The organism is Achromobacter spanius, from assembly GCF_003994415.1.
In the GTDB taxonomy this organism is placed as follows: domain Bacteria; phylum Pseudomonadota; class Gammaproteobacteria; order Burkholderiales; family Burkholderiaceae_B; genus Achromobacter; species Achromobacter spanius_C.
Map to the genome: position 1 here is coordinate 5,448,587 of NZ_CP034689.1, position 56,262 is coordinate 5,504,848.

Below are 56,262 nucleotides of genomic sequence, written 5' to 3' on the forward strand. Positions count from 1 at the left end.
GGGCGACGACGCCACCAGGCCCACCGGCTTGAAGTCCTTGAAGGTGTCGTAGCTGAGCTTGTTGTAGAGCCACGGGTTCAGCACGATGTTGTCCGTCTGCGCCATGACCAGCGTGTGGCCGTCCGGCTTGGCGCGCGCGGTGGCGTCCAGCGCCAGGTTGCCGCCCGCGCCCGGCTTGTTTTCCACCACGATGTTCCAGCCGGTGTCCTCTGCGATGGCGGTGCCGATCATGCGGGTCAGCGTGTCGGTGCCGCCGCCGGGCGGAAAGGGCGAGATCAGCGTGATCGGGGCCGAGCCCATATCGGCGGCGCCGGCCGCGGCCGACGAGACAAGCAGCGTGGTCGCTACCAGCAGTTTTTTCAGGGATGTCATTGTCTTCCTCACTATTTTGTTTGGGATGGTTCGGGCGGCCCTCTTTGGGGCCGGTCCTGGGATCTTGAATACTTAACAGCTCTGGTCAGGACGTCCGCGCAAGCGGCGTCAGCCAGGCCAGGCGCGCCTCAACCGAATCCGGCACGTTGAACGAGCCGGCCTCGCGCGCCGCTTCGATGCCCTGAGTGGTGCGCGCGAAGAGACGCTCCACGCCATCCAGCACCAAGGGCTGCAAGCCGGCTTGCACCAGTTGTTCGCGGGCTTCGCGCACTTCGGCCAGACGACGCGGCGCATGCAGCACATGCGAGCGCACGAAGGAATCCACGAAGGTGGTGAGCGGCGTGCGGTCGATGTCCGACAGCACTTCGTACAAAGACGCGCGCAGGCCCATGCTTTCAGCCGCCACCAGGCATTCGACGGCCAGGCTTTCCATGCCCTTGGTCATGATGCTGCGCAACAGCTTCAGGCGAACCGCATCGCCCGCCTGCCCGGCGATGGCCTGGGCTGGCGCGCCGCAGCCGGCAGTGAACGCCACGACCGCTTCCGCCCCCGTTCCGGCGCAAAGCAGCGGCGTGCGCGCGCCCAACAGCGCGATGGCGCCCATGATGGCAACGTCGGTGTAGGGAATACCGGCCGACGCGGCAACGCTGGCCGCCGCGCGCATGTCCGCTGCGCTGGCCGTGGTGAAGTCGGCATAGGCCGCGTCCTGGCGCAGATGCGGCAAGGCCTGCCGGGCGACGGCAAGCGCGGCGTGCCCGAACACGGCCGAGACCACGATGTCCGCCTCTTGCAGCCAGGGGCCCGGTTCGGCGTACAAGGCGCTGCCGAACGACTGCGCGCGCGCCTGCATCGGGGCGTCTTGCCGCAGTTCGCAGATGCCCACGATCCGGTGGCCACCCGCCACCCAGGCCTCGGCATAGCAAGTGCCCACTTCCCCACAACCGATCAATGCGATTTTCATCATCGTAAGTACATTAAAAATACATACGGCGTTATAACGCACGGAAAAGGCCGGAATATACCCGTGTAAACCCGTGGTTTTGAACAATGAAAGTACATTAAAAGTACAAAACAGGCATCAGCACGGCGGTAGGCAATTGCTGGTAGTCTTGCCCCAGCCGCGTGGCCCCGCCGCCGCGCCCGCCTACCCTTATTCCCAAGCGAGTCCTCCATGACCTACCCCCTGTACGACGCCTCCGTTCCCGTCATCAAGCAGATGCTGTCCGCCTTGTCCGACGTGCTGAAGAAGGCCGAAGCGCACGCCACCGCCAAGAACATCGACGCGGCCGCCTACCTGGGCGCGCGCCTGTACCCGGACATGTTCCCGCTGTCGCGCCAGGTGCAGATCGCCACCGACTTCGCCCGTGGCATCACGTCGCGCCTGACCAGCACCGACGTGCCGTCCTGGCCCGAAGGCGAGGCCACGTTTGCCGATCTGCAAGCCTTGATCGCCAAGACGCTGGCGCACGTGGGCGCGTTCACGCCGGAACAGTTCGAGAAAAGCGCCTCGCTGGAAATCGTGCTGCGCCCGGGCACGCCCAAGGAAAAGAAGCTGTCGGGCAGCGCCTATCTGCTGCACTACGGCCTGCCGCAGTTCTTCTTCCACGTCACCACGTCCTACGCGATCCTGCGCCACAACGGCATCGAAGTGGGCAAGCGCGACTACATGGGTACGTACTAAGCTGCCGTAGCGGCCTCCCGCGCATCAGGCGGGGCGGCCGCTTAATGATCCAGGGTTTTCCCTGATCGAATCGGTGTCGATTCTGGTGTCGCCTGTTCGTCGTAGCCATACGACCCACTCACTTTTCAAGGCGGACACACCATGACTACCGGCACCGTGACTTTCCACCGCGTCCTGCGCGCCACCCCCGACCGCGTCTACCGCGCCTTTCTCGAGGCCGACGCCGTCGCCAAATGGCTGCCCCCCTACGGCTTTGTCTGCCAGGTCCATCAACTGGACGCCAAGGTTGGGGGCATCTACAAGATGTCGTTCCGCAATTTCGGGTCAAACCAGATCCACGCCTTCGGCGGCGAATACCTGGAACTGGTGCCCTCGGAAAAGCTGCGCTATTCCGACCGCTTCGACGACCCCAACATGCCGGGCGAGATGATCACCACGGTGACCTTGCGCAAGCTCAGTTGCGGCACCGAAATCGCCATCGAGCAAAGCGGCATCCCCGCCGCCATTCCCACCGAGATGTGCTACCTGGGCTGGCAGGAATCGCTGATGCAGTTGGCGACGCTGGTGGAACCGGACGTGTCGGAGTAAGGCCCGAGGCCCCAAGACCCCGGAAGGGGAACCGCAAAGCGCTACGACCCGCGGCCGCCCTGGAACACCATGGCCGGCCGTACCGCATCGCAGCCCCCTTCCCACTCTTTGCGCATCCGACCCAGGAAGTCGCCGTCGACACGAGGTTTTTCGTCGTGCAGCACCTCTTGCATGGCGGTGGCGATGCGGTCAATGACGGCTTCCGGCTGCGCGACGCCGCACACCGTGCGGCCAAACTGCAGCAGCGCCTTACGGGTCGGATACTCCCTTTTCTTGTTCAGCTTCAGCGCCAGGGTGCGATCCGACAGAATGCGCCCGGATTGCGGATCTTCAAAGTCGTACACGCTTGTGGTCACGACGTCGAACAACGGCGCCAAGGCGGCGGGCGCAGCGCCCGGGTGGCGATACAGCAGGCCGAAATTCTTCAGATGTGCATCGCCGTTGCGCACCAGGACCGATAGCGTCACGTAGTCGAAAAAGCGGGCAAGGCTCTCATTGCGGTTCGCGCCGCACAACAAGCCGATCAGTTGCGCAATCGTCTCGTAAGAGCTCAGGTACTTTTCGCGGGCGGTCTTGCGCAACAGCACCGCCATGTCTTCAAACCCCAGTTGCTGGCCGCCATCCAGATCAAAGCGGCGCATCACGAATAGCGATCCATCATTCGACAGCCAGAAGTCCGGCACCCGGATGCCCGCTTTTTTCGCGGCGCTCATGCACAGGAACTCGTTCTGCGCCAGAAAGGCATAGTGCTCGCCGGCGGCTTTCACGATGAGATCAGGCGTGAAGGTGGTCGACTTGTCGACGATGGCCTGTCCCGCCACGCCCTCCGCGTCCGGCATCAGGACCTTGGGCTGGAAACCGGAGATTCCGGACGTGAGATAAGCACTGACCAAATGGTCGAAAAGTTCAACGCTGGCCCCGCTGGCCAATAGCGTCGACAACCCGACCTCGGGGCGCAGCGGCGGCATCTCGCGCCCGGGTTCGAGGTATCGCAATCGGCCGATCTGGTTGCTGCCCGTCAACGCCAGAAGACGCATATCGTCCAGCGCCACCGCTTTGCCAAAGCGCTCCCAGAGCTTTTCGTACAGATAGCCCTCGGGGCGGTTCATCGCAAAAATGGGCGGCAATGCGGTGTCGGCGTAGCTTTCGGCGCGATGCGGCATGATCAACGACACCTCGCGGTCCTGCTCGGGGTGGGTGTAGTTGAAGACAAACCTGGATTCTTTTTCCAGCAAGCCCGACTCGCCTTGCGGGGTGCTGATCTCCAAACGCTTGATCTTGTCGGCCTTACTCATCGTCCAGGCGCTCCACGTCGTCGTAGTTGATGCCCGCGGTGTCGATGCGTAGCCCCATGTTCAAGGCGGCAAGCGCTCGCATGATGGCATGCAGGCCGACGTTTTCGCCTTTCTCGATCTGAATGATGAGTTGGCGCGGCACACCCGCGCGCTCGGCCAGCGCTGCCTGGCTGAGCTTGCGCTGCTTGCGTTCACGCTGAAAATTCGCGCCGAACTGCGCGGGGAAAACGGCGGTGGAAAAGTACGGCATAAGCGGCATTCCTGGGCCGTAGCGGCCGGATGATGGCTATACCGTACATCTAGCGAGGGTAAAAATGTACGATAAAACAGACTTTTTTTTATTTCTTTTAATTAAATGTCGGCTATTTCGTACAAATCCACCTGCTCTGAGGGTTGACTACCCGCCCCTACTTCCGCCGCCCCGCCTCAACCTGGATCTTCAGTTCCACTTCCGGCTTGAAGCCCATGTCCAGCCCGAAGTCCAGACCGAAGTCCTTGCGGCTGAATTCCGTGGACACGTCCGCGCCGCAAACCTCGCGCTTTTCCATGGGGTGGTCGATGCACTTGAAGTCGTCGATGTCCAGCTTCACCCGGCGCGTGACGCCGCGCAGGGTCAGGTCGCCGGTGGCTTCTTCGGGGCGGTCGCCGTCGAACTTGGTGAAGGTGCCCTTGAACGTGGCGGTGGGGTAGCGAGCGGCGTCGAAGATGTCGGGCGCGACCGCGTGCTTGTTCATTTCGTCGTGGCCGAAGTCCACTGAATTGATGTCGACCGTGACGTCCACGGTGCCGGTGCGGGCCTGGCGGTCCAGCACCACCACGCCCTGCGACTTGTTGAATTTGCCGCGCCACGTGGACAGGCCGCCGAAGTGATCGGCTTCGAAGCTGGGATAGGTGTGCGAGGGGTCGATGTCGTAGGTGACCGGCGCGGCGGCGGCGGACAGCGACAGGGCCAGCGCGCTTGCGCCCAGCAGGGTCGGGATCAGCTTCATCAAGGTTCTCCTATTCCGCGTAGCCGGGGTTGCGGCGATCCAGGCGGCGCAGCAGGCCCGGCCAGGCCAGCGACGCCTTGTACGCGCGGTCGGCGGGGGATTCGACGGCGGCGCGCGCCAATACCTCGGGCGGAATGAAGACCAATTCGCCGCCCCCGGCCTGCGCCCGCACCTGCGCCATGCAGGCGGCTTCCAGGCGGTGCATGGCCTGGAACGCTTCGGCCATGGTCTGGCCCACGGTCAACAGGCCGTGGTTGCGCAGGATCAGGTAGTTGTTGCTGCCCAGGTCGCGCACCAGGCGCGGTTGCTCTTCGGGGTTCAGCGCCAGGCCTTCGTAGTCGTGGTAGCTAAGCGAACGCAGCGCAATGAAGGCGAACTGCGACAAAGGCAGCAAGCCGGCCTTCTGCGCGGACACGGCCACGCCGTTGATGGAATGCGTGTGCAGCACGCACATCGCGTCCTTGCGGGCCGCATGGATACAGCTATGGATGGTGAAGCCGGCGGGGTTGATGTCGTATTCCGAATCCATCACCTTGTTGCCGTGCAGGTCGATCTTGACCAGGCTGGACGCGGTGATCTCGTCGAACATCATGCCGTAGGGGTTGATCAGGAAATGCTCGGTGCCGGGCACCTTGGCGGTGATGTGCGTGAAGATCAGGTCGTCCCACCCGAATAGCGCCACCAGCCGATACAAGGCCGCCAGGTCGGTGCGCACCTGCCATTCCGTTGCGCTGACCTGTTCGCGCACGCTGTTGCCTTGCTTGCTTACCGTATCCATCCCATCTCCAGTTTTCGTTTTGAGTGTCTTGAATCTTGGTGGCGATGCCGCCACGGGTCCGCTGAATACTGTATTAGTTTTGGACCGGTTCGGCATAGGGGCCATGCGGCGTCGTCCGTCTGATGCAAACAATTTTCCTGGCCCGCGCCCTCCATCCGCTCTGCCGCCGGGCTTTTCGCTTGCATAATAAAGGCCGCCCCTCGCCCGGAGACCCGCCATGCCACAAGGCCCCCACCGCCGCCTGTCGGCTTTTTTCCAGTCGCACCTGGAATCGCTGTCTGGCGTGGGTTTGCTGCTGGGCACCCTGTTCTTCGCAGCCTCGCTCACCCCCACGCTGGTTCCCCGCACCCACCTCACGCAGGGCGTGCTGGCGGGCGCCTGCCTTGCGGTGGGTTACGGGCTGGGCGTGTTGTGGCATTGGCTGTGGGCGTATATGGAACTGCCCGAACCCCGGGGCCGCGCGGCGCGCATCGTCAATGCGACGATCACCCTGGCCTGCCTGGCCGTGCTGGTGTTGTTTCTGTGGCGCGCGGCCCATTGGCAGAACACGATCCGCGCGCTGATGGACATGGCGCCCGTGACCAGCGCGCATCCCTTCAAGGTCAGCGCGACCGCCTTGCTGACCTTTGCCGTGCTGCTGGCGCTGGGCCGGCTGTTCAAGCTGGTGACGCGCGCGCTGGCCGCGCAGGTGCGTCGCGTGGTGCCCCGGCGGGTGGCCAACGTGGCGGGTGCGGTCATTGCCATCGTGATCTTCTGGTCGCTGGCCAACAACGTGCTCTTTCGCGCGGCGCTGCATGTGCTGGACGCCTCGTTTCGTGAGTTTGACGCGCTGCTGGAACCCGATCGCCCGCAACCCACCGCCCTGGGCAAGACGGGCGGCCCCGAATCGCTGATCGGTTGGCAACAACTGGGCCGGGCGGGTCGGGAGTTCATTGCGTCGGGTCCCAGCGCGAGCGACATCCGCGCCATCACGGGGCGCGACGCCATGGAGCCGATTCGCGTCTACGTGGGCCTGCCCGGGGCAGACTCCCCCGCCGCCCGCGCCAAGCTGGCGCTGGCCGAAATGAAGCGGGTGGGTGCATTCAATCGGTCTACCTTGGTGGTGGTGACGCCCACCGGCACCGGCTGGATCGACCCCGCTGCGATGGACGCGCTGGAAACCCTGCTGCATGGCGACGTGGCCAGCGTGGCTTTGCAGTATTCCTACCTGTCCAGCCCGCTATCGCTATTGGCCCAGCCCGAATACGGCTCCGAGGCGGCACGCGCGCTGTTCGCCGAGGTTTACGGCTACTGGACGACCTTGCCCAAGGCCAGCCGACCCAAGCTGTACCTGCATGGCCTGAGCCTGGGCGCCATGAATTCCGCACGGTCGGCCGAGCTCTTCGAAATGATTGGCGACCCCATCCAGGGCGCGCTCTGGAGCGGCCCGCCCTTTGAAAGCCGCGTGTGGCGCACCATTACCGACGCCCGCAACCCCGGGTCGCCCGCCTGGCTGCCGGAATTTCGTGACGGCGCGTTCGTGCGCTTCATGAACCAGCACGGCTCGCCCGTGCCGGCCGACGCGCCTTGGGGCCCCATGCGCATCGTGTTCCTGCAATACGCCAGCGACGCCATCACCTTCTTCGACTTCCGCGACCTGTACCGCCGCCCCGCCTGGATGTACCCGCCCTACGGCCCCGACGTGTCGCCCGAACTGCGCTGGGTGCCGGTGGTGACCATGCTGCAACTGGCGCTGGACATGTCCGTCAGCACCGAGACGCCCATCGGCTTTGGCCACGTCTACGCGCCGCAGCACTATGTAGACGCCTGGCTGGCCGTGACGGGCGCGCCGGACTGGACCCCGGACGCGCTGGCCAGCCTGAAGCGCCACCTGATCGCGCGCGCCCAAGCCGCCATGGACGACCGCAACGACGGCCAAGCGGCATACGAAAATCGCGGGGGATAAGGACAGTGCGACCCGACATGCCAGACGCGCTGACGTCATTCTTTCGCAGCGGCAACATGCTGCGCAGCCGCGACGTCAGCACACGCGTGCTGACCGCCACCCTGGATGTGCCCGCCCCACCGCCCCGGCTCGTGGCCGATTGGCAACGCGAGATCACGTCGCGGCTGATGCTGGACGCGGGCGACGTCGAGCAGATGCCCCTGGCCCGCACGCAAACGCGATGGCCCGAGACCGCCCGCTGCATCCAGGCCATGCGGGACTGGACGCGCGCGCTGGGCTGGCAAGACGTGCTGGCGCACAGCGACATGGCCTTGATGGCCTGCCGGGGCGCGCGCTACCACCACGACGGCGGGCAATATGGCGGCGCGGCTTTCTGCAACCTGTTCCTGAGCGACGACAAGGGGCTGGACGTGCATTTTCCGGGCACGGGACATCGCATCCCGCTGGTGCGCGGCACCGCGCTGGTCTTCGACACCTGCCAGCCCCACGCCGTGGTGCCGCGCAATGGGAGCCGCTTTGATGAAGCGGACTTTCCGGCCGACCAGGACTTGTCGCAATTGTTCCTAAGCTGGGAGCTGCCGATCGACACCCCCGCCGTGGCGCAAACGCTGGGTATACGCTTTGATGTCGCGCCGCAGGCCGCCGCGCGTTGCGATGACGAGCAGGTCTGGGTGAATGGCGCGCGCGCCGAACTGGATCCGGCTTGCGGGCAGTGGCTGGGCTAAGGTTTCGGGCCCCGCTTGCGCCCCTGCTTGCGCCATTGCCGCGGCTTGTATTCAGTGACGCATGTGCGTGCCGGCAACGTCCCTGATTTCCCTCTGCCGCCGCTGCGTGCGCCACGGGCTACGTGTCAGCCGCCGCCGCTATACTTTTCCCCACCCGGTGTTTTCGACCCGCTTTTCCGACCCGCTTTTCCAACCCGCTTTTCCAACCCTAAGTTACTTGCCGCGCAGCGCCCTCGCTGCGCCTTTTTATGCCCGCCTTGATGGACATGCCGCGCCCGCTATGCCGGGCGTTTTTCCGCACCGCCCGCCCCCTCGTTGCCGCCTTCGCCGCCGCGCTCTTTGCCGCCCTGGCCTTGGCTCCCGCTCCGGCACGGGCCGCCCCGCCCACGCTGGCCGAATGCAACGGCATCAAAGACCTGGCTTTCGTCGCCCATCTGGATGACGACCTGCTGTTCATGAACCCCGACATCGCCTCCAACGTCGAGGCGGGCGGCTGCGTGCGCGTCGTCTACCTGACCGCCAGCGACGCCGGTGAAGGCGAACCCTATATGCTGGGTCGCGAACGCGGCGTGCGCGCGGCCTACGCCTACATGGCACACAAGCCCGACGTCTGGAAGGCCGACACCGGCATTGCCGCCGGCCGCCAGATTGCGCGCTTCACCTTGCAAGACAATCCGCGCGTGCAGTTGTGGCACATGCGCTTGAAGGACCCATGGCTGGGCAAGGGTTGGGGCAGCCTGACGCCGCTGAGCCGCACGGAATCCGAACCCGGCCATGACGTCGATACGCTGGGCCCCTACCGCGAGACCTACTCGCGCGAGCAATTGGTCGACACCCTGGCCGAGCTGATCCGCCAATATGCGCCAACCACCGTGCGCCATCTGGACGACACCATCGCCGTGCCGTACACGCAATTGTGCTGGCGCTGCGCGGGCCATGGGCACCCCGACCACATCGCCAGCGCAAGGCTGGCGCGCGAGGCCATGCTGCGCGTGCCCGGCAACTATGCCGAAACCGGCTACATCGACTACCCCAGCCAGGAACGCGCCACCAACCTGGCCGATTCCGAAATCGCCAGCAAGTCGGTGATCTTCCAGCACTACGCCTGGAACGACTACCACTATTGCGCCGGCCCCACCGGCTGCAAGGAACCGGCCGGCCCCGCTGCCGCCTGGGTGCAACGCGCCTATTACGTATCGCGCCAGGACATCGCGCCGCAGTTGTACCCGGACGGGCGCGGCGGATTGGTGGTATTTGCGGCGGGAGAAACCAGTGCCGCCGTCAGCCACTGGGACTCTGGCCAACGCCGCTGGCAAAGCCTGGGTGGGCGCACCACCGGCCCGGTGGTCTCGTTTGCCCATGCCGACGGCACGGCCGGCCTGATGGCGCGCGATCCGCTGGGCGGCGTGTGGGCCAACAAGCAACGCCACGACGGCACCTGGCAGGGCTGGCAAGCGCTGGGCGGCCTGCGCGTGACGCAGATTCCGGCCGTGGCGCCGCGCGGCGAAGCCGCCGCCGTGGCGCTGGGCTATGACGGCCTGCTGCACTGGATTGCCCCGTCCGGCATCGATGGCAGTTGGAGCACCTGGCAGGCCCTGCCGGCGCTGGACGGCGTCACCGGCGCACCGGCCGCCGCGCGCGGGGCCGACGGGCGCTACGTGGTCTTCGCCAACACCGCCCAGGGCAAGCTGTTCTACACCCGTCAACTGCCCGCCTCGCAAGGCAAGCAGGCCCCCTGGCAAGCCTGGCGCCCGGTAGCCGCGCCGATCACCGCGGGCGGCCTGGCCGCCATCCGCAACCAGGAAGACCGCGTCGAACTCTATTTCCGCGAACGCGGCGACAACCATCTGACCAAGCTGGTGGAAACCGGCGACACCACCGACCTGAACATGGACTGGAGCCCCCCCACCGACCTGGGCCTGCCCTTCATCGGACGCCCCGCCATCCAGGCCGACGCACGCGGCAACGTGATGCTGGCGCTCTTGGAACGCGCGGGCGGCCCGCTCTGGCTGGTCGAGCGCGGCATACCCATCAAGCTGGACGCCGACGCGGCCTCGCCGCCCGCGCTCAACATCATCGACGGCGTTGTCTATGTCGTGGCCCGCAGCGCGGGCGGCCCGCAACGCTATCAAGTGCTGTCACGCCGCAATGGCGCCTGGGCGGAACGCCTGACGCTGGACGGCGTGCCGGGCAGCGGCGGCGGCCCCTTCGCCGCGATGGCGGCACGCCCGGCCGACCTGCCCAACCTGGGCGCGAATGCCGCAAGCAATATCGTCGTGGTGCGTCCCTCGGCCAACGACAGCGGCACGCTGACGGTGGAACGCATGCCCACGCAGGCATCGCGCACCGCCACGCGCTAGCAGGAAGGGTCCGAAATCCTAAGTGAAATGCCCGCCACGCAGCGCGGCGGCAACCTCGTCCAACACCGGGCCCCATGCGTGGGGCTCGGGTTGGCGAAACAGCCGCATGGACGGATACCAGGGCGTGTCGGCGCGGTGTTGCAGCCAGCGCCAGTCCGGCGCAAACGGCAGCATGACCCACACCGGGCAGCCCAGCGCGCCAGCCAGATGCGCCGGCGCGGAATCAACCGACACCAGCACGTCCAGCAGCGTGATCAAGGCGGCGGTGTCGTCGAAGTCCTGGATGCCATCGCTTGGAGACACCAGCGCCATGCCGGGCGGCGGCATGGCTGCCTGCGCCGCCGCCGGGCCTTTTTGCAGGCTGATGAAGGAGGCCTGCGCTTGAGCCAGTGGCGCCAGGTCGGCCAGGTTCAGGGAACGTTCCGCGTCGTTTGGATGACTGGGCCTGCCGGCCCACACCAGCCCCACCCAGGGCCGCGGCAAGGCCGCCAGGCGCTCGCGCCAGTGCGCCACGCGCAGCGGGTCGGCGCGCAGGTAGGCCGTGCGCACCGGCAGGTCGTTCAGGCGCAGGCCCAGCGCCAGCGGCAGGCTCATCAATTCGCAATGAAAGTCGAACGCGGGCGGCAGCGTGCCCGCCCGAATGATCTGATCATGGCCGCCACCGCGTTCGGCCAGCGCATGGCATTCCGTATTGACCTCCAACACCACCCGCGCCCCGCTGCGCTCTCGCGCCCAGGCCAGCAGCCGCAGAAACTGGAAGGTATCGCCATAGCCTTGTTCGTCATGGATCAGCAGGGTTTTGCCGGGAATGGCCTGCCCTTCCCAACGCGGCTTGTGCATCGGCCGGCCTAGCATCGTGGTATGCGGCATCTGGTAGCGAAAACGGTATTCGCGCCAGCCGGTGTCAAAGTCGCCTTGCTGCAGCGCGACCTCGGCCAGGTCGAAGCGCGCACCGGCATCGGCAGGCGTGGCTTGCACCAGGTTTTCAAGCAGCGCGCGGGCCTCGTCCAGCTTGCCCTGTTTGCGCAATGCCTGCGCCTGTCGTCGCGCCTGTGCCAGAGCTTGCGCCAACTCGGCTTGCGCGGGTGGGCCGGCACGGGCGCCTTCGGCCCCCATCGCCGCAGCGCGCGCAAGCTCGATCTGCCGCAGATTCTGGTGCGCTTGCGGTATCAAGGGGTCGATGTCGATGGCGCGGCGCGCCGTGGCCAAGGCCGCGTCATGTTGGCCATCATCGCTTAAGGCCACCGCCATGTTGCCGAGGGCTTGCGCGTAGTTCGGATTCAGCGCCAGCGCCCGGCGATAGTGCAGAAGCGCCTGCGCGTTGTCGCCCAGACGCTTGCAGGTATTGCCCAGATTGTTGTGCGCCTCGGGGCTGTCGGGCAGGATCGCGGCCACGCGCCGCAGGCAGTCCAGGCTGTCGACCAGTTGGCCAGCCTCTTGCAGGATGATGCCCAGGTTGTTCCAGCCCTGCGCCTCGTCAGGCGCCAACGCCACCGCGCGCCGTGCCGCGCTTTCCGCTTCGGCCAGCGCGCCCTGGCGGCGGCAGATTTCAGCCAGGTTGCCGTGATAGCTGGCGGGCGCAAGCGGCGACCGGCAGGCGACGCGCAGATGCTCGATCGCCACCTTCGGCAAGCCATAGGCGTGGGCCATCAAGCCCAACAGGTGCCGGGCATCGAGTTGGTCCGGCGCCACGTCCAATACCCGCAGACAGAGCTGCTCGGCTTCTGGCGCCTGGCCCGCGTTCCAGTGCGCATACGCCTGACTCAACGCGGCGGAAACGCTCAATGGCGCAACGGAGGAAGGGGTTTGCTTGGCCAAGATGTCAGCGCCGCGGCGGCGCGCCCGAATCGGAAAAGCTTGATTATCCCCGCAGCGGCACCGAACGTTCGCCATCAGCCGCAGAGCCAGTCCCCGTGCGGCTCGCCGCTTGCGCAAGGGGGGATAAATCGATATCAGCAGGCAAAAACACCACTTTTTCAAGCAAATGCCAGAACGGCAAATACGGTATTAATGACGCGGAATTTTCCCGCCCACTGATAAGCCATTCCCGAAACCTCCTCTGCCCCCTGATGCGGGCGTCGGACACACGCGCGTTTTTTCCTGACGCGTCGAGGAATGTCCGCCCCCCCCTTGGAGGACCGCATTTTGAATCACATTTACCGGCTGGTATGGAATCGTAAATTGCGCGTCTGGCAGGCGGCGTCGGAACTGGCCACGCAATCGCACGGCGGGCGCTCATCCGCGCAGGGCAATGTCGCGGCGCGCATGCCGCGTTACGCGGCCGGGCTGGCGCTGGCGTTTGGGCTGAGCGGCGTCAGCGCGGCGGTGCAGGCGGCCTGTTCGGTTGTCGACGTCACCGTCACGTGCACGGGCGCGGCCGATCCCGGCGCGCCCGGCTTTGCCAGCAATGCCAACCTGCTTGATGTGACCGTGGAGCTTGGCGCAACGGTCGGCGTCGACCCCACGACCGGCGGCACGGCCATGAGCCTGACCGGCAGCAATATCACCTTGAGCAATGCCGGCCGCATCGACGCCAATCTGCTTGGTGCGTCGACGGGCGCCTCGTCTGGGCTGGTGGTGGGCAATGCGTCCGCCAGCACGATCCACATTTCGAACCTGGCGTCGGGCACGCTGGGCGGCGTGGTGGATTCGATAAGCCCGCTGCCCAGCCTGGCCGGTCTGGCGTTGGCCGTGCAGAACGGTACGGGCGGGGTCAGCCATCTGACAAATGCGGGCATCATCCAAAGCTCGCCCAGAGCCGGCATGTCGACGTCAAACGCGGACATGCCGGTGATCGCCGCATATGGCGGCGGCCGCGTGGACTTCGTCAATCAAGGCACGATCACGGGACGGATCGGCTTCCAGGCGACCGGCACGCCGGGCGTGGGCCACAGCTTTGTGAACGCGGGCACCATCCTGGGTGGCGTGTCGCTGGGGCAAGGCGGCAACAACACCTACACGGCAGTGTCGGGTTCGTACCTGGCGCGAGGCACCGGCCTTGCCACCGCAGACTGGTTCGTGGCCGACATACCGGGGCTGAGCTTTGCGCCGCCCGGCACGGTGGATGGCGGCACGGGCGCGGGCGACACGCTGGTGCTGCAAAACGTATTGCCCTCGGCCGGCGTCGGCGTCGGCACCGGCGGCGGCGTCATGTCCATATCGGGCAACACATACATCAACTTTGACGTCTTGCGGGTCAATAGCGGCTCGTGGAACCTGGACGGCGTGTTGCTGAACAGCAGCGGTGTCGCGGAACTGAATGGCGGCCAGGCCAACCTAGCCGACGGCAGCGTGTTGGGCACCGCCGAGATCCGGGCAAACGGCGGCGCCATCGCCCTGGCCATGGGCGGCCAGACGCTTGCCAACAACATCGTGCTGGGCGCCCAGGGCCTGCGCACGACGGGGGCAAACGATTTCACCCTGTCTGGCAACCTGTCCGGCTCGGGCGGCTTGACCAAGGAAGGCGCGGGCACGCTGACGCTGATCGGGACGAATTCCTATACCGGTGTGACGCTCATCAGCGCGGGCACCTTGCAGGTTGGTGACGGCGCCGTGTCGGGCAGCATTGCCGGCAACGTGAATATCGCCAGCGGCGCCACACTGGCCTTTGACCGTAGCGACCGCGTGGTGTTCGGCGGTGCGGTGAGCGGCGCGGGCCAATTGCGCCACGCTGGCGCGGGCACGCTGGTGCTGACCGGCCAGAACACTTTTACGGGCAACACCCTGATCGACACGGGCACGCTGCAAGTGGGCGATGGCGGCACCACCGGCTTCATCACCGGCAACATTGCCAACCAGGGCAGCCTGGTCTTCAACCGTTCGGACGACCTCGTCTACGCGGGTGCGATATCCGGCGCGGGCGGCACAAGCAAACTGGGCGCGGGCGCACTGGTCCTGACCGGCGACAGCAGCGCCTACACCGGCATCACGCAGTTGTCGGCGGGCACCTTGCAAGTGGACGGAAAACTGGGCGGCAGCGTGCTGGCGGCAACGGGTACGACGTTGGCCGGCGCGGGCGGCTTGAACAGCGTCACCGTGGGTTCGGGTGCAACGCTGTCGCCGGGCAACGCGACCACGCAGCAGGGCCGCATGACGCTGTCGGGCGACCTGACTTTCCAACCCGGCTCCACGTACCGCGTCACCAGCACGGCCAACGGGCAGAACAGCAGCGTGCAGGTGGACGGCACCGCCAACCTGGGCGGCTCGGTCGTGCAGGTGGGTGAAAACGGCAACTACGCGGCCTCCACCACCTACACCATCCTGTCCGCGAACAACGGCGTGCAAGGCCGCTTTGACACCGTCTCCAGCAACCTGGCGTTTCTGACGCCGTCGCTGTCCTACGACAGCAATCGGGTTGATCTGGTGGTGAACTTGAAGGACGTGCCCGCGGACGGTGGCGGCTCGCGCCCCATCGAATTCGCCGACGCGGCCGTCACCGGCAACCAGCGATCCGTGGCTGGCGCACTGCAAAGCCTGCCCACCAACAGCGCGCTTTACCGGCACATCCTGAACCTGCCCAACGGCGCGCCACCCGAAGCGTTCGATGCGCTGTCCGGCGAAGCCCACGCCAGCACGGTGTCGGTGCTGCAGAACGTAAGCGGCTCGTTCACGCAAATGCCGATGACGCGCCTGCACGCCAACCTTAACGCTGGCCAGGTTCCCGGCGCGCCCACCGCGCAACTGGGCATGGGCGACGCGGCCTCGTTGCCCCAGTCGGCCGCGCAACCCTTGTGGACCCAGGTCTTCGGCAAATGGACCACGCTGGCGGGCGACAGCAACAGCGCCAAGACGACCCAATCGGACGCTGGCGTCACCATCGGCGGCGACGTGGCCGTGGGCGGGGGCTGGCGCTTGGGTGGCGCGGTCGGCTACGCTAACAGCGACAGCCGCACCCGTGAACGCGCCTCAAGCGCCGAGACCGACAGCTACAGCATCGCGGTATACGGCGGCAAGGCGTTCGATGCGGGTCCGGGCAAGATCAACCTCAGCCTGGGCGCGGCCTACTCCTGGCACGATGTGGACACCCAACGCAGCACCGCCGCCGCCGGACTCGACCAGACCCTGAAAGCCAGCTACGGCGCCAGCACCAGCCAGTTCTTCACTGAACTCGGCTACGCCGCGCCCGTCAACGAGCACCTGACGCTGGAACCCTTCATCGCCGCCAACTACAGTGACCTGCGCACGCGCGGCTTTACGGAATCAGGTGGTGACGCGGCGCTGCGCGGCCAAAGCAGCCGCAACGACATCACCACCACCACGCTGGGGCTGCATGCGCTGACCACGTTCGACAGCGCGGGCGCACGCGGCTACGCGCGCGGCACGCTGGGCTGGCGCCACGCCTTCGGCGACCTGAACCCGGCCAGCGTGCTGGCTTTTGCGCAAGGGGGAGATTCGTTCACGGCAACCGGCACGCCGGTCGCGCGCGATGCGGTGGTGGTGGAACTGGGCGTGGGCATTGCCGTCAGCAAGCGCACCACGGTGGGCGTGAGCTACGGCGGGCAGTTCGGCGACGGCAACCGCCAGAACATCGGCACGCTGGACGTGCGCTACCGCTTCTGATCGACGTGCTAGGCGAGGTGCGGCGCGGGCGCCAGCCGGCGCACGGTTTGCAGTACCTCGGCCGGTTCGGCCGGCTTCTGCAGATACGCCCCATAACCTACACAGGCCGCGCCCACTTCGTGTTCGGGGCGGCCGCTCAGCACCAGTACGGGGGTGTCGCTCAGGTAGGCGTTTTCACGCATGGCGGTCAACAGCGCGCCGCCGTGCATGCCAGGCATGGAGAAATCGGTAATCACCAGGTCCGGACGCACCGCCAGCATCTGTTGCAGCGCGGTCAGGCCGTCGGTGTGCGTCGTTACCTCGTACCCTTCGCCGCCAAGGAACTCGCTCAACATCTCGATCAGTACGGGCTGATCGTCGACAACAAGAATTTTCGTCATGGTGTTCAATGCCACATGGCGCGGCGTTGGTATGTTTGGTCGCCCGGGCCAGGTCGCCAGCGCCCTTTCAGGAAGGCGCAACGGCTGGGGGCAGAAAAGCACCTGCGTCGCTTCATGGACCTTGGGCGCTTTCAAGCGCACGCGAAAAGCGCAGGACGACGGGCGGTATAAGGCGGAATCCTAGGGCATGCGCGTCGTTCATGTTTGAAGGAATTGTATCGGGACGAAACGGCTCGGCGGGCGCGTCGACACCCCGTGCCAGCACATCAGGACACATCTATGGTTGGATCGCAGGTTCGAATCACCCTGTCGTTGATCGCCCCGACGCTGGTGCTGATCTTCGCCATTACCTTTATTGGCATTTGGTGCGTCTACCGGCGTCGCACCTACCTGTTGCATCTGGCGACCGGCTGCGCGCTGTTTGCCGCGGGCGCGGTGTCACAAATTCTGTATGTGCCGCGCGACTCGGGCGCCAACGCGCTGGTGTCGGGCCTGCTGTACACGGCGGCGGTCTGCGCGGCCACGCAAGGCATCTTGAAACGGGCAGGCCGAGCGCTGCCGTGGCGTGTCTATGCCATCTTCTGCGCGGCCATCATGGTGGCGCTTTGGTACTTCTTCTACGTCGACCGCAACTTGCTGGTGCGCGTGTATGTGCTGAACATCGGCTATGGCGGCCTGCTGTGCGTGGCCGCCCTGCGCATGCGGAAGGCGGCCACGGGCAGGCGGATCGACACCGCGCTGTTTGTCGTCCTGCTGGCGTTCGGCCTGCATTTTTTACCGCGCACCTTATTGAGCATCGGCGCGCACGCGCCCAACGGGCCGCTGGCTTTCGCCGATTCCCCGTTCTGGCAGTGGCTGCAACTGTCGCTTGCCGTCTTCAGTGTGGGGCTGGCGATTACGCTGTTGCTGGCGATTGCCGCCGACACCATCGAAGAGGTGCGGCATGAAGGCGACAAAGACTGGTTGACCGGCTTGCTGAACCGACGCGGCTTCGAATCGCGCCTGCGGCCCCTTCAACAAGGCGGCCCAGACCCCGCCGCGCTGATCGTCTGCGACGTCGACCATTTCAAGCGCATCAATGACGTGTACGGCCATGGCGGCGGCGATGCGGTGCTCAAGGAGGTGGCGCGCGTGCTGGGCCTGTCGGTACGCAAGCGCGACGTGCTGGGGCGGATAGGCGGAGAAGAGTTTGCCGTTTACCTGCCCGCCACCGACTTCCAGGAAGCCTGGCGCTGCGCCGAACGATTGCGCGCCGCCGTGGCCGACACCGTGCTCGCCCCCGACCAGGCCACGCCCGTCACCATGAGCCTGGGCGTGGCCGCCGCGAACGGCGCGGAAAACTGGGAATCGTTGTTCCGCCGCGCGGATGAAAAACTCTACGCCGCCAAGCGCGCGGGCCGCAATCAAGTGGCGGCTTGAGCGGCAAGCCCGCCCCTACCCCAGCGGCGCATCCCGAAACGAACGCTGGTGCGCCGTTCCGCCCGCGGCGCTCAGGTTATAGGCGGTATTGACCAGGCCAATGTGTGAAAACCCTTGCGGAAAATTGCCCACCAGCCGCTTGCGCACCACGTCGTATTCTTCCGCCAGCAGCCCCAAATCATTGCGCAGCGACAGCAGATGGTCGAACAGGCGATGCGCGTCGTCCAGCCGGCCCTGCATGATGTAGGCATCGGCCAGCCAGAAGCTGCACGCCAAAAACGCACCTTCATCACCCGCCAGCCCATCGTCGCTGTGCTGCGTGGAATAGCGCAGCAACAAGCCATCGCGCAGCAACTCGCGTTCAATGGCCTGCACCGTACCCGTTACCCGCGGATCGTCCGCCGGCAGGAACCCCACTTGCGGAATCAGCAGCAGGCTGGCGTCCAACGCCGTGCCGCCGTAGTACTGCACGAAGGTGTTGCGCTGCGCGTCGTAGCCATGCGTGCAGATGTCGTGGCGGATCTCGTCGGCCAGCGCGCGCCAGCGGTCCACCGGCCCTTCCAGGCCGAAGCGCTCGCAGGACTTCACGGTGCGGTCCAGCGCCACCCAGCACATCAGCCGCGAATGCGTGAACGCGCGCGTCGGCCCCCGCATTTCCCAGATGCCGTGATCAGGTTGACGCCACAGCTCTTCCAGCGGCGTGAGCAACACCTTCTGCATGCGCCACGCCTCGGCCAGCGGCGCCAGTTCCGCCACGCGGGCCGCGTGCAGCGTCTCGATCAATTCGCCATAAACGTCCAACTGCATCTGCCCCGCCGCGCCATTGCCCAGCCGTACCGGCCTGCTGCCCTCGTAACCCGGCAGCCAGGGAATATCGTGTTCCGGCAGCCAGCGTTCCCCCGCAATCCCGTACATGATCTGCAATTGGTTGGGGTGCCCCGCCGCCGCGCGCAACAGCCATTGCCGCCACGCCTCGGCCTCTTCGCGGTAGCCGGCGTTAAGCAGCGCATACAGCGTCAATGCAGAGTCGCGCAGCCAGCAATGCCGGTAGTCCCAGTTGCGGGTGCCGCCCAATTGCTCGGGCAGTGACGTGGTGGGCGCGGCGACAATGCCGCCCGTGGGCTGAAACGTCAGCAGCTTCAGCGTGATCAACGACCTGACGACCGCGTCGCGCCGCTGCCCCGGCCCGTTTCCCCAATGGCAGCGCTTGGCCCATTCGTGCCACCACGCAATCGTGCGCTCCATGCTTTCCATGCGATCCGGCACAAAGTGCGGCGTCTTGTGCGACCGGTGGTACGACAAGGTGAACGGCACGGTTTCGCCTTGGCGCACCGTGAAGTCCGACACGGTTTTCATGTCGCGCCCTTGCAGCGGCACGGCCGTGTGCAGTTCGACGGCGTCCGGTCCGGCGATGGCGCTCAGCCCGTAATCGCGGCGCCGCACCCAGGGCACCGCCTGCCCGTAGTTAAAGCGCAGGGTCAGCGCCATGCGCATGTCCACCTGGCCGGACTCGCCTTGCACGATACGCACCACGTCCACGCGTTCTTCGTCGTCGCTAAGCGGCATGAAGTCGTAGACGCGCACCACCCCGCCAGGCGTTTCATGGCGCGTCTCCAGCACGGCGGTGTCGGGCAGATAGCGACGCGTGGTGGTGTGGTCGGCGCCATCGGGCGCAAGCAGCCAGCAGCCGTGGCTGTCGTTACCCAGCAGGGCGGCGAAGCACGCGGGGGAATCAAAATGCGGCAGGCACAGCCAATCTATCGAGCCGTCGCGCGCCACCAGCGCGGCCGACAACATATTGCCGATCAAGCCATAGTCTTCGATGGGTTTGGACATGGCTCAGCCCGCCCCGCGAAATTCGGGATACAGCGTCATGCCGCCGTCAACAAACAAGGTGGACCCCGTGACGTAATCGGAATCGTCGCTGGCCAACCAGGCCACCGCGCGCGCCACGTCCTCGGGTTCGCCAATGCGTCCATACGGAATCAGCTTGAGCAATTCCTTCATGCTGTCGGGCGTGTTCCAGGCGGGTGCATTGATGGGCGTGCGGATGGCGCCCGGCGCTACCGAGTTGACACGGATCTTCATCGGCGCCAGCTCTTGCGCCAGCGACTGCATCAGCAAGGACACACCGCCCTTGGACGCCGCGTAGTTCGACTGGAACGCCCACGGTATGACTTCATGGACCGAACTGATGAAGATGATTTTTCCGGCGGCTTCACCTGCCGGTGGCGGTGGCGTCCGATTCAAGAACATCCGCGCCGCCGCGCGGGCGCACAGAAACTGGCCGGTCAGGTTGGTGTCGATCACCTTCTGCCACTGCGCCAGCGTCATGTCCTGAATGGCGGCGGGCTGTTCAATGCCGGCGTTGTTGACCAGGATGTCCACCGTCTGAAAGTGGTCCGACGCCAGGCGGAACAAATTTTCGACGTCGTCTTCGCGGCTGATGTCGGCCGGGGCCGCAATGGCCTGCCCGCCCGCGCTGACAATCTCTTGCACCACCTCGGCCCCGCGCCGCGCGGAATCTTCATTTGGCCGGTGGTTGACCACCACCCGCGCCCCCGCCGCCCCCAGCGCCAGGGCAATGCCACGCCCGATGCCGGAATTCGCGCCCGTGACGATCGCCACGCGCCCAGACAGATCCACTGCATGCCGCATGTTGTTCTCCGCTGTCGAAGTTCAAGCGGCCAGCTTAGTCCCGGAGCGGCGTGCGGTTCAACCCACTTGTGCACAGCGTAGGGTCGGACGCTAGGCTTCCATCTGGGGGTAGGTATCGAACGTTTCCTTCACCAGCTCCCGCAGCCACACAATGGCCGGGTCCTGGTGAAAGCGCGGGTGCCAATGCTGGCGCAGCGCGAAGGATGGCAGCGGCAGCGGCGGCTCCAGCACCCTGACGGACCCATAGCCGGCAAAGACATTGCCCAGCTCTTGCGGCACGGTCGCGATCAAATCGGGATGCTGATCTATCAACAGGGGCACCACCAGAAAGTGTGGCGTCGACAAGTAGATGTGCCGCGTGATGCCCTGCTCTTCAATGGCGCTGTCATAGGCTTCCGACGAGCGGCCCGCCAGCGTCACCACGATCTGCGGCATGCGCTGAAATTGCTCCAGCGTCATCACATCGCCCACTTCAGTGTTCTTCACACTGACCAGCGTCACGAACTTGTGCATGAACAACTGTTGCTGAAACAGCCCGGAAGGCGCGGCGCGCAACGACCCCAGCACCAGATCCACCTCGCCGGAAGCAAGCAGCGGTTCGATCTGCGGCAGCGGAACCTGGCGCGATCGCAGCGTGCAATGCGGCGCCAGCTTGCGCAGCCGTTTGATCAACGGCGGCAGGAACACCAGCTCGCCCATGTCCGTCATGCACAGCGTGAAGGCGCGCCGCGCCACGGCCGGATCGAACTGTGCTTGGGACAGCACCTGCGCCCGTATCGTGGCCATCAGGTCCAGCACCGTGGGCGCCAGGCTTTCGGCCTTGGGCGTGGGCAACATGCCCTGCCCCGTCTTCACAAAAAGCGGATCGTCAAAAAACACACGCAGGCGATTCACCGCATGGCTCATCGCGCTTTGCGACAGGTCCAGTTGTTCCGCCGCGCGCGTCACGCTGCGCTCGCGCAGCAAACTGTCAAAGACGGCCAGCAGATTCAAGTCCAGCTTGTCGTTATGCATGGCATGCATTTCCAGTATTCGAGCAATGACATTGACGCATATTCCGCGCCTGCCTATCTTGATGTCAAGCGCCGCGCAGATCGGCGTTCCCCAACGAGGAGACACACTTTGATATCCCATACACGCCTCATATCCGGGGCGCTGCTGTCTTGCGCCCTGCTCACCTGTCGCCCCGCCCTGGCTGATATCAGCGTGGGCGTCGTACTGTCGTTGACCGGGCCCGCCGCCTCATTGGGTGGCCCCGCCAAGAACGCCATCGACCTGCTGCCGCGCGAACTGGACGGCGAACCCATCCGCTACACCATCCTGGACGACGCGTCCGACACCACCCAGGCCGCGCGGGCTTTCCGGCGGCTGGTCGACGAACGCAAGGTTGACGTCATCCTGGGCACCTCTGTCACGCCGTCTACCTTGGCGCTGGTTCCCATCGCGCTGGAAAAACAAGTGCCGCTGCTGAGTCTGGCCGCCAGCGTCAAGATCATCGAGCCGATGGATGCGCAGCGGCGCTGGGTGTTCAAGGTGATCCAGAACGAAAATCTGATGGTCGCCACCACCCTTGCCCACATGAAGAAAAACGGGGTCAAGACGCTGGGCTACATCGGCTTTGCCGATGCCTATGGCGATAGCTGGCTGGCCGAGACGCGCAAGCAGGCCGAGCAGGCCGGCATCAAACTGGTCGCCACCGAACGCTATGTGAAGACCGACACCAGCGTGACCGCACAAACCTTGAAGCTGTTGGGCGCGCGGCCGGATGCCGTCTTGGTGGCCGCGTCGGGCACGCCTGGCGCGCTGCCGCAAAAATCCCTGCGTGAACGCGGGTATCAAGGCGGCATCTACCAAACCTACGGCATCGCCAACCGCGAGTTCCTGCGCATTGCCGGCAAGGACGCCGAAGGCGCCTTGTTCGCCGTGGGGCCGGTGGTTGTGGCCAGCCAGTTGGATGCCGCCAACCCCATTCGCGCCGTGGCCATGGACCTGACGCAACGCTACGAATCCACCTATGGCAAGGACTCCATGTCGGTATTCGCCGCCAACGCCTGGGACGCCAGCCTGGTACTGCAACGCGCGTTGAAGACGGCGCTGGGCACCGCAAAACCCGGCACGGCTGAATTCCGCTTGGCGTTGCGCGACGCGCTGGAAGACACGCGCGACACCGTTACGTCGCAAGGCGTTTCCACGATGTCGCCCACCGATCACGTGGGGTACGACGCGCGCGCCGCCGTCATGGTGCAAATCAAGAATGGCGCTTGGCGCTACGTGCAATAGGAGTCACGCGATGTTCATCAAAAACACCTGGTATGTCGCCGCCTGGGACAAGGAAGTAAGCGCCGACGGGCTGTTCGCGCGCACCCTCATCGGCGTTCCCGTGCTGATGTATCGCAACCGCGCGGGCGAGGTCGTGGCGCTGGAAGACCGGTGCTGCCATCGCGGCGCGCCGCTATCCGTCGGGCGACGCGAAGGCGATTGCGTGCGCTGCATGTATCACGGCCTGAAATTCGACGCGACGGGCGCCTGTGTGGAAGCGCCCGCGCAAGCCCGCATTCCGCCGCAGGCGCGGGTACGGACGTTCCCGGTGGTCGAACAGCACCGGTGGATCTGGATCTGGATGGGTGACCCCGAGCGCGCGGACACCTCGCTGATTCCCGACACGCAATGGCTGGATCACCCTGACTGGCGCAGCCAGGACGGCTACATCCACTACGACGTCAACTACCTGCTGATTGCCGACAACCTGCTGGATTTCTCGCATCTGCCCTTCGTGCACCCCACCACCCTGGGCGGCGGCGAAGACTATGCCGCGGTGTCGCCCAAAGTGGAACGCCTGCAGGACGGCGTGCGCATCACGCGCTGGACGATCAACACCGAGGCGCCCGCCTTCGCCGCCAAGGTCAAGGATTGGCCCGGCCGCGTCGACCGTTGGAACATCTATAACTTCACCATTCCGGGCATCCTGGTCATGGACTCGGGCATGGCGCCCACGGGCACCGGCGCGCAGGAAGGCCACCGCGTCGACGCCGCCGAGTTTCGCGGTTGCCAGGCGCTGACCCCGGAGACCGAATCGTCCACGCACTATTTCTTTGCGCACCCGCACAACTTTGCCATCGACCGCCCCGAGGTCACCGCGTCCATCCACCAAAGCGTCGTCACCGCGTTCGACGAAGACCGGGACATCATCACCGCGCAGCAGCGGTCGTTGGCGCTGGCCCCCGACTTCAAGATGGTGCCGCTGTCGATCGACGCCGCCTTGTCGCAATTCCGTTGGGTGGTGTCCCGGCGCGTGGAAGAAGAGCGGCAAGCCGCGCCCGCCGTCATCCCCATCGCCACCGCCCAGGAAGTGGCCTGACATGCGGCCCCTGATCGTCAAGCACATCACGCGCGAGGCGCAAGGCGTTGTGAGCCTGCTGCTGCGTAACGAAGATGGCGCCAACCTGCCCGCCTATGAGGCCGGCGCGCATATTGATGTGGACGTGGGCAAGGGATTGATTCGCCAGTATTCGCTGTGCGGCGACCCCGCCCAGCGCGACCATTACCGCCTGGGCGTGGCCCTGGCGCCGGCGTCCCGGGGCGGTTCGCGCCATATCCACGACGCGCTGCGGGTGGGCGACACCCTGCGCGTGGGCGAGCCCCGCCAACGGTTCGGCCTGCACGCTCAGGCAGCGGCGCATGTATTCATTGCCGGCGGTATCGGCATCACTCCCTTCCTGGGCATGATCCTGGCGTGCGAGCGTCGCGGCGAACCCTGGACCTTGCTGTACTGCGCGCGCAGCCGACAGCATGCGGCCTTCCTGGAAGATCTGGCGCCATACCCGGATCAGGTGCGTCTGCATATGGACGACGAGCAGGCCGGCGTGCGCTGTGATGTCGGCGCGTATCTGGAACGGGTTTCGCGCCCCGCGTCGCACGTCTATTGCTGCGGGCCGGCCTCCTTGATGGACGCCGTGGGTCGGGCCTGCGCCGAACGGCATGTGCCCGGGGCGCATTTTCATACCGAGAGATTTTCGGCGCCTGACCTGGCCGGTCGCGCCATGTCCACCGGCGCCACCAACACGGGCGAGCCAGCATCCCACGGTGTCGGTGCCTTCACAATTGTCCTGGCGCGATCAGGCGGCCAATACACCGTACCGGCCGACAAATCGGTGCTTGAAGTGCTGGAAGACGCCGGCATCGCGTGGCCGCATGCGTGCCGCGAAGGGCTATGCGGCAGTTGCGAAGCGGGGGTGCTGTCGGGTGCCGTCGACCATCGCGACTACGTCCTCAGTGATGCGCAACGCGAGGGCGGCGCCTGCATGATGATCTGCGTATCCCGGGCAAGCGGCGTTTTGGAACTGGATATCTAGAGGCAGGCGGACTGCGACAAAATCCTGTTGCGTATTAGTCGCGCCGCGCTACAGTAATGCACCCTCTTCCACCCCGATTTCGGAGCGCCAGCCATGGAATTCGTGATACCCAGTACCGCCGACTTGACGCTGTTCATCAGCGCCGCCCTGGTCTTGCTGGCCATTCCCGGCCCGGCGGTGCTCTACATCATTACCCAGTCGGTAGAACAAGGCCGCAAGGCGGGGCTGGTGTCGGACCTGGGCATCCACACGGCCACGCTGGTGCACGTGTTGGCGGCGGCGCTGGGCTTGTCCGCCCTGCTGGCATCTTCCGCACTGGCGTTCAGCATCGTGAAATACGCGGGCGCGGCATATTTGATCTGGCTTGGATTGAAAAAAATCCTGACGCGTCCCGCTCCCGCCACGTTGGATGCACCGACCAAGTCACGCCGCTATGGCCGCATGTTTCGCGACGGCTTCATCGTCAACCTGCTCAACCCCAAGACGGCCCTGTTCTTCCTGGCGTTCCTGCCGCAGTTCGTGGACGTCAGCCGTGGGCACGTGGCCTCGCAGGTGGTGTTTTTGGGACTGGTGTTTGTCTTGCTGGGCCTGCTCAGCGACGCTTGCTATGCCATGGCAGCCAGCGCGGCGGGCCGCTGGCTGCGCCGCAGCCGTGCCTACCTGCACTTTGAACGTTATGTAGGCGGCGCGATGCTGATTGGCCTGGGCATCACGGCGGCGCTGGCGGGCAACAACGGCAAGAAGTAATCCAGACTGCGGACGACGCTAGCTCTCGCGGATCAGCGTCGTCGAAAACTCGTAGCGGCCGGCTGGATGGTGCGAGCAGGACACTTCGACAATATGGCCGGCCTGGTCCTTGTAATGCCGCAGGATGAACAGGCCTGGCGATTCCGGCGCCACGTCCAGTTCACGCGCCACGGCCGCAGGCAGCGCGCAGGCGGATATCGTCTGCTCGACGGACGCGATGCGCCTGCCGTAATGCTCTTCGATCAGTTCCGACACCAGGCGGTCGGGATGTTCCCGCGCCAGCTTGCGCACGCCCTTGTAGTGCGCGTCCACGTACAGTTCGGTCCACACGACCGGCGGCTGCCCTTCGGCACCGCGCGTGGATGAGAACTTCAACCACCGAGTGCCCGGCCCCACCCCCAGCCGCACGGCCAGTTCCACATCCACCACCACTTCCTGAATCTGCCGGATGCTGCGCGGCGTGCGCGCGGCCAGTTGCACCAGGTCTTCCAGCGAACGCAGCGACTGGCTGAAACCGGCCTTGGAGCGGGCGGCAATGACCTCCGTGCCGCTGCCCCGACGACGCGCGATCAGGCCCAGGTCCTGCAACTGGCGCAGGGCGGCGCGGACGGTATGGCGGCTGGCCTCGAACTCTTCGGCCAGGGCGTTCTCGGCGGGCAATACCGTGCCCACGGGATAGACCTCGGCCGCGATGCGTCGCGCCAATTCTTCCGAGATACGGGTGTACAGCGTGATGGACATGGCAAGGGGCGAAATGACGACACCCCGCATTCTATCTGCTGCCCCGGCGCCACCCGGCTCTACGGGTAATCCCCGGCGTTGACGTTCCCTTTTGCGCCTGCTTAAATGTACGTACAACTTTTATAGAGCGTACATTTATGCCGGTTTCCGTCCTTGAATCCACCCTGTTCAAAAACATGTTCGGCACCGCCGCGATGCGCGCGGTGTTTGACGACGCCGCCACCGTGCGGCGTTATGTAGAAACGGAAGTGGCGCTGGCCCGCGTGCAAGGCAGGCTGGGCATCATCCCCGTGTCGGCCGCCGATGCCATCGAAGCGCGCGCCGACGCCGCCGCCCTGGACATGGACGAACTTCGCGCCGAAACCGAGATCGTCGGCTACCCCATCCTGCCGCTGGTACACCAGTTGTCGCGCCAGTGCGGCGCGGAGGGCGAATACCTGCATTGGGGCGCGACCACGCAAGACATCATGGACACCGCCACCGTGCTTCAGGTGCGCGATGCCCTGACAATCATCGACGACGATCTGGCGGCACTGGACGGCATTCTGGATGCGCTGGCGTTGCGGTATCGCGATACGCCGATGGCCGGCCGTACCCACTTGCAGCATGCGCTGCCGATCACCTTCGGCTACAAAGCCGCCGTGTGGCTGCTGATGGTGCGCCGCCATCGCGAGCGGCTGGCGCAACTGCGGCCGCGCGTGCTGATCGGCCAGTTTGGCGGCGCGGCAGGCACGCTGGCCTCGCTGGGCGAACAGGGTTTGGCGGTGCATGCGGCATTGATGCAGGAACTGGGCTTGGGCGCCACCCCCATCACCTGGCACGTGGCCCGCGACGGCTTGGCCGAGACCGTGCAATTTCTTGCCCTGGTCGCCGGCTCGCTCGGCAAGATCGCCGTGGACATCATGCTGATGATGACGAACGAACTGGGCGAAGCCTTCGAGCCGTTCGTGAAGGGTCGCGGCGCGTCCAGCACCATGCCTCAAAAGCGCAATCCGATCTCGTGCGAACTGATGTGGAGCGCGTCCAAGACGGTGCGCCAGCATGCCGGCCTGGCGCTGGACGCCATGCTGCAAGACTTTGAACGCGCCACGGGACCGTGGCACATCGAGTGGTCCGCCGTACCGGAAGCCTTTGTGCTGACCGCGGGCGCGCTGCATCAGGCGCGCTTCATGCTGGGCGGGCTGGAAGTGGACACGGCCCGCATGGCAAGCAACCTGGACCTGTCCGGCGGACTGATCGTGGCCGAAGCCGTGATGATGGGCCTGGCCCCGCACATCGGCCGCCAGACCGCGCACGACATCGTGTATGACGCCTGCCGCATCGCCGCCACCACGCGCGGCCGCCTGGCCGATGTGCTGAAAAAAGATGCGCGGGTCACCCAGCGCCTGGCCGACGACGCCATCGAACACCTGTGCGACCCCGCTAATTATCTGGGGGCTGCCCCCAAGATGGTGGACCAGGTGCTGGCCCACCCCTACACCGGGCCAGCCTGAAAGGCAGCCTTTTCTGATTCATAAAAAGACAGCAGCACAACGGAGACAAGTCATGAAGAACTGGATGGCGGCATTGACCGTCGCGGGCGCGTTCGCCTTGCCGATGGGCGCGCAAGCGCAAGACAACTACCCTTCCCGGGCCATTACCTGGATCGTTCCCTTTGCGGCGGGCGGCCCCACCGACGCCATGGCGCGCAACGTGGCGAACCGCGTTGCGCAAGAACTGAAGCAGACCATCCTGGTTGAGAACGTGGGCGGTGCGGGCGGCACCATCGGCGCGGCCAAGGCCGCCAAATCCGCGCCCGACGGCTACACCTTCCTGGTAGGCCATATCGGCTACATGGCGGCGGCGCCGTCCCTCTACGCCCGTTTGCAATACGACCCGGTAAAAGACTTCCAGGCCGTATTCCGCTTTCCCGACACGCCGCTGGTGCTGCTGGTGGGAGAATCGTCGCCCTATAAATCCGTGTCGGACCTGATCGCTTACGGCAAGCAGCATCCCGGCAAGCTCAACTTCAGCAATGCGGGCGTGGGGTCTACGTCGCACCTGGTGGCGGCCATGTTCACCAGCCAGGCCGGCATCACCGTCACCCCTATCGCTTACAAGGGCGCGGGGCCGGCGCTCAACGACCTGATGGGCAATCAAGTGGATGCCATGTTCGACCAGACCAATACGGCGTTGCCGCAGACGCAGGGCGGCAAGGTTCGGGCGCTGGGCCTGACCTCCGCTGAGCGCATGCCGCAGTTTCCGAACGTGCCCACCATGGCGGAAAAAGCGATACCGAACTTCCAGGTGTCCACGTGGTACGGCTTGTATGCGCCCAAGGGCACGCCCGACAAGGTGGTCCAAACGATGTACCAAGCCTGGCAGAAGGCGCTGGCCGACACCACGTTCACCGGAAAGATGGTGGAACAAGGCATCAAGCTGCTGCCTGCCGATCAGTACGCGCCCGCCGCCTTCCAGCAGTTCACCGCCGACGAAGGAAAACGCTGGGCGCAGGTGATCAAGCAAGCCGGCATCACCTTGCAGTAAGGATGAGCCATCATGCGCGTCGTCGCTGCCACGGATATTGAATCGAGTATTGCCGACGCGTTGCAGGCCATCAGCCACACGCATCCGGCGGACTTCGTGCAAGCCCTGAAGGCGGCGCACACGGTCGAAAGCAAGGCGGCGGCCCGCCATGCGCTGCTGCAACTGCTGATCAACAGCAAGCTCAGCGCGCAAGCCCGCCGACCCGTCTGCCAGGACACGGGCGTGGTGCACATCTACGTCAGCATGGGGATGGATGTACGCATCCAGCATGACGGCCCGGGCCCCACGCCCAGCCTGCAAACCATCGTCAACCGAGGCGTCGCCCGCGCCTACGGTTGCGCCACCAACCCACTGCGCGCGTCGATGATTCAAGACCCGCTCGGCGCACGCCGCAACACCCGCGACAACACGCCCGCTGTCCTGCAAGTCGACCTGGTCGAGGGCGAGGAACTACGCTTGACCGTCGTCGCCAAGGGCGGCGGCGGGGATGCCAAGACGCGCTACGCGATGCTCAACCCCAGCGACTCCGTTGCGGATTGGGTGGTGTCGCAATTGCCGGGCATGGGTGCGGGCTGGTGTCCGCCCGGGGTGCTCGGCCTGGGCATCGGCGGCACGCCTGAACAGGCGGTTGCCCTGGCCAAGCGCGCCTTGTTTGCGCCCATCGACATGGCGCAATTGCTGGCGCGCGGCGCCGGCAAGCCCGAGACCGGCAAACCCGACGCCCTTACGCCCGAAGAACAGCTACGCATCGAGGTCTACCAACGGGTCAACGCGCTGGGCATCGGCGCGCAGGGCCTGGGCGGCGACACCACGGTGCTAGACGTGAAGGTCGCCACCGCGCCCTCGCACGCCGCGTTGTTGCCGGTGGCGCTGGTACCCAACTGCGCCGCCACGCGCTTTGTGTCCTTCGACATGCCCGCTGCCGGACCCGCGCGGTTCCCGCCGCCCGACCCAGCAACCTGGGACGGCATCCCGGACGCGCTGCCCACGCAGGAAGGCAGACGGGTAAACCTGGACACCCTCACACAAGCCGAAGTCGCCACCTGGGCGGCCGGTGAAACGCTGTTGCTGTCGGGCAAGCTGTTGACGGGGCGCGACGCCGCCCACAAACGCATGGCCGACCTGCTGAACCAGGGCGCCCCCTTGCCGGTGCCGCTGCGCGGTCGCGCGCTGTACTACGTGGGGCCGGTTGACGCCGTGGCCGGCGAAGCCGTGGGGCCGGCCGGGCCGACCACCGCCACACGCATGGACAAGTTCATGCCGCAACTGCTGGCGGACACCGGACTGCTGGTGACGATAGGCAAAGCGGAACGAGGCCAGGTAGCCATCGACGCCATCAAACAGCATGGCGCCGCATACTTGAGCGCGGTCGGTGGCGCCGCCTATCTGGTGGCGCGGTCCATCACGTCGTCCCGCGTGGTGGCGTTCGCGGACTTGGGCATGGAGGCCATCCACGAATTCGACGTGCGCGACATGCCGGTCACGGTTGCGGTGGATGCCTTGGGCCGAACCACGCATGCGGTCATCCACATTGAGGTGCAGCGGTAAACACTTTGTGGCAGCATGCCGATCCATGCAGCCGGAGCAGGCAGCCGAAGCAGGCAAGCCGCACGGCTCGCGCCCCATCACCACGGAGTGTCACTCGTATGAAACTGAAGGCCTTGACCCTGGGTATTCTGATTGCCGGCGCAGGCGCTACACAGGCGGCGACGGTAAAGGAAGTCTTCAACGGCGCCATGTTGGGCACGGATCAGCGTTACTTTGAGTCGATCGCCGGCGTGCCCCGCGAATCCTCCGGCAAGGACCACGTTTTCGTGGTGCAGAACTGCCAGATCACGGCGACCATCGGCAACGGCAAAGTGTCCGCGCTGCGCATGGAATTGGCCAAGGGTTGCGAGGCCGACCTGCGCAGCTTCATCGGCGAAGATGCGCCCCGCGCCGGGCAGACGATCACCCCTGGCGTATTTGGCCGGGGCCAGCGCTACACGGCCGACTGCCTGACGCAGTGCGGCAACGCGGCGGACCCGTCGGCCTTCGCGCTGTGGACGGCGCCGCGCTCGTCGGGCGGCATGGAAGTCTTGATGGAAATGGTGCTGGCCGGCGACAAGGCACTGGACGCCGCCGACCAATGGGAAGCCCAGATGAAAAAGGCCGTGGGCGAGGACTACGTGCTGAACACCAAGTTCAACTGCGAAACCCGCTTCGACGACGCTGCCGCCGCCGCCTTCAAGGACGTGCCCGCCAACGCCATCACGATCGGCTACGGCTTGCCGACACAGCGCTGCCAATAGCGCGCAGCCCATACCGCGCTGCCAAAAAAGTGGTCTGGTGGTATCCCGAAATGTGGCCTGAATAGACCAGCCACCCTCACCCTACACTTTCCGCTTCGCGTCCCGGCCGGCAATCTTTTGGATGCCGGCCGGGTGCCTTTCAACGTGTGGAGTGATTTCATGAGCCCATCGCCGGCCGGCCTGCGCGCCGCCGACTTTTTCTCGCCGACCGTCGCGGCGCTTATTTCCGTGCTGGTGAATTACGGCGGCACGTTCGTGCTGGTGTTCCAGGCGGCCGAACTGGCTGGGTTGACGCCGGGGCAGACCGCTTCGTGGGTATGGGCGGTTTCCGTGGGGGTGGGCGTCACGGGTGCGTGGCTCAGCTTTCGCTACAAGGAACCGATCATCACGGCCTGGTCCACGCCGGGCGTGGCGTTCCTGGCCACGGTGATGCCGTTCACGCCGTATGGCGAAGTCATCGGCGCCTACATCGTTTCCGCGCTGGGCTTCGTGGTGCTGGGCATGTCAGGCGCCTTTGAAAAGCTTGTCCGCCTGATTCCGGGCGGCATCGCGGCGGGGCTGTTGGCGGGCATTCTGCTTCAGTTCGGCGTCAATGCCTTTGGCGGCGCCAGCGTCGACCCGCTGCTGGTGATTGTGCTGGTGATTGCGTACGCGCTGCTCAAGCGGTTTACGTCACGCTTCGCCGTGGTCGGCATACTGGTGATCGGGCTGGCGATGCTGATCCTGCAAGGCCGCATCGACTTTTCCGCCGTCCACCTGAGCCTGGCCACGCCGGTATTCGAGATGCCCCGGTTTTCGCTCAATGCCTTGCTGGGGGTGGCGCTGCCCTTGTTCATCATTACGCTGACGGGTCAATACATGCCCGGCATGCTGGTGCTGCGCAACGACGGCTTCAAGACCAGCGCCAACCCGATTCTGGTGACCACGGGGCTGGGCTCGTTGCTGATGGCTCCGTTTGGCGCGCACGCCTTCAATGTGGCCGCAATCACCGCCGCCATCTGCACGGGCCGCGACGCGCATGAAGATCCGCGCAAACGCTACATCGCGGGCCTGGCTTGCGGCGTGTTTTACATCCTGGTGGGCACGTTCGGCGTCACGCTGGCCACGCTGTTCATGGTGCTGCCCAAGGCGTTCATCACCACGCTGGCCGGGCTTGCGTTGCTGGGGGCCATCGGCGGCAGCCTGGCCAATGCCATGGCCGATGCCCGCACCCGCGAGACCGCGCTCATCACCTTCCTGGCTACCGCCGCGAACGTGACCATGCTGGGCGTAGGCGGTGCGTTCTGGGGGCTGGTGGCCGGTCTGACCGCGCACCTGTTGATCCATGGCGGGCACCGCACGCTGGTCGGCAGCACGGCAAAGCCCTAGGCGCGGCGGGCGGTCAAGACGTTTCGCAATCGCAGCACCGAAGCCTCGATCTCGTGCTCCGCCAGCGACGCATACCCCAACAGCCATCCTTCCAGACGCTCCGCGCCCGCATACAGGCGGCTGATGCCCGGCAGCACCAGGCCGGCGTCGGCCGCTTGCCGGATGGTCTTGGCTTCGGACCATCCCGGCTGCAACAAGCACGGCACCTGTAGTCCGCCCGGCGGCTTCACCGCGGTGGCGATGCCCGCCAGATGCCGGCCAATCGCCTCCAGCATGCACGCCCGCCGCGCCGCATACAGCTTGCGCATCGCGCGCACATGCGCGTTGTAGTGGCCGTCTTCCATGAAGCGCGCCAGCGTCAGTTGCTGTACCTGCGGCGTATGGCCGTCCATGATGCTGCGTGCGCGCGCGAAGGCGCTGACCAACTCGCGCGGCAACGCCATGTATCCCATCCGCAGTCCGGGAAACAGCGTCTTGCTGAAGGTGCCCAGATACAAGGTCCTTTCAAACGGGTCCACCCCCTGCACACAGGCCGTGGGCACGCCGTCGTAGTGGAATTCGCTGTCGTAGTCGTCTTCGATGATCCACCTGCCGTGGTCATGGGCCCAGTGCGTCAGCATCAGCCGGCGTTCCAGCGACAAGGTGGCGCCCGTGGGATATTGATGCGACGGCGTCACGTAAACGCAACGAGCGCCGCTTTGGTCCTGGCGCAGCAGGTCCATGCGGATGCCTTGCGCGTCCACGTCGATCGGCACAACTCGGGCTTGCGCGGCTTCGAACGCCTTGCGGGCGCCGAAGTAGCCGGGGTTCTCCATCAGGATGGGGCCGTCCGCGTCCACCAGCAATTGCGCGCACAGGTACAGCGCCTGCCGGGTGCTGCTCAACACCAGGATCTGGTCCGCCGACACCCTGGCGCCGCGCTCCAGGTTCAGATAGGCGGCAATCGCGCGGCGCAGTGGTTCCGCGCCTTGCGGGTCGCCATGCAGCAACGCGCTGGCGCGGTGGTCCTTCACGACCTGGCGCTGCAAACGCTCCCAGACATCAGTGGGAAACGTGCGCGTTTCGGGCAGGCCGGTGGCGAACGCCTTGACGGCCTGATAGTCCGCCACGCCGCCGCTGTCATGGATTCTCTTGCCGCGCTGGCTCAGGCCGGATCCAGCCAGTGCTGCCGGAGTCTGCGCGCCGGCAACGCGACGCGGCGGCATGCGCCGGCCCGCCGCGCCTTGCAGCACCGCGCCCACCGTGTCGGATACGTAGCTGCCCGAGCCTTCGCGCCGGACGATGTAGCCATCACGGTGTAGCTGCACATAGGCGTTCTCGACGGTGTCGCGCGCCACCCCCAGGGACAGCGCCAGCCCGCGCGTGGCGGGCAGCTTCACGCCCGCGCCCAAGGCCCCGTCCAGGATCAACGCGCGTAAGGCCCGCTGGATGCGCTGGTGCAGGTCCAGACGCTGAAACTCGGCGTCGCCCATCCGCATCTTGAGCGTGTCGAGCTCAAACGTTTTTACCGTAGGGTGCGGTCTCGTTGCCATGCCTGGGTGCCAATCGGGGAAAAGGCGTCAACTTTACCCCGCCGCCGGCCATCGGATCATGGCGCAGCGTACTTCCCGCCCTACCGCCCAGCCGGAATCAATCAGGGCGTTACCTGATAACCGCGCTGCTGCATGCAGCTGGCATAGGCGGAAGACGCCTGGCTCGCGTCTTGCCTGTCGTCGCGGCGGTCCTGGCGCTGGCGCGAGCCGCCCACGACCGCGCCGGCCACTGCCGCGTCCTTGGCCTGGTTCTGTCGGTATTCCTGCTTGACGTCGTCGTCCATCCGGTCGTAGGCCTCTTCATGTTGCCGGCCGCGCGCGCCGGCCACCGCCGCGCCCGCCGCCGCGCCTGTCGCGGCGCCCCGGGCACGGCCGCCCGACGGCGTGCTGTCCGCGCTGCTGGTGCCGCCGGCCTGCGCCTGGCACGCGGCGATGTCCTGCTGCATGAGCTCGGCAGACTGCCCTTTCAATGGCGTGACGGTTTGTGCCGTGGCGCTGAAGGCCAGCGTCGAGAGCAGAAAGGCAGCGCAGGGAATGATGGATTTTTTCATTGAAATCTCCACACTTGCGGTGAATAACCCTGGAGTTTTCAATGTAGCCCCGCCTACCGCGCGGGTGCGGGTAGCGGGATACCCAAGATGGGGTATGGAGTATTGGTCGGAAAGCGGCAGCAATTACACAGGCGCTTTCGACTTGAATGCCATGCGCATCGCACGTCCGGCCAGCTCGAACAAGCTGCGCGCAGCCGGCGTCAGACCCAGCATGTGGATGCACGCATGGACCATGCCGGGCAATCGGTGTGTGTCGGCCACCACGCCGCCCTCGCGCAGGCGTTTCGCATAGGCTTCGCCTTCGTCACGCAAGGGGTCGTACTCGCTGACCAGCACCGTGGCGGCGGGCAAGCCCGCTGCCGTCTGTAACCGCAACGGTGACGCATGAGGCAATGCGCCCTCCGATTCGTTCAGCAGGTAGGTAAACCAGCAGTACCGCATGGTCTCTTCGGCCATGAAAAAATTACGGCCGTAGTCTTGGTAGGACTGCGCGCTGAACGCATAGTCCATCACGGGATAGAACAGCAGTTGGTGGGCGACTGCCGGCCCCACCCTGTCGCGCGCCATGATCGCTGCGGCGGCCGCCAGGTTGCCGCCCGCGCTGTCTCCGCAAACGGCGATGCGCTGCCTGTCGATGCCCAGCATGTCGGCGTTGACGCTGACCCATTGCAGGCCGGCGTACACGTCTTTGACCGCCACGGAAACCTTGTGCTTGAACGCCCGCCGGTAATCCACCGAGTACACCTTGCAGCGGGTGGCGTTGGCCAAGGCACGACACGGGTTGTCGTACAGATCAAGCGAACTCCGGAACCACCCGCCACCGTGCGCGAACACGATGGCGGGCATGGACTTCTTTTTTCCGCATCCGGCAGGCGTATAGGCTCTGATCCGCAACGGCTGCCCGTCGTGGCACGTCGCCTGCAAATCGGCGACGGCATCCACGGCTTCGGTATCGCCTTGCAGGGCGCGCAGCCTGACTTCGGTCGCGGCGCGGATCTCTTGCAGCACCATCGGCGTGGACAGGCTGGATAGCTTGACCAAGAAAGCGCTGATGTGAGGGTCGACGGCCATGTTCAGGCCTCCCGCAGTGGTTATTGGTCAGTGGCGGCCCCGACCGCATCGCTGTCCTGCGCAAGCAACGCGGTCAGGGCCGACTGACACGTTTCAGGTCAGCGCCATCCCGCCATCCACCCGCAAGACGACGCCGGTAATGAAGCTGCTGTCATCCGACGCCAGGAACAAGGCGGCGCGCGCCAATTCGTCCGGGGTCGCCATCCGTCCCAGCGGAATGGCCGAGGCCATGCCTTGCTCGAAGGCCGCGCGGTCGGCGTCGGCCACGCCCAGCTTTTCCAGGATGGGCGTGTCGGTGGGGCCGGGGCTGAGGACGTTGACGCGGATCTTGCGGCTCTTGAACTCCAATGCCCAGGCGCGCGCAAAGGCTTCGACGGCCGCCTTTGAGCCGGCGTAGACCGCGTGGTGCTCCAGCACCTTGGCGCTGGCGATCGAGCTGGTCAGGATGATGCTGCCGCCATCGCACATGACCGGCAACGCCTTGGTCACGCCGAAGAACAGCGCCCGCGTGTTGACGGCGAACTGGCTGTCGTAGCTGTCCACGCTGACCGCCGTGGACGGTTCAATGTGGTTCATGCCGGCGTTGGCCATGTAGATGTCGATGGGGCCAAAGCGTTCATGCACCTGTGCCATCAGGCGGTCGTGCGTGGCCAGGTCGGCCACGTCGCCCACCACGCCGAAGGCGGACGCGCCAAGCGCCGCCACGGCGTGGTCCACCGCGCCTTGCCGCCGCCCAAGAATCGCCACGCGCGCGCCTTGGGCGACAAAGGCCTGGGCCGTGGCAAACCCGATGCCGCTGTTGCCGCCCGTGATGACGGCTGTTTTTCCTGCAAGCTTCTTCATGTGTATTCCTTGATTGATATCGACGGGCGGCGTGGCGCTTAGAAGTCCCAGATGACCGGCACCCAGCGATAGGCGTCGCCTTCCACCGCGATGCGGCCGACGGACGGGAACGGCAAGTGCGCTGCCACCAGCAGCCCACGGTTCTGCGCCAACTCTTCGAACAGGCCGATGCGGACGCGAGTCGATTCTTCGGGATCATGTTCAAAACCGTTCTGCCATTCGGGGTGGTCAAAGCCCACCGGAAACATCGCGTCGCCGGCAAAGGTCAGGCGTTCGCCGCCCGACACCAGGTCAACCACGGCGTGCCCGGGCGTGTGGCCGCCCGTGACGCGCACGAAGACGCCCGGCGCAACCTCGTGCTTGTCCTGGAAGATGTGCAGGCGGTCGCGGTATTCGTTGTAGAAAGCGGTGGCGGTGGTCTTGAGCACCGCCGGCACCGGCTGGGGCATGACGGTTTGCGAGAAATCGGGCGAGGTCCAGAAGTCGACTTCAGCCGCCGAAACGTGGATGCGCACGTCGGGGCGCAAACGCCGCTTTACCTCGTCGACCAAGAGGCCGCCCACGTGATCCATGTGCATATGCGTGATGATCACGTCGGTGACCGACTCCAGCGCGATGCCGGCAGACTCCAGGCGTTGCGGAACCATCCCGGCGCGCGGAAAGCCTGGAAACTGTCCGCCCAGGCCGGCGTCGATCAAGATGGTCTGCTTGCCGCTGCGCGCCACCATCACGTTCAAGGGCCAGTCGAACGCGTCGGGCGGCATGAACATATAGTCCAGCCAATTCGCCAGCTCGGCGGGATCGACGTTGGTGGCCATGGTGGCGGTAGGCAGCGGCAGCACGCCGTCGCTGACGACCAGTGCGTCAATATCGCCCACTTGCACGGCGTAGCGGGAAGGGACCAGATCCACGGGTTGGTGGGCGTTGGCTGGTTGGATGTTGTCAGTGGCAAACATGGCAAATCTCCTGAGGGGTGGCCGGGCCGGCCGCAATGAAGAGGGGGGGTGATGAACAGCGGTAAAGCACTGCGGCTAAGCACCGCAGTGAAAAGACCCCGTCGCGCGATCAGGCGCGCAGGAAGGCCAGCAAGTCAGCGTTGATGCGGTCTTGCATCGTGGCGGTCAGGCCGTGCGGCGCGCCGGGGTAATAGATTTCCTTGGCATGCTTGACCAGCCGCGCGGCCTTCTTGGCGGAGTCGTGCAGCGGCACGATCTGGTCGTCTTCGCCGTGCATGAAAAGCGTCGGCACGCTGATCTTTTTCAGGTCTTCCGTGAAGTCCGTTTCAGAAAACGCCTTGACGCATTCATAGGCGTTCTTCTGGCCGCTCTGCATGCTCCACAACCAGAACTGGTCCAGCATGCCCTGCGACACCTTGGCGCCGTTGCGATTGGCGCCGTAGAAGGGCACGGCCAATTCTTTGTAGAACTGCGAGCGGTCACCGGCCACGCCCTTGCGGATGCCGTCGAACACCTCGATGGGCAGACCTTCGGGGTTGGATGCCGACTTCACCATCACCGGCGGCACCGCGCCGATCAGCACGGCGCGCGCAACGCGCCTGGCGCCATGGCGGCCGATGTAGCGCACCACTTCGCCGCCGCCCGTGGAGTGGCCAACCATCGTGATGTTCTTCACGTCCAGCGCGTCAAGCAGTTGCGCCAGGTCATCGGCATAGGTGTCCATATCGTTGCCGGACGAGGGCTGCGCCGACCGGCCGTGGCCGCGACGGTCATGCGCAATGACGCGAAAACCGTTCTGCGCCAGGAAGTGCATTTGCCCGTCCCAGGCATCCGCGTTCAGCGGCCAGCCGTGCGAGAACGTGACGACCGGGCCGTCGCCCCAGTCCTTGTAGTAAAGCTGCGTGCCGTCCTGGGTGGTGAAGGTATTGGAAGTCATGGATGTGCCCTGGTGGGTTTGCGAATTGCGTTGCGGTTTGCCTTGCGGATTGAGTTGCGAACTGGCTTGCGCGCCAAGCGCGAAAGCGCTGGCCGCCAGCGCCGCGCTGCCGGCAAGCAGCGTGCGGCGGGTGGCGTTGGCGGTGTTGCCGATGTCGTTGTGGGAGTCGTTCATGAATGCCCCTTGGGTGGAAAGAAGATGACGAGGGCATCGTAGGTCTGGCCCTCCAGGCGCGGTAGGTCCTCGACGGGAAGCGCACTGTTGTGCCGCGAGCACCAATGCGCATCGGGGCGGGAATTGTTGTCGCGCGCACAACACCATGCGTCCTTTGCCACGCCTACCGCGTCGCGCGCCGCGTCTCTAGCATGGGGTCCGTCGTTGCATGGGCACGGTTGCGCAAGCGCCTTTGCCGCAACGCCATTCCCTCCACTTCTGATAGAAGGGCGAAAAATCGTGAACACAGAACGTTGCGGCACCTTGACCCTCGCCTCCCATGCCGCCGCATGAGTGGGTCGCGCAGTACGGCGCGCTATTGGTCTTTCTTAACGTGCTGGGCGCGTCGCTGGGTCTGCCGCTGCCCGTCATGCCCACACTGATCGCCGTGGGCGCCTGCCACGCGCTGCAGCCCGCCGGCTTATGGGTGACGGCCATGCCGCTATGCCTGATGCTGGGCGCGGCCGTGGTGGCCGGCGTGCTGGCGGATCTGATCTGGTATGTGGGCGGCGTGCGTTATGGCCCACGCACGCTGAACACGGTGTGCAACCTGACGCTGTCGCGCGATGCCTGCGTCACGAAAACCGAAAAGTTCTTCGGCCGCTGGGGGGTGCGTCTGCTGATCGTGGCGCGCTTCGTGCCCGGGCTGTCGTTGGTGGCCGTGCCGCTTTGCGGCGCGATGGGTGTGCGCTTGCGGTCTTTCATCTGGCACGACTGCGTGGGCGTGGCGCTATGGGCGTCGGTGGGCCTGGTGCTGGGCGCAAGCTTCGCGGCGCAGATCCATCAACTGCTGGCGGCATTGTCGGCGGTGGGTGGCCAGGCGCTGATCGCGCTTGGCGTACTGGCGGCGACGTATCTGGCGTACCGCTACGCACGGCGCGTGCGCCGGTCGCGGGCGCAAGGCAAGCCGCCGATTGGCACGCTCTGACGTGGCGGGCGGACATGACAAACCTGCCCGCGCGCAGCCGCTTCGCGCTTGTCGCCGCTTGCGCGCTGCGGCAAAATACGCAGCTTCACGCCTGCCTTCCGTGGGCGTTGGCCACCGCCATGACCGACTCCGCGTCCCTCTTCGAGTGTCACCGCCCCCGCCTGTACGCCATCGCCTATCGCATGCTGGGCGCGGTTGCGGAAGCGGAAGACGTGGTGCAGGAAGCGTGGCTGCGTTGGCACGGCGCCGATCGCGACGCGGTGCAGAACGCCGAAGCCTGGCTGGTCACGGCCACCACGCGCTTGTCCATCGACCGCCTGCGCGCCGCCAAGGCTGAACGCGCTAACTACACGGGTGTCTGGCTGCCCGAACCCATGCTGATGGACGCGCCGTCCACCCCAGAACAACTCCACGAGCTGGCCGACGATGTGTCGGTGGCGTTTCTGTTCATGCTGGAACGCTTGTCACCCGACGCCCGCGCAGCCTTTCTGATGCGCGACGTGTTCGACGCCGACTACGAAGACATTGCGCAAACGCTGGACAAGACCCCGGCCGCCGTCCGCCAACTGGTGCGGCGAGCCAGGCTGCAATTGCGCGAGGGCACCCCGCGCGAGACGGTGCCGCGCGCAACGCTGCACCGCCTGCTGCTGACCTTTGCCGACGCCATGCAGCGCAGCGACTTCCACGGCCTGCACGCCTTGTTGAGCGACGACGCCGAACTCATTGGCGACGGTGGCGACAAGGTCACAAGCTTTGCCAGCCTGGTGGGCGGCAAGCGCCTGGCGCAACTGTTCTACGCGGGCAAGCGCCGCTACCGTGATGCCTTGCATGTCGATGTGGTGCAGGTGAACGGAGAATGGACGCTGCTGCGTTTCATTGATGGCCAGCTTGAATCCGTGCAGTCCTACGAGACGGACGGCGAGCGCCTGACGCGGGTGCTGGTGCAACGCAACCCCGACAAACTGGCGCGCATCGCGGCCGCGCTGGCGCAGCAAGGCTGATCGCCGGTATTCATGCGCGCGGCGTTGTTGCATGCCGGGCAACATGGTGGTCCCTCGCGCGGGCCTACCGCCGCGCGGACGGCACTTCTACGATGGGCTTGTCACACCTCCACCAAGGACACGCCATGTCGAAGATCACCAAGTTCGGGTTACCGTTTCTCGCCGCCAGCGCATTGCTGAGCCCGCTTGCCCATGCCGCGGCCCCGGCCCACTCCGCCACGCCCGCCGATGCCATCGTCACGGAACTCATGACAAAAGCCCTGCCGGATATTCCCGGCAAGGATGCAGTGATGATCACGGTGGACTATCCGCCCGGCGCGGTCGACCCCGTTCACCGCCACGACGCCTATAGCTTCGTGTACGTGCTGGAAGGCAGCATCGTCATGCAGGTCAAGGGCGGCAAGGAAGTGACGCTGACCCCGGGCCAGACCTTTTTTGAAGGCCCGGACGACATCCACACCGTGGGCCGCAACGCCAGCCAGACTCAGCCGGCCAAGTTCCTGGTGGTGCTGATCAAGAAAAAAGGGGCGCCCATCCTGACCCCTATTCAATAAGGGACTTATCAAACTTTGCGGTACCAGACTGGCTTTCCCTAGAGGGAAGCCAGTTTTTTTTGCGTTCCGTGTCACAAGATTGCCCCGCGCGCCGTCTTAGCAGTAGGATCAACCAAAATCGCGGCGCCGCCATCATGTCGACACCCTCCCCTGCCATTCCCGCCCCCAACGGACCAGATTCCCTGGCCGACAGCTTCGCCACCAGCTATGCCGGCGTGGTGGCGTTTCTTGCCGTTGCCACCGAAGGCAACTTCGCCAAGGCGGGCGACCGGCTGGGCATCGGTCGCTCGGCCGTCAGTCGCAGCGTGCAGAAGCTGGAAGACCAGTTGGGCACCCGGCTGTTCGTGCGCACCACGCGCAGCACCTCGCTAACCACCGAGGGCCAGCGCTTTTACGAGCAATGCCATCCGGGCGTGGCACGCATCATCCAGGCCCTGGACGACATGCGCGAACTACGCGAAGGCCCGCCCTCTGGCCAACTGCGCGTGTGCTCAACGGTGGGCTTTGGCCGCAAAGTCGTTGCGCCGCTGTTGCACGACTTTCGCGAAGCCAACCCGGGTATCTCGTTGGAATTGCTGCTGGATGACGGCCCCACCGATTTCACGACGGACCGCGTTGACGTGTCGTTTCGCAATGGCCGCATGGAAGACAGCCAGGTGATCGCCAAGAAGGTGATACCCATGCAGATGCTGCTGTGCGCGTCGCCCGCCTACGCCGCCGCGCACGGCCTGCCGGGCAGCGTTGACGAGATCGCCGCCCACAACTGCGTTAACTTCCGCCTGGCGTCGGGGCGCGTGTACGAATGGGAATTCAAGGTGGCGGGGCATCTGCGCAAGGTGGCGCCGCCCGCCATGCTGACCTTCAACGACGCCGACCTGGTGTTGCAGTCGGTGCTGGACGGGCACGGCATCGCGCAGATGGCCGCGTATCAGGTCTGCGACCATTTGCGCGCGGGCAGGCTGGTGGCCTGCCTGCCGCAACATGCGCCCGACGACCGTGGCCATTACCTGTGCTTTCTAAGCCGCCAGCATCTGCCGGCGCGCATGCGCGTGTTCATCGACTACATGACCGAACGCATCCGCGCCATGGATCTGCAGATTCTGGACAGCCTGCTGCCCAAACCAGCATAGGCCGCTGACACCCAGGCCTCTATTGGGTCAGGGCCACCACGCTTTCGATGCCGCCCTGGGCCATCTTGGCATACGGGCACAGGCGTTCGGTGTTGCGCACCAGTTCTTCGGCCACGTCGCGGGCCACGCCGGGCAGATGGATGTTGACCTCGGCCTTCAGCGCATACAAGCCATCGACCGGGTCGCGGCCGAACGACACGGTGGCCGTCACCGACGCTTCCGGCAACGACAGGCCCGAACGTTCGGCCAGCATGCTCAGCGCGCCATGAAAGCACGCCGCATAGCCAGCCGCGAACAATTGTTCGGGGTTGGTTCCCCCGCCCTTGCCGCCCAGCTCAACGGGCAAGCGCAGTTCTACAAATAATTCGCCATCATCAGAAATGGCAATGCCCGAGGCGCGGCCATGCGCGGCCTCCCCGCCGCGCACCGTCACGCTGGTGGTGTAGAGGGGATGAAAATCCCCTCCCCGGTACTTGTCCAGAAGAGCCTGGGAAGGCGGCCGCAGTTTGCTCATGGTGTTCCTTGTCTCCGCCGCTAATTTCCGCCGCTAATTTCCGCCGCTGCTTTCCGCTGCTATTTTTTTGCGCCGGAATTTGCACCCGACTGACTGAACCAGGTGTCGAAGTCGATCTTGCCCAGGCGCGGGGTCGATCGTGGCACCAGCGTGTCGTCGTTGAGCAATGCGCCAAAATAGCGCGCGCCCGGGTCCGCCTGCACGCGGCGGGTGTCGCCGATTTTACCCAGGTAGCGCTGCACCAGATCGGCCAGACGCACCTTCTCCGGGCCGGCGATTTCCACCGTACCGTTCACCGGCGCACCCAAGGTGGCGTCGGCCATGGCCAGCGCCACGTCGTCCGACGCAATCGGCTGCACATAGGCGGGCGACAGCCGTATCTCGTTGCCCTGCGCGCCCGACTGCACAATGCCGCCCAGGAATTCAAAGAACTGTGTGCTGTGCACGATGGTGTAAGGGATACCCCCGGCTTCGATCAGGTCTTCCTGCGCGATCTTGCCGCGAAAGTACCCGCTTTCCGCCAGACGATGCGTGCCCACCACCGACAGGGCGACGTGATGGCGCACGCCGGCCCGCGCTTCGGCCGCCAGCAGGTTGCGCCCCGAGGCCTGAAAGAACGCCAGCACCGCCGCGTCTTCAAATGATGGCGAGTTGGCCACGTCAACCACCGTGTCCACGCCCGCCAGCGCATCATCCAGGCCCTCGCCGGTCACCGTGTTCACGCCCGTGGCGGGCGAAGCCGCAGTGGCCTCATGGCCACGCTCGATAAGCAGTGTGACGAGCTTCGACCCGATCAGGCCGGTACCGCCAATGACTAGGATTTTCATGATGCGTCCTTAGCTGAATATGGCTTTGTCCAGGCCGTAGGCTTTGTCCGCCGAACCGGGCACGGTGCGAAAGCCGACGTTCAGGCGGTTCCAGCCATTGATGGCCATGACCGCGAAGCTGAGATCCGTGATTTCTTTTTCGGACAACTCACCGCGCACACGCTCGTAGATCTCGTCGGACACGCCGTGCGCGCCCAGCGTGGTCAGCGCTTCGGTCCAGGCCAGGCAAGCGCGTTCGCGCGGCGAAAACTCGGTGGATTCGCGCCAGATCGCCACATGATGCAGGCGCAGTTCGCGTTCGCCCTGGATCTTGGCTTCTTTCACATGCATGTCCAGGCAAAAGCCGCAGCCGTTGATCTGCGACGCGCGGATCTCGACCAGGCTCAGAATGGACGATTCAATCGCGCTCTTCTTCAAGAGCATGCCGAATTCGACGAACTTCTTGAACAGCTCGGGCGATTGCGCAAAGGCGTTAAGACGTTGACTCATGGTGATTCTCCTGGATAGGTGGGCGTGTTCCGGCTGGGCTCAGCCGGCGATTACGCGTGCTTGAACGACGCCCAAATCGTAGGTCGGCTGACAGCGCAGCAGTAGACCCGGGCAAGGGACCATGGTGTTGCCTGGCGCGCAACAATCGTTCTACCGAGCATCGAGCCCCGCAGGCTTGACCGGCAGATCTCTGATGTGGCGTTTCCCGTTACCCTGGGTCAGGACGCCATTCTCTGCAAAGGAATCCCATGACTGGAATCGTTGGCCCCAGGAACGCCGTGCGTTTCCTGGCGGCTGTGCTCGGCACTATTTGCGTTGTCGTCGCGGGGTTGTGGGCGAGTGTTGCGCTATGGGGTGCGTTTTCTCCCGTCGTGCTGCTGCACTATTCAAAGGATGCCGAGTCCCCTATCCGCGTCTTTTTCAATGACAACGACGACACGTTGAAGCTCGGCATGACGCCCGGCCAGACATTGAGATTTCGTACCGCGATGTTTCCACGGCCGGACATGTGGATATTGATCACGTTCCCCGGTCAAAGCCCTGACCATGTCGAGCTTACGCAGCCCTTCAGCAGAGTCGATATTTTCGTCGGCGCGGGGGCAAAGGTTGAACGGACAGCGGTGCATGAGCGGTTCTTTGCCCGCTTCTGACTTGCGGTATCAAGCAGCGGCACGTCCGTCCATGCATTGCAATCCGCTAGTTCGGCCTTCGTAGGCCTGCCAACAAAATCCCGCTAGAATGCGCGACACCATGCGCGCAACTTCGTCTTCTCTGACTCGCGGCAACGCCGGCCTTTGGCTGGTGTTGATGCTGTTTGCGCTGAAGGCGATTGTGCCGCAGGGCTTCATGCCTGCTACCCATCAGAGCGGCACGCTGATTCAGTTGTGTTCCGCTGCCGGCCCCATCTGGGTGCAGGGGCCGTCAAAGCCAGACCAGGCGCCCGACGAACGGCATGCGGCGCAAGCCGCCACGTGTCCGGTGGGCATGGCGCTTGCCGCCGTGGCGCTGCCGCCCTCGCCTGTCTTGTTGGTGGCGATGGTGGCCGTGATGGTGCATCCGCAGGCGGCACGCGCGCCGCCCGCATCCATTCATCCTTCGCTTGTTGGGGCGCCGCTGGGCGCGCGTGCCCCGCCTCTCGTCTCGGTATTTAGCTGATTCCCTTGCCGCCTTCGCGCGGCCTGTCTTCGCTTACCGAGAAACCTCATGACTTTTCCTTCCGCCAGGGCGCGCCGCGCCCTGAAGCGGCGCGTGGCCATTCGCGTCGCCAATCGCGCCACCAATCGCGTGGCCAAACGCGTGCCCAATCGCCTGGCGATGGGCGTGGCTACCTCCACCGCGCTTGCCCTCACGTCCGTGCTGCCCGTACTGCACGCGCAACCCGCGCCCGTCGCCACCCTGCCCGTGATTTCCGTGTCGGGCGATGCGCCGTCACCCACCTTGCTCGAACCCACCGCCACCGGCAACCTGTTGGGCCTGACGCCGTTCGAGACCCCCGCCAGCATCGAGATCATCAGCAACGAGCAGTTGCGCGCGCGGGGCGCCACTACCGTCACCGATGCCATCACCCAGGCGGCGGGCATCAGCGCCATGCGTCATCCGGGTAATGGCGGGTCGTCTCTGTCGTCGCGGGGGTTCACCGATTCGAACTCCGTCGCCCAGTTGTATGACGGCGTGCGCCAGTACGGCGGCGTGGGCCAGACCTTCATGTATGACCCCTGGGCCGTGGACCGCATTGAAGTGCTGCGCGGCCCCGCGTCGGTGTTGTACGGCGAAGGCGCCATCGGCGGCGTGGTGAACGTGATCCCGAAGAAACCCACGCGCGGTCCCATTGAAAACGAGTTGATGACGACCATCGGCACGCACGATACCCAGCGTTTCGGGTTTGGCAGCGGCGGTGCGCTGGATGACAAGTGGTCGTACCGGCTGGACGTCAGCGGCAACCACACGGACTCCGGCATCAGCCTGGGGGACTCGCGCGACGCCGCCGTCACCGCCGCCTTGCGCCTGGACGTATCGCCCGAGCTGAACTTCACACTGACGCAAGCCTATGCCTGGCAGGAGCCCACCCGCTACTTCGGCACACCCCTGGTCGACGGCACGATGAATTACGGCCTGGCCAGGCAAAACTACAACGTGGCCGACAGCAAGATCATCTACCGCGACAGCCGCACGGAACTGAAGGCGGAATGGTCGCCCAACGCCGCCACCACGGTAAGAAGCCGCGTCTATTACATCGGCAGCAATCGCGACTACCGCAACGCCGAAAACTACACCTGGCTGCCGGGCAACCTGATCGAACGCAGCGGCTACACCGAGATCGGCCACGACCAGGAACAGACGGGCACCGTCACAGATGCCGCCTTCGACGGGCATCTGTTCGGCCTGGCCAACAAGGTGGCGGTGGGCTTCGAACTGAACCGCGCGTCGCTCAAGCACACCAACAATTCGCCGTACTCCGGCACGTCGGTGGTGGATGCCTATGATGTGGACCACGGCCGCTTCATCAACGTCGCCGGCACCACGCCGCGCTACCGCAACACGGCCAGCCAGTACGCGCTGTTTGCCGAAGACAGGCTGATGCTCAATAGCCGCTGGTCGCTGCTGGCGGGGCTGCGATACGACCATATCGACTTGAAGCGGCGTGATCTGGTGGCCGACGAAACCGCTTATCGCACCACGTTCAGCAACGTCGGTTGGCGCGTGGGCACGGTGTACGACGTGCTGCCCACCGTGTCCGTCTACGCGCAATACGCCGAAGCCGCCGACCCCATCGGCAGCCTGCTCTTGCTCTCGCCCGCCAACAAGAACTACGAGCTATCGCAGGGCAAGCAGTTGGAGATCGGCGTGAAGCAGACGTTCTGGGACAACAAGGGCCAATGGACCCTGGCGGTCTATCACATCAAGAAGAACAACCTGGTCACGCGCGACCCCAACGACCCCGCGCTGCGCATCCAGGTGGGCGAGCAATCGTCGCGCGGTGTCGAGGCCACGCTGGGCGTGGAACTGACGCCCGCCTGGCGGCTAGACCTGAACGCCGTGGCGCTGCGCGCCCGCTACGACGACTTCAACGAATCGGTGGGCGGTGTTGCCGTGTCGCGCAACGGCAACGTACCGACGGACGTGCCCGAGCGCGTGGCCAATGCCTGGCTCAGCTGGAAGTTTGCGCCGCAGTGGACCGCCAGCGCCGGCGTGCGCTACGTGGGCAAGCGCTATGCGGATGCAGCCAACCGATTAGAGATGGCCGGCTACACCACCACCAACCTGGCGCTGCAATGGGAACCTCGACGCGACCTGAGCCTGGCTCTGCGCGCGTTCAATGTGTTTGACCGCCAGTACGCCGAAACGGCCTACTACAACCAGACGCAATGGCTGGTGGGCGAGGGCCGCCGCGTGGAGCTCAGCGCGAATTACCGGTTCTGATCGGAAGCCTGGCCTGGCAGGGCGGCGGGCGGCATCAGCAGCAAGCGGGTTGCTGCCCTCCGCCCGCAGCCCGCAGCCCGCTGCCCGCGCTGTCACGGCAATCTGATACGATCCCCGCGTTATCCGCCAGCGTCCCCTCGTGCACGCATCGACCCATCATGCAAGAAGACGCACCGGCCCAGTGCTGGGCCTTGATCATCGATGATCATCCGCTGTTTCGCGCCGGGCTGCGCTTATCGCTTGGCGAGGTGGCGCGCCTGCGTGATATCCGGGAAGTGGACGCGATTCAGCAGGCCTTGCGACAACCCTGCCAGGAGCCCGGGCTGATCCTGTTGGACGTATGCCTGCCCGGTTTGAATGGGCTGGACGGCATCAGCCTGTTGCGCCGGCACTTTCCTCGAGCCGCCATTCTGGTGCTGTCCAGCATGGATCAGAACGAGGGCCGCGCCCTGGCGCAACAACGGCAGGCAGACGGTTTTCTAAGCAAGTCGGCACATCCGGATCAAATCGTCCATACCGTCAATGCGTTGCTGGATGGTCGTTCGTGCTGGGCGTCGCCCACTACCGACCCCGCGCCCAGCGTGCATCTGACGCCACGCCAATTGGAAGTGCTGGAACGGGTGGGCGAAGGCCAGACCAATAAAGTCATTGCCCGCGCCCTGGGCTTGTCGGAAAACACCGTGCGCGTACACGTGTCAGCCATTCTCGACGCGCTGGGCGCCGGCCGGCGCACCGAGGCCGTCACGCGCGCAAGGCGTCTTGGCCTGATCCGTTGAAGGGGCCGGCATCGCTTGCGCCGCGCCGTCCGGGGTATCCGGCTGCGCGCCAGCACGGCGAGCCACCAGGTTGCGCGCGCCCGCGTGGCCGCGCTCGGCCGCCGCCAACACCAGGTCATCCACGATCAGCGCGTGCCCGTCCTGGCCTTCATGCCTGGCCAGGCGAAACAGAGCGTCCGCGTTGCCGCCAAACGCCGCCTGCCGCAATGCGAACAGCTTGGCATCCTGGCGTCCGGGAACCTTACGGGCGCGAAACTGGCTGATGTCCACGCCCTGCTCGGCCAATGCCTGGATGGCCGCTTCATGTCCGGCGCGAGCGGCCCGGCGATAGAAGACCAAGGCAGCGTCCGGGTCCGGCTCCACGGCGTAACCGTGGGCAAAGAAGGTGGCAACGCGGAACATCGCTTCGGGATCGCCCATCACGCCGCTTTGCATCACCACCTTGAACAGCGTGTCCGTCGGAGTCGCCCGGCCAAGCGCTCCCAGACGCTCGACGCCCAGCGCGGCCGCCGCGTCCCCTTGGGCGGCGGCTTGCCGGAACCACGCCCCCGCGCGCGCGGGGTCAACGGGAACGAAGACGCCAACTTCGTGAAAGCGGCCTATCCAGTACTGATCGCGCGCCTGCCCGCGTTGGGCGCTGTTCAGAATGACGGCATAGTTGCGGCCATCGTCCGGCAGCGGCGCGGTCGGCATCGCGCTCGGTGTGACCGTCGCGCAAGCCTGGGGTTGGGCAACGGCCACGCTCGCCACCAAGGTGGCTGACACCAGGCCGGCAAGGCCCAGCACGCGGCGGGTGGCGCGGCTGATGCGCCCTATCAAGCGCCCGGCCGTCGATGGCCGCAAGCGGAGTTCGGGACGCGTCATGCCCGCTCCACGCGCTACCACACCACCTGCCTGCCCAGCTTTGCCGCGGCGTCGGCGCTGCGATGCCGCCACGCCAATTCATACCAGTCATTCGCCAGGGCGGCGTTTGGCGGGGTGTAGCGGCCGCGCTCGTAAAGCGAGCCGATGCGGAACATGGCCTGAGCGTTGCCACGTTTGGCTGACCCTTCATAGATCATGACGATCTGGCGGTCCGTCAAGGCTTCGGCGCCCAGGCCAGGGTGGTCGGCCGGCGATAGCGTGCCGGACTCAAAACCGTGCGCAACACGCACCAGCGCGTCCAGATCGCCCGCAATCGCCGCCTTGACGGTGTAGTGCAAGGCCTTGCGCGCAGCCTCCGCCTTCGCGGTACCCGGCTTCGCATCCACCTCGGGCCCGAAAGGCTCTCTTGCCAGCCGCCGCATCGCCGGCAGGTAGCCGCGCTCGGCGGCGCGCTCATAGCCCTGCATTGCCTTGGGCAGGTCTATCTCGGTGCCGTAGCCTTTCTCCCGAAAATATGCCAGCGCATACTCGGCCAGCACATCGCCCTTGGCCGCTGCACGCACGAACCAACGCACTCCCAGGGCAGCGTCGTATTTGACCCCCTTGCCAATGCCGGGGAAGTACCCCAACGCATACGCGGCCTCTGCCACTCCCGGCTCATCGGCATTGGAAGTGGCCGCGCGTTCCAGATAGGCCAGCGCGGGCGTATACGCCCCGTCCGAAGGAAGCTTGAGCATGCGGTCCATGAACACCTGGATCAGGCCGGTGACGTTGCCTTGCGCGGCCGCGCGCTCAAACCACATCAGCGCCGCCTTGTCGTCACGCGGCACGCCGTATCCACCCGTGGCCAGTTGAAGCCCGTACCACGCCTGTGCTTGCGGCAAGCCCGCCTGCGCCAGCGCAATCAGGGTGGCGCGGGCATTGGCTGCGCCTGCCGAGGCGGGCATGACAATGTCACGCACCGCGATGCGGTAGCGCGCCACCTTGTCGCCCGCGCGGGCGGCCGCGGTCAGCGATGCCAGTTCGGCGTCGGGAATGTCGGCATCGCGGCGCCATGTATTGCGGCTGAAGCGCGGCGCTTCCAGAGCTGGGGATGTGCCGGGTCGCACCGAAATATCGGTGGGCGCAAGCGTCAGCAAGGACGCCTGCGTCGGGTTCGCGGCGGACTGGCGCGATGGGGGTTCGGCCGCCGCCACGGCCACAGCCAGGGCCAGAACCGCCCCCAACGCCGCCCGGCGGATGTTATTGCCCGTCATCATGGGACCGCAGCCATTTGATGGCGCCATCGTGACCACGTTCGGCGGCCGCCTTGAACATATCCGTGCGCGTTCCTACATATTCGGACCGCTGCGCCATCGCGAACAAGGCGTCGGCATTGCCCCCGTAGGCGGCCTGCTTCAGTGCGTACTCCTTCGCGGAATCGTCTCCTGGGGGGGTGCGCTCGCGATACGACGTCGATTCTCCGACCAGTTGGCGCAGCGTGGCGATTGCATCGGCATGGCCAGCCTGCGCCGCCTTTTTGTAGTGTTGGATCGCCAAGGATTCGCTGGCGTGCACCCCGTATCCGACCTCGCGAAACGTACCCATTCGGAAATTGGCTTCGATATCGCCCAGCGCCGCGCGATATTCCACCACGTCGGCCAGCGAACTGCTCGGAGGCTTGGTACCCGGTTTGCCCAGGCGCGCAAGCGCGGCCCGCCCCTGCTTGCTGCCGCGTTCGGCCGCCTTCCGATACCACTGCCCCGCGCGGGCCGGATCAATCGGCACGAATTCGCCACGTTCAAAGATCTGGCCCAATTGCACCATGGCATTGACGCTGCCTTTCTCGGCGCGATTCACTTGCGAGCGATAGTAGACCGCGTCCTTGGGCGGCGCCTCGGTGGACGCGGCCGACAAGTCGTCTATGTCGAAGAACGCCAATGCTGGCGGCGGACTTGCCACAGCCATCAAACACGCCAGCAACGGCGGCAAATATCTTTTCATTTATTCTTGCTCCCTTGATCGGCGCCTGCTTGCAGGCTCACCGCCCCGCCTACGGCCCTGCTCACTTTCCTGCGCGCAAGGCTAAACAGGCCGACGACCGGTGTCCATAACACATTAAGACTATGCGCCCGTGCGCGGCGCCAGCACCTCGCCGATGGCGGCGCGCAGCTTGCGGCTGCTGACGGGTTTGTGCAGCAACGCCGCGCCCGTGGCCTGCGCTTCACGCAAGCGATCAGGCGCCGCGTCGCCGGTGATGATGATGGCGGGCACGTTGCGGTTGAACCGCGCATTCAGCGCGGCGATCAGATCCACACCGGTATGCCCCTGGCGCAGCCGGTAATCCACAATCAACAGGCCAGGCGGCTCCGTCAACAAGGGCTGCGCCTGCGACCAGGATTCAGCGGCAATGCACTCGCACCCCCATGCCTGAAACAGGTCGCGCATTGCCCGCACGATGTCCTCGTCATCATCCACCACCAGCACGCGCATTCCCTCCAGCGCGCCGTCGTCGCCAGCTGGTTCGATAGCATCGTCGATATCGCTGCCACCCGCTGACGGCAGCAGCACGCGGAACATTGACCCATGGCCGAGACGAGACGTCAGCAGCAAGGGCAGTTCCATGGTCTGGCACAAGCGCTTGGCAATGGCCAGGCCCAGGCCAAGCCCGCGGCGGCGGTCGCGCTCGGGGTTGCCGATCTGAACGAACTCCTGAAACACCCTGTCCCGGTCCTCGGGCGCAATGCCGATGCCGGTATCCCATACCTCCAGGCTCACCTGCCTGCCCCGTCGGCGGCAGGCAATCAACACGCCGCCTGTCGTCGTGTAGCGCAGTGCATTGCTGATCAGGTTGCGCAGAACCAGCTCGGTCAGCGCCGGATCCGCGTGCACGGCCAGCGGCGTATCGCGGCTGCGGTAGACCAGGCCCTTGGCGTCAGCCATCGGTCCGAACTCCCTTTCCAGCCGGGACAACAGGTCTTGCAAGGCGAACGCGCGCTTGCGGGGATGCACCACCCCGGCCTCCAGACGCGAATAATCCAACAGCATATTCAGCATGTCCCCGGCCGAGGCCGACACCGCTTGCGCACTGTCCAGCAGCGCTTGCTGCCTGGCCGCGAGCGGCTCCCGCGCAAGCAGATCCAGGAACAAGCCGAGCGCATGCAGAGGTTGCCGCAGATCGTGGCTGGCGGCGGCCAGGAAGCTTGACTTGGCGTGGTTGGCCGCCACCGCATCCGCGCGCGCCTGTTCGCGCTGCAACGATTCCAAACGCAAGCGCTCCACCAGTTCGACGTTGGAAAACTGTAGTTCCAGGCTATGCCTGGCGGTTTGCTGCGCCTCCGCGGCGAACGCGGTCATGCACACCAGGTAAATCAGGCACAGCACGCCCAGGGCAAGAAGCAAAGGCGATGCGCTGAGGGCGCAAGCGATCGTCAGCGGCAGCAAGGCCGGGTAGATATAGGCACAAAACAAGGGCATGCACGAAGACGTGATGGCATACGTGCCGGCGCCATGCGTGATGATGCTGACCATGATCAGCAATAGCGGAATAGGCTCGGCGGGATTCAGCACCAGCAAGGGAAGCACGCCCCACACCAAGCCCGCGCTGATAAAGACGCCGGCCAGCGTGGTGAACCACGTGGCCGCTCGTAATGGGCGCGACCGCATGCGCCGCAACACGGCAATGGTCACCACGTTGAGCGTCCAGCTGCAGGCCAGCCACACATAGCCGATGGGGTTGCCAAACAGCATATGCAATACAACAGCGGCTAGCAGCCCCAGGGCGCTTGCCCCCACGATGCCGCCGCCCAACAGATGATCGACGATCAGCTTGGCCTGCTCATTGAACAACCTGTCCGCCGGTAACCGCCAGGGATGAACCAACTTGCGCGTCGCAGCGCCGATTGCGGACATTCGCTCTCCTGAATCCTCGCATTCCGGCCCAGACTGTACCCGCACCGGCTTGCTGGCGGCACCCGGGATATTACGGTGGCGCATCCGCGATCAATCGGCCTTAGCAACCCTTAGCTACCGATAAAACGCCCCCGGCGACACGCCGAAGTGCTTCTTGAACATGGCCGCGAACGCGCTCTGGCTGGTGTAGCCATGTTCCAGCGCCACATCCACCACCCGCGCGCCACCTGCCAGGCGTTCCAGCGCCAGCAGCAGCCGCGCCTGCCGGCGCCACTGCCCCAGCCGCATGCCGGTCTGTTGTTGAAACTGCCGGTGCAAGGTGCGGGTGGACAGGTGCAGCCGGGCCGCCCATTCGTCCAGCGTCAATGCCGCATCCGGCTCGCGCATCAAGGCGTCGCAGAATTTCCTGAGCCGCGCGTCCGCCGGCATGGGCAGGTACAAGGGCAGCACCGGCAGGCTGCGCAATTCCTGCAACAGCAGGTGCAGCAGATGCCAATCGCGAGACCCGGGGCTGGGTGGGGCGGCAAGGTCAACGTCCACGGCCGCCACGATCAGTTCCCGCAACAAGGGCGAGATGTCCAGCACGCAACTGCGCGCGGGCAGGTGGGCGGTGGCGCGGCCGTCGACGAACACGGTGCGTACTCGCACCGCGCCGTGCATGCGGACGGAGTGCGCCACGTTGGCCTCTAGCCAGACCCCGCGCGTGGGCGGCACCACCCATCGGCCGCCTTCGGCGTCGATGGTCATCACGCCCTGGATGGCGTATAGCAATTGCGCACGGTCGTGGCGATGGGGCGCGATGACATGGCCGTCGGGGTAGTCCACCGCCAAGGCCGCGGCGGGCGCGCCGGAAGCCGCGAAGGTGGCGTCGAAGCGGGAATCTTCCATGTTGGCGGTTTTGTGAGATTGGCTGTTTTGCGATATGGGCAGTTTTGTGAGATTGGCAGTTTTGCGATAACTGGCGACATAGTAGCGCCAGACGGACGCCTGCCCGGGCGGCACCATGCAAGGCTCGTTCTGGAGACCTTCATGCCCATCACTTCCCTGCTCTTTCCATTCATGGCCATCGTGCTGTGGGCGGGCAACGTCATCGTGTCCAAGCTGGCCGCGTCCGCGATTTCCCCCACGGCCATCACCTTCTACCGCCTGATCCTGGCGCTGGCGCTGATGACGCCCTTTGTGCTGCCGTCGCTGCGGCGCAACTGGGCGTCGGTGCGGCCGCACCTGGGCAAGATGGCAATCAGCGGCTTGCTGGCCATGGCGCTGTTCCAGAGCCTGTCGTACCGCGCGGCAGAAAGCACCACGGCCACCAACATGGCCATCGTCACCGCGCTGGTGCCCTTGTTGACGGCGATACTCAGCGTGATCGTGCTGGGCGAAGCGGTGACGGTGGGCATGGCGCTGGGCGGCGTGCTGTCGTTCACGGGCCTGTTGTACGTGGTGGGCCAAGGCGACATCGCCGCCATCGCGCGCAACGGCGTCCATGTGGGCGACCTGCTGATGCTGCTGGCGTCCTTGTCCTACGCGCTGTATGGCGTGCTGCTGCGCCGCTGGCGCCTGACGATTCCGGCATGGCAGGCGGTGTACCTGCAAGCCGTGGCCGCACTGGTCTTCATGCTGCCCTTCTTCCTGATGCTGCCGGCGGGCGCGGCGTCGCTGGACGCGCGCACCTTGCCGCTGATTGCCTACGCCGGCATCGGCTCATCCATTCTGCTGTCGTTCTTCTGGATTCAAGGGGTGAAGCACCTGGGGCCGAACCGGTGCAGCATCTTCATCAATCTGCTGCCCGTGTTGACGGCCGTGCTGGCCGTGGCGATGTTGGGCGAACAGATGCACGCCTATCACGTCATCGGCGGCAGCATGAGCTTGATAGGCGTGCTGATCGCGCAGACGGTGCACAAGCCGCTGCACGCCGCGCGCGCCCTGGCCTGATCAGAAGTCCACCGTTGCCGACAGCAGCACCGTGCGCGGCGCGCCGATGGTCAGGCCGTTGGACGAGGCCGACGCCCAGTAGGCTTTGTTGAAGACGTTTTCCACGGTGGCGCGCAGCGTGACGGGCGTGTTGCCGGCGCGCCAGGCGTAACGCGCACCCAGGTCCACGCGCGTCCACGCGGGGATTTCCTGCGTGTTCCTGGCGTCCAGATATTGCGAGGTGGTGCGCAAGGCGCGCGCCGACACGGTCAGGCCGGGCGCGAACGGGGTGTCCCATTCCACGCCCAGGTTCATGCTGTAGCGCGGCGTGCCGGGGGCCACGTTGCCCTCGGTCGTGGCGTTGCCGGTTTTGGTGAGGCGGCCATCCAGGTACATCACGCCGGCCAGCAGGCGCACGTTGTTGACGGGCTCGCCGAACACGTTCAATTCCAGACCGCGATTGCGCTGCATGCCGTTGACGGCATACACACCGGTGACCGGGTCTGTCAGCCCACTCGGGCGGCGAATCTGAAAGGCGCTGAAGGTGGCGCCAATATCGCCGTAGTCCAGCTTCACGCCGGCCTCGACCTGCTCGGACTTGATCGGCGCGAACACTTCATTGGCGTTGACGGCGGTGAGCGGCGCGGTGGGGCCTTCGCTCAGGCCTTCGATGTAGTTCGCATACACCGACACATTCTGCGTGGGCTTGCCCAACAGCGCGATGGCCGGCGTGACTTTGCGCTTGTCGTAACGGCTGGTGCGGTTGCCGGTTTCGTCATACTGCTCGGTAACCACGCGCTGCGAGCGCGCACCCACCGTCAGTTGCAGGCGTTCGTCCCAGATCGACAGCGTGTCCGCCAAGGCCACGCTGGTCAGCCGGGATTCGCCGGATTTGGGAATGTCGGTGTCCAGCCCCGCAAGGGAAGGCGCGGACGTGGGCAGCGGCGTATAGAGGTTGGAACGGACGGGGTCGAAGTCGTAGCTTAGGTTGCCGAAGGTCTTCCGGAATTGCGTGGCGCTTAGCGATACGGCGTGCGACACCGCGCCAGTTGCAAAGCGGGTGCGCGCGCCGATCTCGCC

General features: G+C 65.5%; 52 protein-coding genes (2 of these 52 only partly in view). 25 read left to right on the top strand and 27 right to left on the bottom strand.

From position 1 onward, the window contains the following. On the bottom strand, positions 1-372 hold the 5' portion of the coding sequence (locus ELS24_RS25000; protein WP_127185636.1) for a Bug family tripartite tricarboxylate transporter substrate binding protein. 597 nt of this gene lie to the left of the window's left edge; the window shows 372 of its 969 coding nt (coding positions 1-372); its start codon is at positions 370-372; its stop codon lies beyond the left edge, outside the window. Between the two features lie 85 nt (positions 373-457). Next, complete coding sequence (locus ELS24_RS25005) at positions 458-1,336, bottom strand: NAD(P)-dependent oxidoreductase (protein ID WP_240669377.1); 879 nt, start codon at positions 1,334-1,336, stop codon at positions 458-460. Between the two features lie 207 nt (positions 1,337-1,543). On the opposite strand from ELS24_RS25005, the gene ELS24_RS25010 reads away from it, so the two are divergent. Both ELS24_RS25010 and ELS24_RS25015 read left to right on the top strand, forming a co-directional pair. Beyond that, complete coding sequence (locus tag ELS24_RS25010; RefSeq protein ID WP_127185637.1) at positions 1,544-2,053, top strand: DUF1993 domain-containing protein; 510 nt, start codon at positions 1,544-1,546, stop codon at positions 2,051-2,053. A gap of 141 nt (positions 2,054-2,194) precedes the next feature. Further along, the gene (locus ELS24_RS25015; RefSeq protein ID WP_050445443.1) at positions 2,195-2,641 is read left to right on the top strand and encodes an SRPBCC family protein; all 447 of its coding nucleotides are present in this window, start codon (positions 2,195-2,197) and stop codon (positions 2,639-2,641) included. A 41-nt stretch (positions 2,642-2,682) separates the two neighbouring features. On the opposite strand, the gene ELS24_RS25020 is transcribed toward ELS24_RS25015, so the two are convergent. From ELS24_RS25020 to ELS24_RS25035, 4 genes are all read right to left on the bottom strand, one after another. Further along, the gene (locus ELS24_RS25020; protein ID WP_127185638.1) at positions 2,683-3,936 is read right to left on the bottom strand and encodes a type II toxin-antitoxin system HipA family toxin; all 1,254 of its coding nucleotides are present in this window, start codon (positions 3,934-3,936) and stop codon (positions 2,683-2,685) included. Then, positions 3,929-4,186, bottom strand: coding sequence for a helix-turn-helix domain-containing protein (locus ELS24_RS25025; protein WP_050445445.1), 258 nt, complete (start codon positions 4,184-4,186; stop codon positions 3,929-3,931). The genes ELS24_RS25020 and ELS24_RS25025 overlap by 8 nt, the downstream gene beginning before the upstream one ends. Before the next feature lie 157 nt (positions 4,187-4,343). Next, the gene (locus ELS24_RS25030) at positions 4,344-4,925 is read right to left on the bottom strand and encodes a YceI family protein (protein WP_050445446.1); all 582 of its coding nucleotides are present in this window, start codon (positions 4,923-4,925) and stop codon (positions 4,344-4,346) included. A 10-nt stretch (positions 4,926-4,935) separates the two neighbouring features. Beyond that, positions 4,936-5,703, bottom strand: a complete 768-nt coding sequence (locus tag ELS24_RS25035) for a class II aldolase/adducin family protein (RefSeq protein ID WP_050445447.1) — start codon at positions 5,701-5,703, stop codon at positions 4,936-4,938. 217 nt (positions 5,704-5,920) lie between these two features. On the opposite strand from ELS24_RS25035, the gene ELS24_RS25040 reads away from it, so the two are divergent. The 3 genes from ELS24_RS25040 to ELS24_RS25050 all read left to right on the top strand — a co-directional run bounded on the left by ELS24_RS25040 (position 5,921) and on the right by ELS24_RS25050 (position 10,733). Continuing rightward, on the top strand, positions 5,921-7,648 hold the full coding sequence (locus ELS24_RS25040) for an alpha/beta hydrolase (protein WP_127185639.1): 1,728 nt from the start codon (positions 5,921-5,923) through the stop codon (positions 7,646-7,648). Between the two features lie 17 nt (positions 7,649-7,665). After that, on the top strand, positions 7,666-8,373 hold the full coding sequence (locus ELS24_RS25045; protein WP_050445449.1) for a hypothetical protein: 708 nt from the start codon (positions 7,666-7,668) through the stop codon (positions 8,371-8,373). Positions 8,374-8,621: 248 nt separating this feature from the next. Further along, entirely contained in the window at positions 8,622-10,733 is a 2,112-nt protein-coding gene (locus ELS24_RS25050; protein WP_127185640.1) for a PIG-L family deacetylase, read from the top strand. Between the two features lie 18 nt (positions 10,734-10,751). Here ELS24_RS25050 and ELS24_RS25055 read toward each other — a convergent pair whose 3' ends face one another. Beyond that, a complete protein-coding gene (locus ELS24_RS25055; protein WP_240669378.1) occupies positions 10,752-12,551 on the bottom strand; it encodes a tetratricopeptide repeat protein in 1,800 nt (599 codons plus the stop codon). 297 nt (positions 12,552-12,848) lie between these two features. Between ELS24_RS25055 and ELS24_RS25060 the strand changes: the two genes are divergently transcribed. Further along, positions 12,849-16,292, top strand: a complete 3,444-nt coding sequence (locus tag ELS24_RS25060) for an autotransporter domain-containing protein (RefSeq protein ID WP_127185642.1) — start codon at positions 12,849-12,851, stop codon at positions 16,290-16,292. An 8-nt stretch (positions 16,293-16,300) separates the two neighbouring features. On the opposite strand, the gene ELS24_RS25065 is transcribed toward ELS24_RS25060, so the two are convergent. Beyond that, positions 16,301-16,672 carry a response regulator gene (locus ELS24_RS25065; RefSeq protein WP_083447246.1) on the bottom strand — a complete coding sequence of 124 codons (372 nt, stop codon included), beginning with the start codon at positions 16,670-16,672 and terminating at the stop codon, positions 16,301-16,303. A gap of 279 nt (positions 16,673-16,951) precedes the next feature. Between ELS24_RS25065 and ELS24_RS25070 the strand changes: the two genes are divergently transcribed. Beyond that, on the top strand, positions 16,952-18,091 hold the full coding sequence (locus ELS24_RS25070) for a GGDEF domain-containing protein (protein WP_127185643.1): 1,140 nt from the start codon (positions 16,952-16,954) through the stop codon (positions 18,089-18,091). A gap of 15 nt (positions 18,092-18,106) precedes the next feature. On the opposite strand, the gene ELS24_RS25075 is transcribed toward ELS24_RS25070, so the two are convergent. From ELS24_RS25075 to ELS24_RS25085, 3 genes are all read right to left on the bottom strand, one after another. Beyond that, entirely contained in the window at positions 18,107-19,927 is a 1,821-nt protein-coding gene (locus ELS24_RS25075) for a glycoside hydrolase family 15 protein (RefSeq protein WP_127185644.1), read from the bottom strand. 3 nt (positions 19,928-19,930) lie between these two features. After that, positions 19,931-20,749, bottom strand: a complete 819-nt coding sequence (locus ELS24_RS25080) for a glucose 1-dehydrogenase (RefSeq protein WP_127185645.1) — start codon at positions 20,747-20,749, stop codon at positions 19,931-19,933. A 90-nt stretch (positions 20,750-20,839) separates the two neighbouring features. After that, positions 20,840-21,763 (bottom strand): LysR family transcriptional regulator, encoded by a 924-nt coding sequence (locus ELS24_RS25085; protein ID WP_164741296.1) that lies wholly within the window; start codon positions 21,761-21,763, stop codon positions 20,840-20,842. 108 nt (positions 21,764-21,871) lie between these two features. Here ELS24_RS25085 and ELS24_RS25090 point away from each other — a divergent pair, with 108 nt between their 5' ends. The 4 genes from ELS24_RS25090 (at position 21,872) to ELS24_RS25105 (ending at position 25,848) form a co-directional block, all read left to right on the top strand. Further along, a complete protein-coding gene (locus tag ELS24_RS25090) occupies positions 21,872-23,029 on the top strand; it encodes an ABC transporter substrate-binding protein (RefSeq protein WP_428839664.1) in 1,158 nt (385 codons plus the stop codon). A 10-nt stretch (positions 23,030-23,039) separates the two neighbouring features. Beyond that, positions 23,040-24,107 carry an aromatic ring-hydroxylating dioxygenase subunit alpha gene (locus tag ELS24_RS25095; protein ID WP_127185648.1) on the top strand — a complete coding sequence of 356 codons (1,068 nt, stop codon included), beginning with the start codon at positions 23,040-23,042 and terminating at the stop codon, positions 24,105-24,107. Position 24,108: 1 nt separating this feature from the next. Beyond that, positions 24,109-25,101 (top strand): PDR/VanB family oxidoreductase, encoded by a 993-nt coding sequence (locus tag ELS24_RS25100; protein WP_127185649.1) that lies wholly within the window; start codon positions 24,109-24,111, stop codon positions 25,099-25,101. Positions 25,102-25,194: 93 nt separating this feature from the next. Continuing rightward, a complete protein-coding gene (locus tag ELS24_RS25105; RefSeq protein ID WP_050445460.1) occupies positions 25,195-25,848 on the top strand; it encodes a LysE family translocator in 654 nt (217 codons plus the stop codon). Positions 25,849-25,866: 18 nt separating this feature from the next. On the opposite strand, the gene ELS24_RS25110 is transcribed toward ELS24_RS25105, so the two are convergent. Further along, positions 25,867-26,619 (bottom strand): GntR family transcriptional regulator, encoded by a 753-nt coding sequence (locus ELS24_RS25110; protein WP_240669379.1) that lies wholly within the window; start codon positions 26,617-26,619, stop codon positions 25,867-25,869. A gap of 107 nt (positions 26,620-26,726) precedes the next feature. On the opposite strand from ELS24_RS25110, the gene ELS24_RS25115 reads away from it, so the two are divergent. The 5 genes from ELS24_RS25115 to ELS24_RS25135 all read left to right on the top strand — a co-directional run bounded on the left by ELS24_RS25115 (position 26,727) and on the right by ELS24_RS25135 (position 32,774). After that, entirely contained in the window at positions 26,727-28,082 is a 1,356-nt protein-coding gene (locus tag ELS24_RS25115; RefSeq protein ID WP_127185650.1) for a class-II fumarase/aspartase family protein, read from the top strand. Positions 28,083-28,134: 52 nt separating this feature from the next. After that, complete coding sequence (locus tag ELS24_RS25120; protein ID WP_127185651.1) at positions 28,135-29,115, top strand: Bug family tripartite tricarboxylate transporter substrate binding protein; 981 nt, start codon at positions 28,135-28,137, stop codon at positions 29,113-29,115. Positions 29,116-29,127: 12 nt separating this feature from the next. After that, on the top strand, positions 29,128-30,663 hold the full coding sequence (locus tag ELS24_RS25125; RefSeq protein ID WP_127185652.1) for a fumarate hydratase: 1,536 nt from the start codon (positions 29,128-29,130) through the stop codon (positions 30,661-30,663). A gap of 98 nt (positions 30,664-30,761) precedes the next feature. Next, complete coding sequence (locus ELS24_RS25130) at positions 30,762-31,406, top strand: hypothetical protein (RefSeq protein WP_127185653.1); 645 nt, start codon at positions 30,762-30,764, stop codon at positions 31,404-31,406. A gap of 159 nt (positions 31,407-31,565) precedes the next feature. Beyond that, positions 31,566-32,774 (top strand): benzoate/H(+) symporter BenE family transporter, encoded by a 1,209-nt coding sequence (locus ELS24_RS25135; protein WP_127185654.1) that lies wholly within the window; start codon positions 31,566-31,568, stop codon positions 32,772-32,774. Here ELS24_RS25135 and ELS24_RS25140 read toward each other — a convergent pair. From ELS24_RS25140 to ELS24_RS25165, 6 genes are all read right to left on the bottom strand, one after another. Beyond that, entirely contained in the window at positions 32,771-34,306 is a 1,536-nt protein-coding gene (locus tag ELS24_RS25140; RefSeq protein WP_127185655.1) for a PLP-dependent aminotransferase family protein, read from the bottom strand. The two genes, ELS24_RS25135 and ELS24_RS25140, sit on opposite strands and share 4 nt — an antisense overlap. A 101-nt stretch (positions 34,307-34,407) precedes the next feature. Then, positions 34,408-34,857, bottom strand: a complete 450-nt coding sequence (locus tag ELS24_RS25145; RefSeq protein WP_127185656.1) for a YMGG-like glycine zipper-containing protein — start codon at positions 34,855-34,857, stop codon at positions 34,408-34,410. A 123-nt stretch (positions 34,858-34,980) separates the two neighbouring features. Further along, on the bottom strand, positions 34,981-35,928 hold the full coding sequence (locus tag ELS24_RS25150; RefSeq protein ID WP_127185657.1) for an alpha/beta hydrolase: 948 nt from the start codon (positions 35,926-35,928) through the stop codon (positions 34,981-34,983). Positions 35,929-36,021: 93 nt separating this feature from the next. Then, a complete protein-coding gene (locus ELS24_RS25155; RefSeq protein WP_050445467.1) occupies positions 36,022-36,771 on the bottom strand; it encodes an SDR family NAD(P)-dependent oxidoreductase in 750 nt (249 codons plus the stop codon). Positions 36,772-36,809: 38 nt separating this feature from the next. After that, entirely contained in the window at positions 36,810-37,727 is a 918-nt protein-coding gene (locus ELS24_RS25160) for an MBL fold metallo-hydrolase (RefSeq protein ID WP_127185658.1), read from the bottom strand. Between the two features lie 109 nt (positions 37,728-37,836). After that, positions 37,837-38,838 (bottom strand): alpha/beta fold hydrolase, encoded by a 1,002-nt coding sequence (locus ELS24_RS25165; RefSeq protein ID WP_050445469.1) that lies wholly within the window; start codon positions 38,836-38,838, stop codon positions 37,837-37,839. Between the two features lie 319 nt (positions 38,839-39,157). On the opposite strand from ELS24_RS25165, the gene ELS24_RS25170 reads away from it, so the two are divergent. From ELS24_RS25170 to ELS24_RS25185, 4 genes are all read left to right on the top strand, one after another. Continuing rightward, positions 39,158-39,805 carry a DedA family protein gene (locus ELS24_RS25170; RefSeq protein ID WP_050445470.1) on the top strand — a complete coding sequence of 216 codons (648 nt, stop codon included), beginning with the start codon at positions 39,158-39,160 and terminating at the stop codon, positions 39,803-39,805. Between the two features lie 119 nt (positions 39,806-39,924). Continuing rightward, positions 39,925-40,806, top strand: coding sequence for an RNA polymerase sigma-70 factor (locus ELS24_RS25175; RefSeq protein ID WP_050445471.1), 882 nt, complete (start codon positions 39,925-39,927; stop codon positions 40,804-40,806). Between the two features lie 125 nt (positions 40,807-40,931). Next, a complete protein-coding gene (locus ELS24_RS25180) occupies positions 40,932-41,360 on the top strand; it encodes a cupin domain-containing protein (protein WP_127185659.1) in 429 nt (142 codons plus the stop codon). Positions 41,361-41,494: 134 nt separating this feature from the next. Continuing rightward, positions 41,495-42,490, top strand: a complete 996-nt coding sequence (locus ELS24_RS25185) for a LysR family transcriptional regulator (protein ID WP_050445473.1) — start codon at positions 41,495-41,497, stop codon at positions 42,488-42,490. A 19-nt stretch (positions 42,491-42,509) separates the two neighbouring features. Here the strand turns inward: ELS24_RS25185 and ELS24_RS25190 are convergent, their stop codons facing one another. The 3 genes from ELS24_RS25190 to ELS24_RS25200 are packed head-to-tail and all read right to left on the bottom strand — an operon-like array spanning position 42,510 to position 44,320. Next, positions 42,510-43,004 (bottom strand): Ohr family peroxiredoxin, encoded by a 495-nt coding sequence (locus tag ELS24_RS25190; protein ID WP_050445474.1) that lies wholly within the window; start codon positions 43,002-43,004, stop codon positions 42,510-42,512. A 59-nt stretch (positions 43,005-43,063) separates the two neighbouring features. Then, the gene (locus ELS24_RS25195) at positions 43,064-43,831 is read right to left on the bottom strand and encodes an SDR family oxidoreductase (protein WP_050445475.1); all 768 of its coding nucleotides are present in this window, start codon (positions 43,829-43,831) and stop codon (positions 43,064-43,066) included. Between the two features lie 9 nt (positions 43,832-43,840). Then, positions 43,841-44,320: a carboxymuconolactone decarboxylase family protein gene (locus tag ELS24_RS25200; RefSeq protein WP_050445476.1), complete on the bottom strand. Its 480-nt coding sequence runs from the start codon at positions 44,318-44,320 to the stop codon at positions 43,841-43,843. A 248-nt stretch (positions 44,321-44,568) separates the two neighbouring features. Here ELS24_RS25200 and ELS24_RS25205 point away from each other — a divergent pair, with 248 nt between their 5' ends. From ELS24_RS25205 to ELS24_RS25220, 4 genes are all read left to right on the top strand, one after another. After that, positions 44,569-44,970: a hypothetical protein gene (locus ELS24_RS25205; RefSeq protein WP_127185660.1), complete on the top strand. Its 402-nt coding sequence runs from the start codon at positions 44,569-44,571 to the stop codon at positions 44,968-44,970. A gap of 100 nt (positions 44,971-45,070) precedes the next feature. Then, positions 45,071-45,475 carry a DUF2946 family protein gene (locus ELS24_RS25210; protein ID WP_127185661.1) on the top strand — a complete coding sequence of 135 codons (405 nt, stop codon included), beginning with the start codon at positions 45,071-45,073 and terminating at the stop codon, positions 45,473-45,475. A gap of 48 nt (positions 45,476-45,523) precedes the next feature. Further along, on the top strand, positions 45,524-47,740 hold the full coding sequence (locus ELS24_RS25215) for a TonB-dependent receptor (RefSeq protein WP_428839665.1): 2,217 nt from the start codon (positions 45,524-45,526) through the stop codon (positions 47,738-47,740). A gap of 158 nt (positions 47,741-47,898) precedes the next feature. After that, complete coding sequence (locus ELS24_RS25220; RefSeq protein ID WP_164741297.1) at positions 47,899-48,516, top strand: response regulator; 618 nt, start codon at positions 47,899-47,901, stop codon at positions 48,514-48,516. Here ELS24_RS25220 and ELS24_RS25225 read toward each other — a convergent pair. The 5 genes from ELS24_RS25225 to ELS24_RS25245 form a co-directional block, all read right to left on the bottom strand. After that, the gene (locus tag ELS24_RS25225; RefSeq protein WP_127185663.1) at positions 48,436-49,380 is read right to left on the bottom strand and encodes a tetratricopeptide repeat protein; all 945 of its coding nucleotides are present in this window, start codon (positions 49,378-49,380) and stop codon (positions 48,436-48,438) included. The genes ELS24_RS25220 and ELS24_RS25225 overlap by 81 nt on opposite strands. 14 nt (positions 49,381-49,394) lie before the next feature. Beyond that, positions 49,395-50,639 carry an SEL1-like repeat protein gene (locus ELS24_RS25230; protein ID WP_164741298.1) on the bottom strand — a complete coding sequence of 415 codons (1,245 nt, stop codon included), beginning with the start codon at positions 50,637-50,639 and terminating at the stop codon, positions 49,395-49,397. Next, positions 50,623-51,327 carry a tetratricopeptide repeat protein gene (locus tag ELS24_RS25235; protein ID WP_164741299.1) on the bottom strand — a complete coding sequence of 235 codons (705 nt, stop codon included), beginning with the start codon at positions 51,325-51,327 and terminating at the stop codon, positions 50,623-50,625. Before ELS24_RS25235 ends, ELS24_RS25230 begins: the two co-directional genes overlap by 17 nt. Positions 51,328-51,483: 156 nt before the next feature. Then, on the bottom strand, positions 51,484-53,271 hold the full coding sequence (locus ELS24_RS25240; protein WP_164741300.1) for an ATP-binding response regulator: 1,788 nt from the start codon (positions 53,269-53,271) through the stop codon (positions 51,484-51,486). Positions 53,272-53,385: 114 nt separating this feature from the next. Then, positions 53,386-54,159, bottom strand: a complete 774-nt coding sequence (locus ELS24_RS25245) for an AraC family transcriptional regulator (protein ID WP_164741301.1) — start codon at positions 54,157-54,159, stop codon at positions 53,386-53,388. A gap of 141 nt (positions 54,160-54,300) precedes the next feature. Here ELS24_RS25245 and ELS24_RS25250 point away from each other — a divergent pair, with 141 nt between their 5' ends. After that, a complete protein-coding gene (locus ELS24_RS25250) occupies positions 54,301-55,203 on the top strand; it encodes a DMT family transporter (protein WP_127185667.1) in 903 nt (300 codons plus the stop codon). Here the strand turns inward: ELS24_RS25250 and ELS24_RS25255 are convergent, their stop codons facing one another. Beyond that, positions 55,204-56,262: the end of a TonB-dependent receptor gene (locus ELS24_RS25255; RefSeq protein ID WP_127185668.1), read on the bottom strand. The gene runs 1,332 nt beyond the window's last position; 1,059 of the gene's 2,391 nt are visible here — the last part of the coding sequence; the start codon falls outside the window, past its right edge — the gene reads right to left on this strand; its stop codon occupies positions 55,204-55,206. It lies immediately after the preceding gene.

Excerpts from the sequence above, each read along its gene's own strand:
- ELS24_RS25005 (WP_240669377.1), bottom strand. The coding sequence starts at position 1,336 with ATGATGAAAATCGCATTGATCGGTTGTGGGGAAGTGGGCACTTGCTAT.
- ELS24_RS25010 (WP_127185637.1), top strand. The coding sequence starts at position 1,544 with ATGACCTACCCCCTGTACGACGCCTCCGTTCCCGTCATCAAGCAGATG.
- ELS24_RS25015 (WP_050445443.1), top strand. The coding sequence starts at position 2,195 with ATGACTACCGGCACCGTGACTTTCCACCGCGTCCTGCGCGCCACCCCC.
- ELS24_RS25020 (WP_127185638.1), bottom strand. The coding sequence starts at position 3,936 with ATGAGTAAGGCCGACAAGATCAAGCGTTTGGAGATCAGCACCCCGCAA.
- ELS24_RS25025 (WP_050445445.1), bottom strand. The coding sequence starts at position 4,186 with ATGCCGTACTTTTCCACCGCCGTTTTCCCCGCGCAGTTCGGCGCGAAT.
- ELS24_RS25030 (WP_050445446.1), bottom strand. The coding sequence starts at position 4,925 with ATGAAGCTGATCCCGACCCTGCTGGGCGCAAGCGCGCTGGCCCTGTCG.
- ELS24_RS25035 (WP_050445447.1), bottom strand. The coding sequence starts at position 5,703 with ATGGATACGGTAAGCAAGCAAGGCAACAGCGTGCGCGAACAGGTCAGC.
- ELS24_RS25040 (WP_127185639.1), top strand. The coding sequence starts at position 5,921 with ATGCCACAAGGCCCCCACCGCCGCCTGTCGGCTTTTTTCCAGTCGCAC.
- ELS24_RS25045 (WP_050445449.1), top strand. The coding sequence starts at position 7,666 with ATGCCAGACGCGCTGACGTCATTCTTTCGCAGCGGCAACATGCTGCGC.
- ELS24_RS25050 (WP_127185640.1), top strand. The coding sequence starts at position 8,622 with ATGCCCGCCTTGATGGACATGCCGCGCCCGCTATGCCGGGCGTTTTTC.
- ELS24_RS25060 (WP_127185642.1), top strand. The coding sequence starts at position 12,849 with ATGTCCGCCCCCCCCTTGGAGGACCGCATTTTGAATCACATTTACCGG.
- ELS24_RS25065 (WP_083447246.1), bottom strand. The coding sequence starts at position 16,672 with ATGACGAAAATTCTTGTTGTCGACGATCAGCCCGTACTGATCGAGATG.
- ELS24_RS25070 (WP_127185643.1), top strand. The coding sequence starts at position 16,952 with ATGGTTGGATCGCAGGTTCGAATCACCCTGTCGTTGATCGCCCCGACG.
- ELS24_RS25075 (WP_127185644.1), bottom strand. The coding sequence starts at position 19,927 with ATGTCCAAACCCATCGAAGACTATGGCTTGATCGGCAATATGTTGTCG.
- ELS24_RS25080 (WP_127185645.1), bottom strand. The coding sequence starts at position 20,749 with ATGCGGCATGCAGTGGATCTGTCTGGGCGCGTGGCGATCGTCACGGGC.
- ELS24_RS25085 (WP_164741296.1), bottom strand. The coding sequence starts at position 21,763 with ATGCATAACGACAAGCTGGACTTGAATCTGCTGGCCGTCTTTGACAGT.
- ELS24_RS25095 (WP_127185648.1), top strand. The coding sequence starts at position 23,040 with ATGTTCATCAAAAACACCTGGTATGTCGCCGCCTGGGACAAGGAAGTA.
- ELS24_RS25100 (WP_127185649.1), top strand. The coding sequence starts at position 24,109 with ATGCGGCCCCTGATCGTCAAGCACATCACGCGCGAGGCGCAAGGCGTT.
- ELS24_RS25105 (WP_050445460.1), top strand. The coding sequence starts at position 25,195 with ATGGAATTCGTGATACCCAGTACCGCCGACTTGACGCTGTTCATCAGC.
- ELS24_RS25110 (WP_240669379.1), bottom strand. The coding sequence starts at position 26,619 with ATGCGGGGTGTCGTCATTTCGCCCCTTGCCATGTCCATCACGCTGTAC.
- ELS24_RS25115 (WP_127185650.1), top strand. The coding sequence starts at position 26,727 with ATGCCGGTTTCCGTCCTTGAATCCACCCTGTTCAAAAACATGTTCGGC.
- ELS24_RS25120 (WP_127185651.1), top strand. The coding sequence starts at position 28,135 with ATGAAGAACTGGATGGCGGCATTGACCGTCGCGGGCGCGTTCGCCTTG.
- ELS24_RS25125 (WP_127185652.1), top strand. The coding sequence starts at position 29,128 with ATGCGCGTCGTCGCTGCCACGGATATTGAATCGAGTATTGCCGACGCG.
- ELS24_RS25130 (WP_127185653.1), top strand. The coding sequence starts at position 30,762 with ATGAAACTGAAGGCCTTGACCCTGGGTATTCTGATTGCCGGCGCAGGC.
- ELS24_RS25135 (WP_127185654.1), top strand. The coding sequence starts at position 31,566 with ATGAGCCCATCGCCGGCCGGCCTGCGCGCCGCCGACTTTTTCTCGCCG.
- ELS24_RS25140 (WP_127185655.1), bottom strand. The coding sequence starts at position 34,306 with ATGGCAACGAGACCGCACCCTACGGTAAAAACGTTTGAGCTCGACACG.
- ELS24_RS25145 (WP_127185656.1), bottom strand. The coding sequence starts at position 34,857 with ATGAAAAAATCCATCATTCCCTGCGCTGCCTTTCTGCTCTCGACGCTG.
- ELS24_RS25150 (WP_127185657.1), bottom strand. The coding sequence starts at position 35,928 with ATGGCCGTCGACCCTCACATCAGCGCTTTCTTGGTCAAGCTATCCAGC.
- ELS24_RS25155 (WP_050445467.1), bottom strand. The coding sequence starts at position 36,771 with ATGAAGAAGCTTGCAGGAAAAACAGCCGTCATCACGGGCGGCAACAGC.
- ELS24_RS25160 (WP_127185658.1), bottom strand. The coding sequence starts at position 37,727 with ATGTTTGCCACTGACAACATCCAACCAGCCAACGCCCACCAACCCGTG.
- ELS24_RS25165 (WP_050445469.1), bottom strand. The coding sequence starts at position 38,838 with ATGAACGACTCCCACAACGACATCGGCAACACCGCCAACGCCACCCGC.
- ELS24_RS25170 (WP_050445470.1), top strand. The coding sequence starts at position 39,158 with ATGCCGCCGCATGAGTGGGTCGCGCAGTACGGCGCGCTATTGGTCTTT.
- ELS24_RS25175 (WP_050445471.1), top strand. The coding sequence starts at position 39,925 with ATGACCGACTCCGCGTCCCTCTTCGAGTGTCACCGCCCCCGCCTGTAC.
- ELS24_RS25180 (WP_127185659.1), top strand. The coding sequence starts at position 40,932 with ATGTCGAAGATCACCAAGTTCGGGTTACCGTTTCTCGCCGCCAGCGCA.
- ELS24_RS25185 (WP_050445473.1), top strand. The coding sequence starts at position 41,495 with ATGTCGACACCCTCCCCTGCCATTCCCGCCCCCAACGGACCAGATTCC.
- ELS24_RS25190 (WP_050445474.1), bottom strand. The coding sequence starts at position 43,004 with ATGAGCAAACTGCGGCCGCCTTCCCAGGCTCTTCTGGACAAGTACCGG.
- ELS24_RS25195 (WP_050445475.1), bottom strand. The coding sequence starts at position 43,831 with ATGAAAATCCTAGTCATTGGCGGTACCGGCCTGATCGGGTCGAAGCTC.
- ELS24_RS25200 (WP_050445476.1), bottom strand. The coding sequence starts at position 44,320 with ATGAGTCAACGTCTTAACGCCTTTGCGCAATCGCCCGAGCTGTTCAAG.
- ELS24_RS25205 (WP_127185660.1), top strand. The coding sequence starts at position 44,569 with ATGACTGGAATCGTTGGCCCCAGGAACGCCGTGCGTTTCCTGGCGGCT.
- ELS24_RS25210 (WP_127185661.1), top strand. The coding sequence starts at position 45,071 with ATGCGCGCAACTTCGTCTTCTCTGACTCGCGGCAACGCCGGCCTTTGG.
- ELS24_RS25215 (WP_428839665.1), top strand. The coding sequence starts at position 45,524 with ATGACTTTTCCTTCCGCCAGGGCGCGCCGCGCCCTGAAGCGGCGCGTG.
- ELS24_RS25220 (WP_164741297.1), top strand. The coding sequence starts at position 47,899 with ATGCAAGAAGACGCACCGGCCCAGTGCTGGGCCTTGATCATCGATGAT.
- ELS24_RS25225 (WP_127185663.1), bottom strand. The coding sequence starts at position 49,380 with ATGACGCGTCCCGAACTCCGCTTGCGGCCATCGACGGCCGGGCGCTTG.
- ELS24_RS25230 (WP_164741298.1), bottom strand. The coding sequence starts at position 50,639 with ATGATGACGGGCAATAACATCCGCCGGGCGGCGTTGGGGGCGGTTCTG.
- ELS24_RS25235 (WP_164741299.1), bottom strand. The coding sequence starts at position 51,327 with ATGGCTGTGGCAAGTCCGCCGCCAGCATTGGCGTTCTTCGACATAGAC.
- ELS24_RS25240 (WP_164741300.1), bottom strand. The coding sequence starts at position 53,271 with ATGTCCGCAATCGGCGCTGCGACGCGCAAGTTGGTTCATCCCTGGCGG.
- ELS24_RS25245 (WP_164741301.1), bottom strand. The coding sequence starts at position 54,159 with ATGGAAGATTCCCGCTTCGACGCCACCTTCGCGGCTTCCGGCGCGCCC.
- ELS24_RS25250 (WP_127185667.1), top strand. The coding sequence starts at position 54,301 with ATGCCCATCACTTCCCTGCTCTTTCCATTCATGGCCATCGTGCTGTGG.